The sequence below is a fragment of the Nocardioides sp. genome (assembly GCF_036493135.1).
GTDB lineage: Bacteria > Actinomycetota > Actinomycetes > Propionibacteriales > Nocardioidaceae > Nocardioides.
This window is the reverse complement of sequence record NZ_DASXQG010000100.1, coordinates 1-46,113: the sequence shown is the minus strand read 5'-3', so window position 1 is coordinate 46,113 and position 46,113 is coordinate 1. Positions and strand designations below refer to the sequence as shown.

Below are 46,113 nucleotides of genomic sequence, written 5' to 3'. Positions count from 1 at the left end.
AGTCCTCCTCGACGTCGAAGAGCGATCCGCCGGCGGTCGGCGCCGGCTTCTCCTCCGGCTCCACGTCGAAGAGCGAGCCTCCCGACGGCGCCGGCTGCTCGTCGACGTCGAACAGGGAGCCGCCGCTCGAGGGCGTGGTCTCGACGGGCTCGACCGACGCCGGCTCCTCGACGTCGAACAGGGAGCCGCCGGTAGGGGGCGGCGTGATCTCGGTGACGGGCTCGGCCCCGGCCTCGGTCTCCTCGCTGCGCGCCGTGGTCTCGACGGGCGCGACCGGCGAGGCTGCCGCCGGGGCGCGGGTGGCGGACTCGCCCTTCACCGACGCCAGCAGCATCTGCGCGACGTCGAGGACCTCGACCTCCTCGCGCGCACCTCCCGACGCCTGCTCGGCGGCGAGCCCGTCGGAGAGCATCACCCGGCAGAACGGACAGGCCACCGCGATCTGGTCGGCCCCGGTCGCCACCGCCTCCTTGGTGCGGTTGGTGTTGATGCGCTCGCCGATGTTCTCCTCCATCCACATCCGGGCGCCGCCGGCACCGCAGCAGAAGGAGCGCTCGGCCGACCGCTCCATCTCGACGTACGACGCACCCGGCAGCACCTGGAGCAGCTCGCGCGGCGGTGTGTAGACCTGGTTGTGCCGGCCGAGGTAGCACGGGTCGTGATAGGTGATCGTGCGCTGCGCGGCCCCGGCGCCCCCCTCACTCGCAGCGACCGGCGTCAGCCGACCCTCGCGGACGAGCCGGTTCAGCAGCTGGGTGTGGTGGACGACCTCGAGCTCGAGCCCGAAGTCGCGGTACTCGTTCTTCAAAGTGTTGAAGCAGTGCGCGCAGGTGGTCACGACCTGCTTCACCTGGTGTTGGGTGAAGGTCTCGACGTTCTGAGTCGCCAGGCCCTGGTAGACGAACTCGTTGCCCGCCCGACGCGCCGGGTCGCCGGTACAGGTCTCGCCGTTGCCCAGCACGCCGAAGGAGATGTCGGCCAGATGCAGCAGCTCGGCCACGGCGCGCGTGGTCTTCTTGGCGCGGTCCTCGTAGGCGCCGGCGCAACCGACCCAGAACAGCCAGTCGACCGACTCCAACGACTCGAGGTCCTCACCGACGACCGGCACGTCGAAGTCGAGGCCCTTGGCCCAGTCCATGCGGGCCTGGGCGGACATGTTCCACGGGTTGCCCCTGCCCTCGAGACCGCGGAAGAGCTGGTTGAGCTCGGCGGGGAAGTTCGACTCGACGAGCACCTGGTAGCGGCGCATGTCGACGATGTGGTCGACGTGCTCGATGTCGACCGGGCACTGGTTCACGCAGGCGCCGCACGTCGTACAGGACCAGAGCACGTCCGGGTCGATCACGCCGTACGCCGCCTCGTCGCCGATCAGCGGGCGCTCCAGCTCCTTGACGGCGCCGTCCGGCGCCTTCCCCGGCTCGCGGGCCAGGATCGCCGGCGCGGCCGCCAGCGCGTGGTCGCGGAGGTTCATGATCAGCAGCTTCGGCGAGAGCGGTTTCTCGGTGTTCCACGCCGGGCACTGCGACTGGCAGCGGCCACACTCGGTGCAGGTCTCGAAGTCGAGCAGGCCCTTCCAGGTGAAGTCGTGGATCGACCCGACCCCGAGCTTGGCGTCCTCGTCGAGGTCGTCGATGTCGTCGAGGGTGACCGGCTTCCCCGCGGAGGTCAGCGGCTTCACCGCACCGAGGGCGTCCGGCTCGCGGCCGAAGAGGACGTTCAGGGGCGCGACGAAGATGTGCAGGTGCTTGGAGTTCAGCACGAAGATCAGGAAGACCAGCATCACGCCGATGTGCAGCAGCAGGCCGAGACCCTCGAGAAACTCCAGGCTGTCGTGCGGCATCCCGTTCAGGAGCTTGCCGACGCCGATCGAGATGAACGCGCCGTTGTCGTAGGGCAGGTTCCCCAGTGCGGACGACGCCCCACGGAACAGGAACATCGTCCAGATGACGTTGAAGATCATGAACAGCGTGATCCACGCGCCCGACAGGTGCGAGCCGAAGAACCGCGAACGACGCCCCAGGTCCTTCGGAGCGTTCCGGAGCCGGATCCAGACGAAGGTGAGGATCCCGAAGAACGCCATCATCGCGATGAAGTCCTGGAGGAACCCGAGCACCGCCCAGTGACCCACGACCGGGATCGACCAGTCGAGCTGGTCTGCGCCGAACAGCAATGAAAGCAACGAGCCGTACGCCTCGAGGTAGACCGTTGCCAGGATCACGAACGCCCAGAACACGAAGAAGTGCGCGGCGCCCGGGAGGCTCCACTTGAGCAGCTTCCGCTGGCCGAACACCTCGACGACCTGTCGCTTCACCGCCGCGCCGAGCTTGCCGGTCACGCCCTCGACCCGATCGGGAGCGGGCTGGCCGCTGCTGATCAACCGGTAGAGGAACCACACCCGGCGCCCCGCGATCGGCAGGGCGATCGCATTGAGCAGCAGCCCGAGGATCAGTACGGCGGTCACATTCACTCCCAGCGGTGACGTCGAGACGGGTCAAGACGTGGTCGGCCCGACCCTACGGCTAGGCCGACCCACGGGTCACCGGGGCACGGACATCGGACGGGCCGCCGAGACGGGTCGTCAGCGCTGCGGCCGCACGGCGTACGGCCTCCGCCAGCCGAGCCGGCTCGTCCGGGTCGGGATCGGCATAGGTGATGGCGAGGCCCGCCACCGGGTGCCCGTTGTGGTCGAGCACGGGCGCCGCCACGCTCGCCAGCCCCGGCGTCACCTCGCCCTCCTCGGTCGCATAACCCCGTCGCCGCGTGTCGGTCAGCAGCGAGCGCAGCGCGCTCAGGGTCCGCGGGCCGGTGCCGTGGCGGTCGACGAACGCGCCGGCGTCGGGATACAGCGCCCGCACCTGGGCGGCCGGCAGGGCCGAGAGGATGGCGCGGCCGCTCGCCGTCAGGTGGGCCGGCAGCCGGACCCCGACGTCGGTGACCAGCGGTGGTCGACCTGACGCGCGCTCCTCCACGACGTACAGCACGTCGCGGCCGTGGAGGACGGCCAGGTGTGAGTTCTGCCCGGTCCGATCGACGAGGTCGGTCAGGGCGCGACGGCTGATCCGCTGCAGTGGCACCTGCCGGCTGAACCCGCTGCCCACCTCGAACGCGGCCACCCCGAGGCCGTAGCGGTGCTCGTCGGCGAGGTGGACGACGAAGCCTTCCTCGATCATCGCGGTCAGCAGGTGGTACGCCGTGGAGCGGGGCAACCCGCAGGCCCGGGAGATCCGGTCCAGCGGCACCGGCTCGGGTTGGCTGGCCAGGAAGCGCAGCACGCGCAGCGTCTTCGTCGCCGCCGGCACCTGACCCACGGCACCGATCGTCGCAGACCCCGGACCGGCACCCGCCCTCGATCTGCGGCTACCGCTCGGTGGGGGTGTCCGGCTTCAGGTCGGAGGTCTCGGAGCGCTCGTCGTTCCAGACGTCGGGCTCGTAGTCGGCGGCCTTGTGGTCCACGGCCGGGTCGACCTGGTCCGCCTCGCGGAGCTTGTCCTCGTAGCCGGCCTGTTCGACCCGATGGCCCTGCTCGGCGGTCGCCGCCTGCTCCTCGGCCCGCTCGGCCTCGGCCTTGGCCAGGTCGGCCTTCGCGCGCTGCTCCTCGGCCGCGCGCTGCGACTCGGCGAGGCCCGAGGCCCGGGCCGTGGCGTCCTGGCGGAGCTCTTCGGCGCGAACGCGGTGCTGCTCGGTACGGCGCTTTCCCGCCAGCGACACGAGCAGCGCGACGATGACGACCACGACGACGATCACGATCACCCAGATCAGCCAGGCGGGCATGGCGTCCTCCCTCTTCCGAGACTCTGCACGCCGGGCGTCCGGCGGCGACCCGACAGTAATCCGGCCCGCCCGTCGCACCCCCACCCCAACGGGTGGGCGTGCGGACGGATGGGCCGGCGGCCCCGGTCAGACGCCCCCGGTCCGGTACGTCGTTCGGGGCGGGCAGCGGGGTCGGTGTGGGGGGACCTGCGACCCCGCTGCCCTGGGGGATGGGTCGGTACGGCTGCCCCTGCCCGATTTGATACCGCCTTAACGAAGTGTGATCAGAGGGGTCACGCCGGCCGGCGAGGTTTTTACCTGGCCCGGCAGGTCTCGGATCTCAGACAGGTGGTCTGCTCCGGGTGGTGGCGTCGGTGTCGGGGCCGGGAGTTGGATGACGGCATGGAGAGCGTGCGGGTGGGCGTCGGCCCCGTGTCCTTCGACGACGTGGTGGCGGTGGCGCGTGGCGAGGCGCGGGTCGAGCTGACCGACGAGGCGCTCGCGGCGATCGACCGGGCACGGGCGGTCGTCGAGGAGCTGGCCGCGGCCCCGACCCCGGCGTACGGGATCTCGACCGGGTTCGGCGCCCTGGCGACCCGGCACATCCCGGCCGAGCTGCGCGAGCAGCTCCAGCGCTCCCTGATCCGCTCGCACGCGGCGGGATCCGGTCCCGAGGTGGAGCGCGAGGTGGTGCGCGGGCTGATGCTGCTGCGGCTCTCGACGCTGGCGACCGGCCACACCGGCATCCGACGCGAGACGGCGCAGCTGATGGCGTCGCTGCTCTCGTCGGGGATCACCCCGGTCGTCCGGGAGTACGGCTCTCTCGGCTGCTCGGGCGACCTCGCGCCGCTCGCCCACTGCGCACTGGTGCTGATGGGGGAGGGCGACGTACGCGACGCGAGCGGCACGCTGATGCCCGCCGCCGATGCGCTCGCTGCGGCCGGCCTCTCACCCGTTCAGCTCGGGGCCAAGGAGGGCCTGGCCCTGATCAACGGCACCGACGGCATGCTCGGGATGCTGGTCCTCGCGATCACCGACCTGCGTCGGTTGTTGCGCACCGCCGACGTCGCCGCCGCGATGAGCGTCGAGGCGCAGATGGGCACCGACCGGGTCTTCGCCGCGGAGCTCCAGGCGCTCAGACCCCAAGTGGGGCAGGGGATCTCGGCCGCCAACCTGACCCGCGTGCTGGCGAGGTCGGGGGTGATGGCGAGCCATCGCGAGAACCGGTTCCACCGGGTGCAGGACGCGTACTCGCTGCGGTGCTCGCCCCAGGTGCACGGCGCTGCCCGCGACACCGTCGAGCATGCCGCCGCCGTCGCCGGGCGAGAGCTGGCCTCCGCCGTCGACAACCCGGTGGTGCTGGCCGACCGAGTCGAGTCGAACGGGAACTTCCACGGAGCACCGGTCGCCTACGTCCTCGACTTCCTGGCCATCGTCGCCGCCGACGTCGCCTCGATCTCCGAGCGACGCAGCGACCGCTTCCTCGACCGCGCCCGCAACCACGACCTGCCGCCGTTCCTCGCCGACGACCCCGGTGTCGACAGCGGCCTGATGATCGCTCAGTACACCCAGGCCGCCATCGTCTCCGAGCTCAAGCGCCTCGCGGTGCCGGCGAGCGTCGACTCGATCCCCTCGAGCGCGATGCAGGAGGACCACGTCTCGATGGGCTGGAGTGCCGCCCGCAAGCTGCGTCGTTCGTTGGACGGACTGACCCGGGTCGTCGCCATCGAGCTGATGACCGCGTCCCGCGGCCTCGAGCTGCGCACCACGACCGGGGACACCGCCGGCACCACGCCCGCGCCGGCGACCGGAGCCGTCGTACGCCTGCTGCGTCGGCACGGGGTCGGTGCCCCGGGCCCCGACCGCTTCCTGTCACCCGAGATCGAGAGCGCCGTCGCGCTGGTCGCCTCGGGCGCCGTCCTGTCCGCCGTCGAAGAAGTGATCGGAGAACTGGCATGACCGACAACCCGCGCCTCCCCATCCACGCCCCGCACGGCACCGAGCTGTCCGCCAAGTCGTGGCAGACCGAGGCGCCGCTGCGGATGCTGATGAACAACCTCGACCCCGAGGTCGCCGAGCGACCCGAGGACCTCGTCGTGTACGGCGGCACCGGCAAGGCCGCGCGCACGTGGGAGGCGTACGACGCGATCCTGGCCAGCCTGCGCGACCTCGAGGACGACGAGACGCTGCTCGTGCAGTCCGGCAAGCCGGTCGGCGTGATGAGGACCCATGAGTGGGCGCCGCGGGTGCTGATCGCGAACTCGAACCTGGTCGGCGACTGGGCCAACTGGGAGGAGTTCCGCAAGCTCGATGAGATGGGCCTGATCATGTACGGCCAGATGACCGCCGGCTCATGGATCTACATCGGCACGCAGGGGATCCTGCAGGGCACGTTCGAGACGTTCGCGGCCGTGGCGGACAAGAAGTTCGGCGGCACCCTGGCCGGCACGATCACCGTCACCGCCGGACTCGGAGGCATGGGCGGTGCCCAGCCGCTCGCGGTGACCATGAACGACGGGGTCGCGATCTGCATCGACGTGGACCAGTCGCGCATCACGCGGCGGATCGAGCACCGGTACCTCGACGAGCAGGCGGATTCGCTCGAGGACGCCGTGGCGCGCGCCGTACGGGCTCGGGACGAGAGGCGGCCGCTGTCGATCGGCGTCCTCGGCAACGCCGCCGAGCTGCTCCCGAAGCTGCTCGAGATGAAGGCCCCGATCGACATCGTCACCGACCAGACGTCCGCTCACGACCCCTTGTCGTACCTCCCGGTCGGCGTCTCCTTCGAGGAGTGGCACGACGACGCCGACCGCGATCCGGCCGGCTTCACCAAGGACGCCCAGGCGTCGATGGCCGCGCACGTGCGGGCGATGGTGGAGTTCCAGGACGCCGGGGCCGAGGTCTTCGACTACGGCAACTCGATCCGCGACGAGGCACGCAAGGGCGGCTACGACCGGGCGTTCGAGTTCCCCGGCTTCGTCCCGGCGTACATCCGGCCGCTGTTCTGCGAGGGCAAGGGACCGTTCCGGTGGGCGGCGCTCTCCGGCGACCCCGCCGACATCGAGGCCACGGACCGCGCGATCCTCGAGCTCTTCCCCGACAACGCTCGGCTGCACAAGTGGATCACGATGGCGGGCGAGCGGGTGCACTTCCAGGGCCTGCCGGCGCGGATCTGCTGGCTCGGGTACGGCGAGCGTCACCTGGCCGGGCTGAAGTTCAACGAGATGGTGCGCACCGGCGAGCTGAAGGCACCGATCGTGATCGGCCGCGACCACCTCGACTGCGGCTCGGTCGCGTCGCCGTACCGCGAGACGGAGGCGATGTTGGACGGCTCCGACGCGATCGCCGACTGGGCGATCCTCAACGCGCTGGTCAACACCGCGTCGGGTGCTTCCTGGGTGTCGTTCCACCACGGCGGTGGCGTCGGCATGGGTCGCTCGCTGCACGCGGGGCAGGTCTGCGTCGCCGATGGCACCGAGCTGGCCGCATCGAAGATCGAGCGGGTCCTCACCAACGACCCGAGCATGGGCGTGATCCGGCACGTCGACGCCGGCTACGACCGGGCGGTCGAGGTCGCCGAGGCGCGCGGCGTACCGATTCCGATGCACGGGTCTCGCGCCGGTTAGCCGAAGGGGGAGTTCTCCGCCGCCGAAGTGGGAGCTCTCCGCCGCCGAAGTGGGAGCTCTCCGCAGGCCGAAGTGTGGGAGAAGCCCCACCTCGTGCCCGGAGGATTGCCACCTCGGCACGGGAGAAGGCCCCCCTCGGCACGCGAGAAGGCCCACCTCGGCACGGAAGAAGGCCCACCTCGGCGGTCAGGCGATCGGGAGGAGGGCTCCGACGCAGGAGCCGGAGCCGCGGTGAGAGACCTGCAGCGCCCCGCCGACCTCGGCGGCGCGCTCGCACATCGAGGAGAGCCCCACCCCCGGGGTCCACGGTCGGCCGTTGCGACCGCCGTCGCGCACGCTGACCGACAGCCGGCCGTCTACCACGTCGATCACCAGGTCGGCGATGTCCGAGCCGTCGCCGTACACCGTCACCGACTGACTGCTGGCCGAATCACGCGGGAGCGGAGACACGCCGCGCGTTCACCGAGCCTGACGCATACTTCAGGCATGTCGCAGTCCAACGAGTCCCGGCCCGCTCGCTCCCGGGTCGTCCTGCGCAACATCAGCTCCCGTGCCTGGGAGCACCCCGCCGACCGAGGCGCCCTCGTCGCGCTGCGGAAGCTCAAGGGCTTCGACACGGTCGTCAAGCTCATGTCGGGCCTCATCAACGAGCGCGCCGTGCGCCTGCTCTACCTCGGCTCGGCCATCCGCGTCGACGAGCGGTCGTTCCCCGAGCTCCATCGGGCGCTCAATGACGCGGCCTCGATCCTCGACGCGGAGGTGGTCCCGGAGCTCTACGTCCAGGCCGATCCGTTCTTCAACGCGATGACCATCGGCCTGGACCGGCCGATCATCGTGGTCAACTCCGCGCTGGTGGACCTCCTCGACGACGAGGAGCTGCGGTGGGTGCTCGCCCACGAGCTCGGTCACGCGCTCAGCGGCCATGCCGTCTACCGGACGATCCTGTTGCGGCTGCTCAGCATGAGCGGCGTCCTGACCGTGGTCCCCCTCGGCGTGCTCGGGCTGCGGATGATCATCGCCGCGCTGATGGAGTGGGTCCGCAAGTCCGAGCTCTCGGCGGACCGCGCCGGCCTGCTCGCCACCCAGGACCCCGCGGTCGCCTACCGCGCGCTGATGAAGATGGCCGGGGGCGGCCACCTCGACAACCTCGACCAGACGTCGTTCTTCGAGCAGGGTGCTGAGTACGACGCGGCCGTCGACATCCGCGACTCGGTGCTCAAGCTGCTGCTCATCGAGCGACGCAGCCACCCGATGCCGGTCTCACGGGGCACTGAGCTGCGGCGCTGGGTCGACAGCGGCGCCTACACCTCGGTCCTCGCCGGCGACTACCCCACGCGCGAGACGGATAGTGACGCGAAGGTCAGCGAGGCGGCCCAGGAGGCCGCGCGCAGCTACTCCGACGCGTTCCGCGACACCCAGGACACTCTCGGCCGGCTGGCCCACGACGCGGCGGGCTGGATGGGCAGTGCGAAGGTGTGGTTCGACGAGCAGTGGCGCCGTCGCGGCGACGAGGACGCGTCGTAGCCCGACCGGACGTGCTCGCCTCACTCGCCGCTCGCATCCCGCGACCGGGGCGGCCGGTGCTGGTGGCGGTCGACGGCGCCGACGGCGCCGGCAAGACCACGCTGGCCGACGACCTGGCGCCCCTGGTGCCGGGGGCCGTGAGGGCGACGCTCGACGACTTCCACCACCCGCGGGCCCACCGGCACGCCGAGGGCAGGACCGGTGCGACCGTCTGGGAGCGCGGCTTCGACCTGGACGCCGTACGCCGCGAGCTGCTCGACCCGTGGCGGCGTGGTGCCGGCTCGCCGTACCGTCGGCGCTGGCACGACCTCCCGAGCGACCGCCGCGTCGACTATCCGTCGGAGCCGGTGCCGGTCGAGGGGGTGCTGCTGGTCGACGGCATCTTCGCGCAGCGGCCGGAGCTCGCGGACGCCTGGGACCTCGTCGTGTGGGTCCACGCCGACGACGACGTCCGGGTATCCCGGATGGCGGCCCGTGACGGTGTCCCGGACGATCCCGACCACCCGGACCAGCGGCGGTACCTCGACGCGCAGGTGATCTATCAGGAGACCTGCCGTCCGCTCGAGCGCGCCGACGTGGTGGTCGACAACACCGACCCGGCTCGGCCGCGGATCAGGCGGATCAGCTAGCCCTGCAGCGCTGCGATCGCCTCGTGGATCGCGAGCGTACGGCGCGCCGACTCGACGTGGAGGTTCTCCACCATCCGGCCCTGGTAGGTCACCACGCCCGAACCCCGTCCGTCCTCCCAGGCCCGGAGGACACCCTCGGCGTCCTCGATCTCCTGCTCGCTCGGGGCGTACGTCGTGTTCGCGCCGTCGACCTGGCCCGGGTGGATCAGGGTCTTCCCGTCGAAGCCCATCTCCCGCCCCTGGCGGCATTCGGCCAAGAACCCCTCGGCGTCATGCACGTCGTTGTAGACCCCGTCGAGGACGGCCTTTCCGGTTGCCCGGGCCGCGAGCAGCGCCAGGCCCAGCCCGGGAAGCAACGGATGACGGCCCGGGACGTGTGCGGCGTACAGCTCCTTGGCGAGGTCGTTGGTGCCCATCACCAGGACGGTCAGCCGCTCGCTGGCGGCCGCGATCTCCTCGGCGTGCAGCATGGCGGCCGGGGTCTCGACCATCGCCCAGAGCTTCGTGTGGTCCGGGGCGTCGTAGCCGGCCATCGCGTCGACGAGCGCAAGGACAGCGTCGGCGCTGCTCACCTTCGGGACGACGATCGCGTCCGGGCCGGCGGCACAGGCGGCCGCCAGATCGTCGCGGTGCCACGAGGTGTCGGCACCGTTGACCCGGATCGTCACCTCGCGCGCGCCGTACTCGCCACTCGCGGCCGCCGCGCACGCGGACTGACGCGCGGCGGCCTTGGCGTCGGGCGCGACCGCGTCCTCGAGATCGAGGATGAGCCCGTCACACGGGATCGACGGGGCCTTCTCCAGCGCACGCTCGTTGGAGGCGGGCATGTAGAGCACGGACCGTCGTGGGCGGAACGCGTCGATCACGCTTCGCCCTGCCCGTCGACGATGGCGTCGTAGAGCTTCTTCAGCTCGGGGTCGCGCTCGGCCAGCTGCTCTGCGAGCGCGACCAGCACCAGGCACTGCTTGAGCGAGGCGTCGTCCTCCATCTTCCCGTCGAGCATCACCGCGCCGGTCCCGTCGCCGCCGATCGCCTGCATCGCCGCGACCACGCGGCGTGCGTGGGCGATGTCCTCGACGCTGGGGGAGAAGACGCGGTGGGCGATCTCGATCTGCGTCGGGTGGAGGCTCCATGCGCCCACGCAGCCCAGCAGGTACGCGTTGCGGAACTGGTCCTCGCAGGCCACCGTGTCGGAGATGTCGCCGAATGGCCCGTAGTACGGGTAGATCCCGTGTGCCGCACAGGCGTCGACCATGCGGGCGATCGTGTAGTGCCACAAGTCCTGCTGGTACGTCGCGCGCTCGGCCTCCACGTCGACCCCGTCGGAGGTCTTGCGCGCGTCCTGACGCACGACGTACCCGGGATGGCCGCCACCGACCCGGGTCGTCTTCATCCGGCGGTCGGCGGCGAGGTCGGCCGGCCCGAGGCTGAGCCCCTGCATCCGCGGGCTGGCGCCGCAGATCTCTTCGACGTTCGTCACCCCGCGGGCGGTCTCCAGGATCGCGTGGACCAGCAGCGGCTTGGTGAGTCCCGCGCGGGCCTCGAGCTGAGCGAGCAGACGGTCGACGTAGGCGATGTCCTCGACGCCCTGCACCTTCGGGACCATCACCACGTCGAGCTTGTCGCCGATCTCGGTCACCAGTGTCGTGAGGTCGTCGAGCACCCACGGGCTGTCGAGCGCGTTGACGCGGGTCCACAGCTGAGTGGTGCCGCCCTGCCCACCCAGGTCGGGCGTCGCCCGGGCGATCTTCACCAGTCCGTGCCGCGCGGCCTCCTTGTGGTCGGCCTTGACGGCGTCCTCGAGGTTGCCGAGCAGCACGTCGACGCCGCCGACCAGCAGCGGGACCTTCGCCGCCATCTTCTCGTTCGACGGGTCGAAGAAGTGGATCGCGCGACTCGGTCTGGCCGGGATCTCGCGCAGCGGCTCGGGTGCGCCGACCGCGAGCGGCCGGAAGAAGTCCTTGGCAGAGCGCATGCGCGGAACCTATCGCTCACCTTCGCGGTGCCGGTATGACCCACTCCACTCGCGGGACGTCATACGTTCCGGTCGTTAGAACGACCAGTTCGTATGACGTCCGCGCGGAGTCAGGCGTGGGCGGGGGTATGCGGGTCGATCTCGGCCGCCACGCCCTCGTCACCGACGTCGGCGGTGAAGTCGTCCCACCGCGTCTGGTCCTCACCGGGGTCGACCTTCATCGCCCGGAGCACGACGGTGAGCAGGATCGTCACGATCAGGTTGAGCGCGAAGGCAGTGGCCGCGATGTAGACCTTCGTGTCGGTCCCCGGGAACGCCGCCAGGGGCCCGCCGAAGTGCGCCTGGGTCGGTGAGGCCACGCCGTACGCCGTCCAGGTGCCGTAGGCCATGCCCGCGGCCCATCCGATCAGCACCGCCCATCGGTGGAACCAGCGGGTGTACAGCCCGACCACGATCGCCGGGAACGTCTGCAGGATCCAGACGCCGCCGAGCAGCTGCAGGTTGATCGCGAACGACCTCGACAGTGCCAGCACGAAGACCAGCGCGCCGACCTTCACCACCAGCGACACGATCTTGCTGACCTGGGCCTCCTCTCTCGGTGTCGCGTCGGGACGGAAGTAGGCGCGGTAGATGTTGCGTGTGAACAGATTGGCCGCGGCGATCGACATGATCGCCGCCGGCACCAGGGCTCCGATCGCGATGGCGGCGTACCCGACGCCGGCGAACCACGGCGGGAACTCGTTCTCGAACAGCTGTGGCACGGCCAGCTGCGGGTTGGGCGGGTCGCCGGCCACCTTCACGCCGGCGGCGACCGCGACGAACCCGAGCAGCGCGAGGAGTCCGAGCAGGAAGGAGTACGCCGGCAGCATCGCGGCGTTGCGGCGGATCACGCCGCGGTTGCGCGTGGAGAGGACGCCGGTGATCGAGTGCGGGTACATGAACAGCGCCAGGGCGGATCCCAGCGCCAGTGAGGCGTAGGCCCAGTGCAGCGTGGGCGGAGGGATCATCGCCTTCGGCGACGCCTGCCCGGCCGCGATCGCGTCGGCGTTGTCGCTGTTGAACTTCGTGAAGGAGTCGCTGGTGGCGCTGAAGATGTGGCCCCAGCCGCCGAGCTGCGTGGGCAGGTAGATCACCGCAACGATGATGACGACGTAGATCAGGACGTCCTTGACGAACGCGATCAGAGCGGGAGCCCGCAGCCCCGAGGAGTAGGTGTAGGCCGCCAGCACGGCGAAGGCGATGAACAGCGGCAGGTCCTTGAGGAACCAGTTGCCGGTGCCGCCGAAGCCGGCCACCTCCAGCACCGACTGGATGCCGACCAGCTGGAGCGCGATGTAGGGCGCAGTGGCCAGGATCCCGGTCAGGGCCACGGCCAGGGCCAGCGCCTTGGAGTCGTACCGTCCCTCGACGAAGTCGGCCGGCGTGACGTAGCCGTGCCGGTGCGAGACCGACCACAGCCGCGGCAGGAACAGAAAGATCAGCGGGTACACCACGATCGTGTACGGCACGGCGAAGAAGCCGACCGCGCTGCCCGCATAGAGCGTCGCGGGCACCGCGATGAACGTGTACGCCGTGTAGAGGTCTCCGCCGATCAGGAACCACGCGATGAAGGTGCCGAAGCCGCGACCACCGAGCCCCCACTCATCGAGGCTGTCGAGGTCGGCCCGGCGCCACCGGGCCGCGGCGAACCCCATCACGGTGACGACGAGGAACAAGAAGACGAAAACGCTGACGGCGACCGCGCTCATCGGAGATCACCGTCCTCAGGGGCGGCGCTTCGGCGCCGGTCGCCTACCTGCGAGAGCGCGTAGGCGACCCCGGTGAGCACCGCCGACATCAGGATCAACGCGAACTGGAACCAGAAGAAGAACGGGAAGCCCCACAGCGTCGGGTCCGTCTTGTCGTAGAGCGGCACCCAGAGCGGGATCACGACGGCCGGGAGCAGGATGACGATGATCAACGCCCACAGGCCGGTCGACGGCCTGCGTGTGGGGGCAGGTGAGTGCTGAGACATGACACCTCCGAGAGTCGCCGTCTCACGTACCCACCGCGGCGGCAGTCATGCGCAGGCGGACGACGATGTCGTCAGCCCGAGGCGGTCACACCTCCGCGAGAGCGGGGTGACGGGTGACCGGGTTCCACTCCTGGATGCTGGCGACGGTGACGCCGGGCGCCTCGTAGTAGGGGTCCTGGGCGAGGATCGCGTCGAGGTCACTTCGAGCATCGACGGCGAACACGAGGAGTGCCCCCGAGTCGTCGGCCCACGGCCCGGCGGCGAGCAACCGGCCCTCGGCGGCCAGAGCGGCGAGCCGCTCACGGTGTGCGGGGCGGAGCTCGAAGCGTGAGGCGTCGGCCGGATCACTCGCGAAGGCCAGCTGCACGGCGTACATGCGAGCCATCGTAGGTGTCGCCGGTGCTGGCCACGGGGCTGGCTACAGGGCTGGCTACGGTGACGGCATGGGCGAGGAGCAGGTGCCGACGCTGTTCGAGTGGGCCGGCGGCGCTGAGGCGTTCCGACGGCTGATCGACGCCTTCTACGACCGGGTCGAGCGGGACGACCTGCTGTCGCCGTTCTTCCCCGGCGGTGTGCGCGAAGCTCACCGGGCACACGTGACCGCGTGGTGGGTCGAGGTCTTCGGCGGGCACGCGTCGTACACCGAGGAGCACGGGGGCTACGACGCGATGCTGGCCCACCACCGCGGGCTGGGGATCACGCCGGAGCAACGGTTCAGGTTCGCGTCGCTGATGAGCCTCGCGGCCGACGACGCCGGACTTCCCGAGGACCCCGAGTGGCGCGCGGCCTTCGTCGGGTACGTCGAGTGGGGGACCCGCCTGGCGCTGCACAACTCCTCCGATGCCGAAGACATCGTCGATCACGCCCCGGTGCCGCGCTGGGGCTGGGGCGTCGCGCCGCCGTACCGGCCCTGAAATGGGTCGACCGGGATGCGGCCCGTCCACCAGGGTCGGGGCATGCCGAAGATCTGGTTCGACGAGGAGATTGCCGCGACGTACGACAAGGACTCGACCGGGCAGTTCGAGCCGGGCCTGCTGTCGGCCACGACGGACTTCCTGGCCGGGCTCGCGGGCGAGGGTCGCGCCCTCGAGCTCGCGATCGGGACGGGTCGGGTCGCAGTCCCGTTGGCTGAGCGTGGCGTGCCGGTGTCGGGCATCGAGATCTCGCGGGCCATGCTCGAGCGACTGCGGGCCAAGCCGGGCGCGGATGCGATCGGGGCCGTCGAGGGCGACATGACGGCCAGCCGCGTCGAGGGCGACTTCTCGCTGGTCTACCTGGTCTACAACACGATCACGAACCTCACGACCCAGGACGAGCAAATCGCCTGCTTCGAGAACGCCGCTCGGCACCTGTCGCCAGGTGGGTGCTTCGTGATCGAGGTCTACCTGCCGATCCTCCGGCTGCTGCCGCCCGGCGAGCGGTTCCATGTGTTCGCCGAGGAGCCGGGCTACCACGCCTTCGACGAGTACGCCGACGCCGCGTCGCAGCTCCAGTGGTCGCATCATCTGCGGTTGAACGAGGACGGCACCTACCGCCGGGTCTCGATCCCGTTCCGCTACGTGTGGCCGGCCGAGCTCGACCTGATGGCGCGGATCGCAGGCCTGCGGCTGAAGGAGCGGTGGGCCGACTGGGAGCGCGCGCCGTTCACCGCCGACAGCGAGCAGCACGTGTCGGTGTGGGAGAAGCCGGCCTGACCGTCAGAGGTACGACGCGCGTACGGCCTTCAGCCGGAGCGACGCCTGAACCAGCGCCGACGAGGGGCGGCCGGTTGCGGGGCCGGCGCCGCGGCCCGGCGGGCCGCCGACTCCCGGCGGCGGGCGAGTCGGCGCTCGCGCCAGTCGTCCACCTCGACCTCGACGTCGCGCGGCATCGTCACCAGGGGCGGGCCGTCGACGGGGGTGTAGCGCGCCTTCATCACTCGGGCGTTGAACTCCTCGAGCTCGCGGCGTACCTCGGACTCGGCGGTGTGCCGGTCGAGCTTCGCGTCGAGCTCGGCGTCGTCCTTGCGCAGCTGGAGGGCGGGCGGGAGGACGCTGATCTTCTCGCGCTCGACGAGCTTCTTGAGCCACCAGTCGGGATCGTGGGTGGTGCCGAGACCCTTGATCGGCTTGCCGGCCCCGGGCAGGTTGTCGAAGTCGCCGCGTTTCATGGCCTCCTGGATCTGGAGGTCGACCCACTGGTCCTTCTGCTGCATCCGCTGAGCCGCGGCAGCGCGGCCGGTGCGCTCGTCGCGCTCCACGGAACGGTCAGGTGTGCCCGGACTCCGGCCGGGCGTCTCCGAGGTGCCCATGTGCCATTCTCCCATGCGGGCCTGGGGATTCCGGCATCGGGAGTCCCTCGATCAGGGCCTGGTACCAGTCGATGCCGGCCAGGAACGCCGCGACGTCGAGGTGCTCGTCGTAGGAGTGGATCGCTCGACGCTGCGCGGCGGTCATCCGGAACGGCGCGAACCGGTACACGTGCTCGCAGATGCGCGTGAAGTGGCGCGAGTCGGTCGCGCCGGTCTGGACGTACGGCGCGATCACGGCGTCCGGGAAGTGCGTCGCGACCAGGTCGGCGACCACGTCGAACACCTCGTCGACGACCGAGACCGGGCTCGCCTCCCCGCGCTCGACGACCCTGATCCGCACCTCGGGGTCGTCGACCACGGTGCGCAGGTGGGCGAGGACGTCGTCGACGGTGTCGCCCGGCATCACCCGGACGTTCACGCCGGCCGTGGCCGAGGAGGCGATCACGTTGAGGGCCGGGCTGCCGTCGAGCGTGGTCACCGCGAAGGTCGTGCGCGCCATCGCCGCGGCCTCGGCACCCGCCGAGATCATCGCCCTCGCCAGCAGCGGCCGGGCCCGGTCGGCGCGTCGCACCAGCGGTCGGAGCGGGAGCGGCAGGTACGGCGCGAGCCGGCGCATCAGCTCCACGGTGGTGTCCGGGAGCCGCGCCGGCATCGGCGAGCGGTCGATGCGCAGGATCGCGCGGGCCAGCCTCACGGTCGGGCCGTTGCGGGCCGGCGTCGAGGAGTGCCCGCCTGGTCCCTCGACCCGGAGCTCCACGCTGGTGGTGCCTTTCTCGGCCACCCCGATCGCGGCGACCGCCCGCTTCACCCCGGGGAAGGCGTCGTGCGCGACGGCGCCGCCCTCGTCGAGGACGAGCCAGGGTCGTACGCCGCGGCGTACCAGCTCGTCGACGGCGGCCACCGCCGCCGGGCCCGAGATCTCCTCGTCGCAGCCGAACGAGAGCCAGACGTCCTGCGCGGGTAGGTGACCGCCCTCGAGGAGCCGTTCCACCGCCTCGCAGATCGCGGCCACGCAGCCCTTGTCGTCGAGGGTGCCCCGCCCCCAGATCGCGCCGTCGACGATCTCCGCTCCGAAGGCTGGGTGCTGCCAGGGTGCCGAGTCATCGACCGGTACGACGTCGAGGTGGGCCATCAGCACGACCGGCTTGTCGGCGGCGCGCCCCGGCCAGCGGAACAGCAGGCCGTGGGTGTAGACCCGGGTGAGCTCGAGGCGCTCGTGCAGCAAGGGGAACGACGTGCGCAGCTCGGCGTGGAGCCGGTCGAACACGGCGGCCTCCACCCGCGAGGTGTCGCGGTCGGAGACGCTGGGGATGCGGACCAGCGCCTGGAGCTTCGCCACCGCCCGGTCCGTGCCGCCGGTCATATGGGCGGTCGGCTCAGGGCGGACCTCAGGAACTCGACCTGCAGCAGCAAGAGGTTCTCCGCCACGGCCTCCTCCGACGCCAGGTGTGTGACGCCCGACAGCGGGAGCACGGTGTGCGGTCGCCCCGCGGCCAGCAGGGCCGAGGACAGGTGCAGCGTGTGGGCGAACACCACGTTGTCGTCGGCCAGGCCGTGCACGATCATCAGCGGTCGCTCGAGCCCCGCGGCGTCCTCCAGGAGCGAGCAGGTGCGATAGACCTCCGGCTGGTCGTCCGGCGTGCCGAGGAAGCGTTCGGTGTAGTGCGTGTCGTAGAGCGCCCAGTCGGTCACCGGCGCCCCGGCCACGGCCGCGTGGAACACGTCCGGCCGCCGCAGTACGGCGAGCGCCGCGAGGTAGCCGCCGAAGGACCACCCCTGGATCGCGACCCGGCCCAGGTCGAGCTCGCCGGGGAACCGGTCGGCGACACCGGCGAGAGCGTCGACCTGGTCCTCGAGAACCGGTCCGGCCAGGTCGTGAGCGACGGTCCTGTCCCACGCGGGTCCCCGGCCGGGGGTGCCTCGACCGTCGGCGACGACCACGGCGAATCCCCGGTCGGCGAACCACTGGTGCTCCAGGTAGGCGTGGCGGGCCGCGACCACCATCCGCCCCTGAGGCCCGCCGTACGGGCTGATCAGCACCGGCAGCGGTCCCGGTGGCCGGACGTCGTCGCGGGGCAGGACGACGGCCGTGCGGATCTCGCGCCGGCCGGTCCGGAGCAGGGCCGGGACCGGGTGCAGCGCCGGGATGTCCGCGTGCGAGACGAGCCGGGTGAGCTCGGCGTCGGCGCGACTGATCGTCCATGAGATGCCGACCTGGTCGATCGTGGCCGACTCCACGACGAGGACGTCGCCACCGGCGAGCCCGCGGTACAGGCCGGGCACGGTGGTCAGGCGCTGGAGGCCGGCCGACACCGACCACCGGTAGAGATGCCGCTCCGTCGACTCGTCGCTGGCCTCCAGGAGGACCCAGTCGTCGCCGGCGCCGGCGACCGCCGACACCTGCAACCCCTCGGGAGTCACGACCTCGTCGCCCACCCACAGCCGGCGGGTGTCGTCGAGATCGGCGAGCCACACCAGCCGGCCGTCGGCGAGCCACACCGGGACGCCGGCGTTGATGTCGACCCAGTGGGGATCGGTGTCCTCTCGCACGACCGTCGTCGCCCCGGTCTCGGCGTCGACCTGGAGCACCTGCAGGCGACGCTGGTCGCGGCTCTGGACCACGACGTACGGCGCGCGCCCGTCGGGCCAGCCGGCGCCGGCGAGATAGGGGAGGGCGTCGGTGTCCCACGCGACGTCGAGCCGCGCGCCGTCGAGTCCGACGATCGCCGCGGTGACGACGGCGTTCGGCGTGCCCGCGGCCGGGTAGCGCGTCTCCATCGCCGGCTGCTCGGGATGTGCGGGGTCGGCGATGTGCCAGCGCTGCACCGGCGACTCGTCGACCCGCGCGACGAGGAGCCGCTGCCCGTCGGATGCCCACCAGTGGCCGCGCTCGCGGCCCATCTCCTCGGCGGCGACGAACTCGGCCACGCCCCAGGTCACGTCGTCGGTGTCCTCGCCGATGAGGAGGCGACCGTCGGTGCCGTCGGTCACCACGACGTGGAGTGCTCCGCCGGTGACGTACGCGACGCACGAGCCGGTCGGGTCGAGCCGGGGGTCGATCACGGGCCCGGCGACCGGCAGCTCGGTCGCGCCGCCGGCGACGAGGTCCGCGAGGAACAGCCGGCCGGACAGTGCGAACGCCGCCGCCGTCGCGCCCGCGTCGGCGTCGTACCCCACGATGCCGCCGCCGATCTCACGCATCCGCTCCCGGCGGGCGCGCTCCTCGGGAGGTACGTCGTCGTCACCGGCCTCGAGGAGTCGCGCCGGGTCGGCGACCAGCCGCTCCTGGGCGCGCTCGACGTCGAGCACCCACAGCGCGTTGACGGGATCGGTGCCGCCGGCCGAGCGCAGGAAGACCACGCGCGAGCCGTCGGCGGCGACGGTGGCGCTCCGTGGCCGGCCCAGGGTGAAGTTCCTGGTGCGGGCGCGGTGACGCGGGAAGGACAGGGACTCGCCGGGGCCGTCGCTCACCGGGCGAGCATCCCACCCGCCGACCGCGACGCGGGACCGCGTGGCGCGGCCCCTCTCGGATCCGAGACGGGCTGAGCCGGGTGGCGCGTTGACCGGGGACCCCCGGGTCGCTCGAATGGACTCGTGTCAGCCCGTCGCGTCCCCCGCCGACCCCCAGGTCCCGTGGTGCACGACGTCCGCCTGGTCCCTGCGCGGGCGCTTCGTCGGGGAGCCGGACGGCGCCTCGTCGGGCAGCCGGTGACCGAGTGTGATGGCGCCGACCGGGTCGAAGTCGTCGGGGATGCCGAAGGCGGCCCGGGTCGCGCGCTCGTGCTCCGGCGGGATGCCGAAGAAGCAGGCGCCGAGGCCCTCGTCGACCGCCGTGAGCAGGATCAGCAGGCTGGCCATCGCGGCGTCCATGTGCCAGAACGGCACCGGCCAGCGGGCCTCATCGAGGTCGGTCCAGCCCTTGTCGGGCTGGGCGTACCGGTGGAGGTACGCCGCCTTGCTCGAGCACGGGATGATCACCACCGGAGCCGTGGTCATGCCGCGCAGCCAGCTGTCGGGCAGCTCGCCCGGCGTCGTGGTCACGTCCCAGAACCTCTCGACGTCGGCCGGCCGGTCGAGCACCAGGAACGCCCAGCCCTGGCTGAAGCCCGCGCTCGGCGCGCGCACGGCGTTGGCCAACGCTCGGTCGACGAAGGCGGGGTCGACGGCGGTCTCGGCGTACTCACGGATCATCCGGCGGCGGCGCACGACGTCCTGGAACTCCATGGGGGCGAGTGTGCCTGATCATTTCGAGGACATGTGGCGCACGATCCAGCCGCTCGGGCGTGCCGCACGCAGCGGCGGGTACTTCCGGCAGCCGTTCGCGAGCGCCGAGCGCGAGCTGGACGCGTGGTTCGTCGAGCAGGCAGGTGCTCAGCGGTTGCGGCTCGAGACCGACCCCTTCGGCAACCGGATCGCGTGGTGGGACAGCGGTGCCGGGCCGGGCGTGGTCACCGGCTCGCACCTGGACTCGGTGCTCGACGGAGGTGCGTACGACGGTCCGCTCGGCGTGGTGTCCGCGCTGGCCGCCCTCGAGGTGCTGCGCGACCGCGGCTTCCGGCCCGCGCGCCCGATCGGGGTCTCGGTGTTCGTCGAGGAGGAGGGTTCGCGCTTCGGGCTGGCCTGTCTCGGCTCGCGGCTCGCGACCGGAGCGACCGGCTGGGAGCAGGCCCGCGGATTGCGTGACCGGGACGGCGTACGCCTCGACGAGGCCATGGCCTCCCTGGGGTTCGATGACGAGAATCCCCAGCCCTGGTTGGGATCTGAGCAACTTGCGTGCTTCGTCGAGCTGCACGTCGAGCAGGGGCGGGACCTGGTCGACCGCGGTGCCGCGATCGGTGTCGCGAGCCGGATCTGGCCGCACGGCCGCTACCGCTTCGACATCGCCGGCGAGCCGAACCACGCCGGCACGACGCGGATGGAAGACCGCCGCGACCCGATGCTCACCTATGCGATGACGGCATTGGCGGCCAACAAGCAGGCGCGCGTCGCCGGGCAGCGGGCGACGTTCGGCCGGGTCGACACCCAGCCGAACTCGACGAACTCGGTGCCGTCGGCCGTGACCGCCTGGATGGATGCGCGGTGCGAGTCCGACGAGGGCCTGGCCACCCTGGTCGAGACCATCACCCGCCAGGCCGAGGACCGGGCCGAGCGCGACGGGACGCGACTCGCCGTCACCGCCGAGTCGGTGTCGGGGGCCGTCGACTTCGACCCCGATCTCGCCCGACGGATCGCCGTCGACCATGAGGACGGCGACTGGCCGATCCTACCGACCCAGGCCGGGCACGACGCCGGGATCATGTCTACGCAGGGGATTCCGAGCGCAATGCTCTTCGTGCGCAACCCGACCGGCGTCTCCCACTCCCCGGCCGAGCACGCCGAGCTGCCGGACTGTCTCGCCGGGGTCGACGCCCTGGCCGAGACGCTGGAACGGCTCGCCTCGTGAGCGACCCGACGGCGTACCTGCTCGAGCGGGCCTGGGTCGACGGGACCGTCCACGACGGCGTCGGGGTGGAGATCGTGGACGGTCGGTTCACCTCGGTGGAGGTGGGCGGGGCGGCCGAGGGAGCCGATCCCCTTCCTGGCCTGACGATTCCCGGGCTCGCGAACTGCCACAGTCACGCGTTCCACCGGGCTCTGCGCGGCCGCACCCAGCGCGAGCGCGGGAGCTTCTGGACCTGGCGCGAGCAGATGTACGACGTGGCCGGGCGGCTCGACCCGGACTCCTACCTCGAGCTGGCGACGGTCACCTACCGCGAGATGGTGGCCGCCGGGTTCACGGGCGCGGGGGAGTTCCACTACCTCCACCACCAGCCGGACGGCACGCCGTACGACGAGCCGAACGCGATGGGCCACGCGCTCATCGAGGCCGCGCAACGAGCCGGACTCAGGATCACGATGCTCGACACCTGCTACCTCAGCTCCGGGTTCGGCGAACCCCCGCAGGGCGTGCAGGTGCGGTACGACGACGGCAGCGCCAGCGCGTGGGCCGCGCGCGTCGACGGTCTCCGGCCGGGCGAGACGGTCCGGATCGGTGCCGCGATCCACTCGATCCGCGCCGTCCCGCGCGACCAGCTCGGCGGCGTCGCCGAGGCCGCCGAGGGTCGGCCCCTCCACGTGCATCTCTCGGAGCAGGTGGGGGAGAACGACGCCTGCCTCCGGGCGTACGGCGCATCGCCCACCCGGGTGCTCGCGGACGCCGGCGTGCTCGGTCCGCTCACCAGCGCCGTGCACGCCACGCATCTGACGGTCGATGACGTGAGCCTCCTGGGCGAGGCCGCGACGTACGCCTGCTTCTGCCCGACCACCGAGCGCGACCTCGGGGACGGCATCGGCCCGAGCCGGGCCCTGCACGACGCCGGCAGCCGGCTGACCCTCGGCAGTGACAGCCATGCGGTGATCGACCCGTTCGAGGAGATGCGCGCCGTCGAGCTCGACGAGCGTCTCGCGACGCAGCGGCGCGGCCACTGGCGCGCGGCGGAGCTGCTCGACGCTGCCACCCGCCACGACTCCCTCGGCTGGGACGACGCGGGTGGGATCGCGGTCGGTCGGCGCGCCGACCTGGTCACGATCGCGACGGACCGGGTCCGGACCGCCGGGACCGGCGCCGACGAGCAGACCGCGGTCTTCGCGGCGGTCGCCGAGGACGTGACCCAGGTGGTGGCTGACGGCCGGATCGTCTTCCGCGAGGACGATCGGGAGCAGCTGGGGCGCGACCTCGACGACGTGATCGGGAGGATCTGGTCATGAGCTCCTCCCCACGACTTTCTTCGCCTCCCCCGCTTCGCTCCTCCGTCGCAGAACGCCGCAGGGACCCCGAATGACCGCGACCGTGATCACCAACATCGGCGAGCTGGTCACCAACGACCCCGACGCCGACGACCTGCTCGGGATCGTCACCGGCGCGGCTCTCGTCGTCGACGGCTCGACCGTGGCCTGGGTCGGTGCGGCCGACCGAGCGCCCGCGGCCGACCAGCAGGTCGACGCCGGCGGCCGGACCGTCATCCCCGGGTTCGTCGACTCCCACTCGCACCTCGTCTTCGCCGGAGACCGGGCCGCGGAGTTCGCCGCCCGGATGGCCGGCGAGTCGTACGCCGCGGGCGGCATCCGCGCCACCGTGGCGGCGACCCGGGCCGCCACGGACGAGCAGCTGACCAGCCACGTCGCTCGGCTGGTGAACGAGATGCGACGCCAGGGCACCACGACCGTCGAGATCAAGAGCGGCTACGGCCTGACAGTGCACGACGAGGCGCGCAGCCTGGCCGTCGCGCGGCAGTTCACCGAGGAGACGACGTACCTCGGGGCGCACGTCGTACCCGAGGGCACCACGCCCGAGGAGTACGTCGCACTCGTCACCGGTCCCATGGTCGAGGCCTGCGCCCCCCACGCCCGGTGGATCGATGCGTTCTGCGAGACGGGGGCGTTCGACGCCGACCAGTGCCGGGTAGTGCTCCGGTCTGGGGCCGAGGCGGGCCTCCAGGGGCGGCTGCACGCCAACCAGCTCGGACCCGGACCAGGGGTGCGCCTCGCCTGCGAGCTCGGTCTTGTGGCCGTCGACCACTGCACGTACCTGACCGACGACGACGTCGCCGCCCTGGCCGGCTCCGGCACCATCGCCACGCTGCTCCCGGGGGTGGAGTTCTCCACCCGCCAGCCGTACCCCGACGCACGCCGCCTGCTCGATGCCGGCGTCCGGGTCGCACTGGCCTCCGACTGCAACCCGGGGTCCTGCTTCACCAGCTCCATGCCCCTGTGCGTGGCCCTCGCCGTCCGCGAGATGGGGATGACGCCCGCGGAAGCCGTCCACGCGGCCACCGCGGGCGGTGCGGCGGCCCTCGACCGCGACGACGTCGGCGCCCTGCTCCCGGGTCGGCAGGCCGATCTCGTGCTGCTCGACGCCCCCACGCACGTCCATCTCGCCTATCGGCCCGGCGTACCCCTGGTGACCGCCACCTGGGTGGCCGGACGCCCCACCACCGGTTGAAGGGCGGCTAGGTGGGTCTGAGGTAGTCAGATCCGTGGCCGGGGTCGCTTCTGAGGTAGGGCTCGCGCGTAGATAGGGAACGGTGCCGATGTCCGGCACTACCTCAGCGAGCGAATCTCTACGTGTCAGCCAGACACAGACACGAAGGGATCAGAGAGATGAACGACTTGTTCCTCCTCGAGCCGGAGTTCCAGTACCGCAGCAAGCGGACGCGGTCGGAGCTGAAGCCGGTCCGGTACCGCAAGTGGCGTCGTCGCCTCGAGTGGGACGGGCCCGATGCGGCCACCAACGAGAAGAACTGGATCAACTGAGATGTCGATGTCCGTGGTCAGCGACAAGATGGACCACATGACATCGGAGTTGGTCGGACGAGATGCCGAGCTGGAGCAGCTTCGCTCCACGCTCGGCATCTCTGTATCCGGCGGCACCACCGACCGGGACGCCGTTCTCCTCGCCGGCGACGCCGGCGTCGGCAAGACCCGCCTGCTGACCGAGCTCCGCGACCACGCCGTCACCGACGGCTGGCTGGTCCAGGCCGGTCACTGCCTCGACTTCGCCGACAGCGCCCTGCCTTACCTCCCCTTCTCCGAGATCACCGGCCGCATCGCCCGTGAGCTGCCCGACCTGTTCGACCAGGTCGCCGAGCGCCACCCCGCCCTGCTCCGTCTGCTCCCCGGCCAGCGGATGTTGACCATGGCCACCGACCCCGAGTCCCTCCCGGCAGACCAAGCCGCTCTCTTCGACGCCGTCCACGCCCTCGCCGAGGCGGCCGGCGCCCACCAGTGCCTGCTCCTCGTCGTCGAGGACCTCCACTGGGCCGACCAGTCCACCCGCGACCTGATGAGCTTCCTGTTCGGCCGCGGCTTCGACGCCCCGGTCGCGCTGGTCGCGTCGTACCGCTCCGACGACCTGCATCGCCGCCACCCGCTCCGCCGCCAGGTCGCCGTCTGGGCGCGGATGAGCGGCGTCGAGCGCGTGCAGGTCGAGCCGCTCCGCCGGGCCGACGTACGCCGTCTCGTGCAGCAGCTGCACCCCGACCCCCTGCCCGAGGCACGCGTCCGCGACATCGTCGGCCGCGCCGAGGGCAACGCGTTCTTCGTCGAGGAGCTGGTCGGTGCCACGCGCACCCGCACCGGCCGCATCCCCGAGGACCTCGCCGAGCTCCTCCTCCTGCGCCTGGAGAACCTCGACGACTCCGCGGTCACCGTGGTCCGCGCCTCCGCGGTGGCCGGCCGCCGGGTCTCCCACGCAGCGCTCAGCGCCGTCGTCGACCTCGAGCCCGCCGAGCTCGACCGGGCCGTCCGCGACGCCGTCGAGGGTCATGTGATGGTGCCGAGCAGCGACGACTTCTACCAGTTCCGCCACGCCCTGCTCGCCGAGGCGGTGTACGACGACCTCCTGCCCGGCGAGCGCACCAGCCTGCACGCGGCGTACGCGAAGGCCCTCCAGGACGGCCGCGCCAGCGGCACCGCCGCGGAGCTCGCCCGCCACGCCCGGCTCGCCAAGGACTACGCGACCGCTCTCACGGCGAGCCTGCGTGCCGGTGATGACGCGCGCGCGGTCGGCGGTGCCGAGGAGGCCGCCCAGCACTACCTCCAGGCCCTCGAGCTCTGGCACGACACCCGGCTCCCCGAGTCGCAGGAGACCGACCTCGACCACCCGCGCCTGGTCCGGCTCGTCGCAGACGCGCTGATCGCCGCGGGACATCCGGCCCGCGCCCTCGGTGTCGTCCGGGAGCAGCTCGACCACCTGCCGCCCGACGCCCCGGACGAGGTCCGTGGCCAGCTGCTCGGCACGCTCGCGGGTGCCCTTGCCTTGACCGAGACGCAGCAGGACCCGCTCGACCTCACGACCCAGGCAGCGGCCCTCGTCGCCGACGGTCCGACTCCCGCCCGGGCGAGGGTGCTGGCGGTACACGCCCGGATGCTGGCTCGCTCCGGCCGGTACGCCGAGGGTCGCGAGGTCGCGATGACCGGCCTCGCGCTGGCCGAGCGGCTCGACATGCCGCGCCTGGCCAGCGACATCCGTACCACCTTGGTCGGGCTGGAGAAGAAGGGCGGCCCGTCCGAGTCCCTGATCGAGGCGCTCCGCTCGGCGATCGCCGGCGCGGTCGACGTCGGAGCCGCCACCACCGAGCTGCGCGCCCTGCTCCTGCTCGGCAACCACCACCTCGACAACGCGGAGTTCGCCGAGGCGGACGCGGCCTTCACCCGCGGGACGACCCGCGCCAAGGCGGAGGGCACCCCGTGGGTCCCCTACGCCGCTGAGGCGCGCTGGATGCACGCCGTGTCGCTGCGGATGCAGGGGCGGTGGGACGACGCGCTGGTCGTGCTCGACACCTCCATGGAGGTGGTCCCACCGATCTACGACGCGCTGCTCTCGGGCACGCGAGCGCAGATACTGGTCGCCCGCGGCGAGCCGGCAGGCGAGGAGCTGGCCCACAACCTGCGGCCCTTCTGGCGTGAGGAGGGCCTGGTCGCGACCACGGCCGGGGCCGCCGAGCTGGAGGCCGCCGAGCTCATCGGTGACCAGGCCGCCGCCTCCCTCCTCTACGAGCTGATCACCGAGACTCTCACCAACATCTGGCACCCGCTGTTCCAGGCGCGTGTCCGGTTGGCCGCGACCACGCTGGCCGCCTTCGCCCAGGGCGCGGCTCATCGCAGCGCCACCGAGCGGGTGGCCGACGCGCCGCTGGTCGCGGGGCTGGTCGACGACGCGCACGCCGTACTCGAGCGCCGCAACGAGAAGTCCGGCACCTCCTGGGGCCCCGAGAGCCGCGCCTGGGAGGCGCGGGTCGAGGCTGAGCTGCTGCGGTGGCGCTGGGTCGCCGACGTCGACCCGCCGACCCTCGAGGCGCTGGTCGAGGCCTGGCGCGGCACCGAGTCCGGCTTCGAGGCGTTCGCCGCTCCGTACGAGCTGGCCTCCGTCCGGGCGACGCTGGCCGAGATCCTGGCGGCCACCGGTGACACGGCCAGCGCCCAGATCTTGACCAAGACCGCGCTGGAGGTCGCCGAGCAGCTGGGTGCCCGGCCGCTGCTGCGCCGCCTGGGTCGGGCCGCGACGTCAACCGCTCCGACCGCCGCCGCCCCCGGGCGACCGACGCTGACCCCGCGCGAGTCCGAGATCCTGGCGCTCGTCGCCGAGGGCCGCACCAACGGCGAGATCGGGCGTCAGCTGTTCATCAGCACCAAGACCGTGTCGGTCCACGTGTCCAACATCCTGGGCAAGCTCGGTGCCGCGGGCCGCACCGAGGCGGCCGCGATCGCCCGGCGCGACGGTCTGCTGCTTTGAGGGCTCCTCGGATAGTACGTATCAATCGGCCGGACTCGCCGCCGTCCGATTGATACGTACTATCCCCGGATGGCATGGTCACGTACTCGTAGTATGGCCCGGCAGAACGGAGCCGCCCATGACCACGCTCGACCGTCCATCCGAGCCCCGGCCGGACACCAGGGACCTCACCGCTCGTCGCTTCGAGCGGATGCGCCCGTTCGGGGGCGAGTCGGCTCCCCGGTTCGAGACTCGCGGCCTGCCACCGGGTCCGCGCTGGCCCGTCTGGGCCCAGTCCGTGGCCCTGCTGCGCTTCCGGCACCACTTCGTGCCCCGCATGTGGCGTCGGTACGGCGACGTGTTCACCGTCCGCATCGTGCCCGGCGGCCGCCCGCTGGTGCTCTTCACCCGCCCGGAGCACGCCAAGGAGATCTTCGCCGGCGATCCCGAGGTCTTCCACGCCGGCAAGGGCAACGCGATCCTCGGCCCGATCATGGGCGAGCACTCCCTGCTTCTCCAGGACAGCAGCGAGCACAAGCGCGCCCGCGCCCTGCTGATGCCGGCCTTCAACGGTCACGCCCTGCGCGGCTACCGGGGGTTGGTCGACGAGGTCGCCCGCGAGGAGGTCGGGCGCTGGCACAGCGGCGACGAGTTCCGCAGCCTCGACCGGATGAACGCGCTGACCCTCGAGGTCATCCTCCGCGTCGTCTTCGGCGTCACCGACGAGAATCGCCTCGTCGAGCTCCGACCGTGCGTGAACCGCACCGTCAACATCAGCCCCGCCGTCCTGCTCGGCTGGGGCTACCCGGCGCTGCAGCGCTTCGGCCCCTGGAAGAAGACCGTCGCCAACGCCTACCGCCTCGATGAGCTGATCTACGCCGAGATCCGCGAGCGTCGCACCGCCGTCGACCTCGACCAGCGCACCGACGTGCTCTCGCGGCTGATCCTGGCGGGCGACGACGGCGACCGGCTCACCGATGAGGAGCTCCGCGACCAACTGGTCACCCTGCTGCTCGCGGGGCACGAGACCACGGCGACCGCGCTGGCGTGGGCGCTGCACGAGCTCGGCCGCGACCGCGCTCAGCTCGCTCGTGCTCGCGAGGCCGCGCACACCGGCGACGACGACCACCTCGAAGCGGCGCTGAAGGAGGCGATGCGCCTGCACCCGGTGATCCCGATGGTCGTCCGCACCCTCATGCAGCCGGCCACGGTGGGCGGCTGGGACCTGCCCGCGGGCGCCACGGTGGGACCGTCGATCCTGATCGCGCACGGCCGCGCCGACAACCACCCCGACCCCGAGCGGTTCGACCCCGACCGGTTCCTCGGCCAGAACCCGCCGGTCAACACCTGGATCCCGTTCGGCGGCGGTGTCCGGCGCTGTATCGGGGCCGGGTTCTCGCTGATGGAGGGCGTCGCCGTGCTGCGGCAGATCCTCTCGACGTACGACGTGACGGCGATCGGGCCGGACCGTCCGAAGGTCCGCAACATCACCAGCGTGCCGCGCCGAGGCTCGCGGATCCGCGTGGGGTAGCCCGCCCGCCAGGGTGAAATCACCGACCGGTTGTCCGATTCCGGTGCCACGCCCGTTTCACGCGGGTCACAATGACTGATCATGGTTTGGGGGTCACGTCTGCGCGCGCTCCGCATGGACGTGGGGCCGTTCCGGGAGCATCGTGACTTCCGCCTGCTCCTGATCGCCGGCACGGTCTTCTACCTCGGCGGGATGATGACGTACGTCGCCATCCCCTACCAGATCTACCAGCTCACCCATTCCAACTTCGCGGTCGGCGCCGTGGGCCTCGTGGAGCTGGGCCCGCTGATCGTCTTCGGCCTGTACGGCGGCGCCCTCGCCGACCACGTGGACCGCCGGCTCCTCCTGATCTGGACCGGCATCGCCCAAGCGGCGTTCACCACGTGGCTGTGCATCAACGCGTTCTCGGACAACCCACGGCTGTGGGAGATCTTCGTCGTCGCCGGACTGCTGACCTCGTCCTCCGCACTGCAGCGGCCGTCGCGCGAGGCTCTGCTCCCGCGCACCGTCCGCCACGACGAGCTGACCGCGGCCAACGCGCTCTCGAGCTTCGGCATGCAGGGCGGCGTGCTGGTCGGCCCGACCATCGGCGGCCTGATCGTCGCCTCGGCCGGCGTCGAGTGGTGTTTCCTGGTCGACATCATCGGCCTGTTCGTCGCGTCGATGATGTACGCCGCCATGCGCCGCTACCCGCACGTCGGCGAGACCGAGGTGCCGAGCCTGGCCGGCATCGGCAGGGGCCTGCGGTACGCCCTGAGCCGTCGCGATCTCCTCGGCACGTACCTCGTGGACTTCGCCGCGATGCTGCTCGCGATGCCGGTGGTGCTGTTCCCGGCCCTGGCCGAGAAGGTCTTCGGCGACCCACATCTGCTGGGCCTGCTCTACTCCGCGGAGACCATCGGGGCGCTGGTCGCCACGGCGTCCTCGGGTTGGACCAGCCGCGTGCACCACCACGGCCGCGCCATCGTGCTGGCCGCCGCGGCGTACGGCGGATGCATCGCGCTGGCGGGCTTCTCGACCTCGATCTGGATGGCGGTGTTCTTCTTCGCGCTGGCGGGCGCCGCGGACATGATCTCCGCGGTCTTCCGCGGCACGATCTGGAGCCAGACGATTCCCGACACCCTGCGGGGCCGGCTCGCCGGCATCGAGATGCTCAGCTACTCCGTGGGGCCGCTCGCCGGGCAGGTACGGGCGGGCGTCGTCGCAGACCGCTGGACGGTTCGCGGGTCGATCATCAGCGGTGGTCTCTCGTGCGTCGCCGGGGTCACGCTCACCGCCGTGTGGCTGCACGACTTCTGGGCGTACGACGAGCGCACCGACGAGCACGCGCTGGCCCAGAAGGAAGCCCGACAGCTGGCCGGCGAACGCTCCCAGCCCTGAACGAGGAACCCTCCCGTTCCCGGCTCCGCGAGAGCCAGGGACGGGAGGGCATCGTGCCTCGGTGCAGACTCAGTGCAGCTTGAACACGTCGACCATGCCCATGAACGCGTGTGGCGTGCCGTCCACCTTGCTGGGCCAGAAGCAGGCCGAGAAGTACGTGCCCTTCGGCAGGGAGTACTTCCAGCGGAAGGTGTGGCCGGGGCTGATCACTCCGGTGTCGGCCGCGGCGCCGTCCTTGGCGATGAACGTCGGGGGACCCGTCGGGTTCATGAAGAAGTCCAGGACCTCTTTCCGGGTGGTGCCCTTCTTCACGTGCTCCACGTCCGCGAAGTGCGGCTCGGCCGCCCTGTTCGTGGTGTTCATCCAGCCCTTGTGGGCGTTGTGCTTGCCCGGCTTCCAGACGTTGCCCGGGGCGATGTTGAGGCGGCCGTCCGCGCTCGGCATGGAGCGCTTCTGGTTCTTGCCCTTGGCCTTGAACGTCGTCAGCGTGTTCTTGTCGAGGTTGACGACGTAGTACTTGCCGCGGTGGTCGATGTTCACGGCCCACTGGCTGTGCGACCCCTTCACGGCCTCCATGCCGCCGTAGAACACGACCTTCCTGTCGATCCGCCTGACCGCGGCGACGTCGGGCGGTGCGTTGTTGGGGAACGCCGCAGCGAAGTCGCCGAAGGCGTCCGTGAGGCTGTAGCCCTTCTTGAGCCGCAGCACCTGGAGCAGGCCACCTCCGTGCTTCCCGCGCACGACCTCGAACGTCGTGTTGCCCGGCCGGATCCTGCTGTCCGACAGCTTGACGCCCTTGCCGTTGGACGTGATGGTGACGGTGAGTTGAGTGGCCCGGGCGCTGGTGTGGTGCGTGCCCGAGGCCTGCGCGGCCCCGCCGGTCGCTGCCAGACCCGCCGTGGCCGTGAGCAGCAGCGCGGTGGCTGCGGCACGGTAACTCGTCTGCATGAGTGATTCCTCCTGGACGGGGTCACTCGGGACGGACCCCTACGGGGGTAGTTCTATGTCGGCGGCTCGGCACGGGTCAGCACTCGACACGCTATTTCGGCCGGGAGGATGACGCCTGAGCAGGGGAATCATCCTTTCGGATGACGACCCGGGGGTAAGGCTCCACCCGAGCGGTCCGACACCTGCGGATTCGGCACCGCTTGTCCCGTCCGCGACAATGGACATTCCAGGAGGAGGTGGGCGGCGACGTGAGGCCCGACGAGAAGCGACCGGTCGTAGCGGGGCTGCTGGCCCTGGTCGGGGTGGCCGTGGCGGTGGGCTTGATCGCCGCGGTGGCGGTCGTCGGCGGCGCCCATGTGCTCGGGCTCGGTGGTGGTCACGCAGCGGCCGTGGCCGGCGAGGGCGGCGCCACGATGGTCGTCCCGAAGCCGCAGAAGACCCAGCCTGCGACCGGACCCTCGATCACCCTCGGCTCCAACCCGACCTCGTCGAGCACGGACCAGGCGACCCCGACGATCAAGAAGCCCAAGAAGCAGATCTCGCTCCAGACCGGCCAGGGCTCGGTGGCGCCGATGGGCCGGATCGACCTGACCGGCACCTACCCGGGCGGCGAGGGCGCCGTGCTCAACGTCCAGAAGTTCAGCAACGGCTCGTGGCAGGACTTCTACTCGATCTCGGCCACCGTCACCAACGGCACCTTCTCCACCTACATCCAGACCGGCACCCCGGGCATGAACCGGTTCCGGATGATCGACTCCGACACCAAGCTCGCCTCCAACGAGGTGCGGGTCCAGATCCGGTAGGTCCGGCGGCGTCGGATGTCAGGCTGCGCCGCACATCTCGCCGCTTCGCGACGACACGTGCCGGCGCTCCTCGCTGATCTTCCGGTTCGCACGCTCACCGGAAACGCTCGTCTGACCCGCCACGACCCCGCCGAGCACCAGCACCATCCCGGCCGCCTGGGTCCAGCCGAGGGCCTCGCCGGCCACGATCACGCCGAGGCCCGTGCCGACGACCGGGTTGATCAGGCCGATCAGCGACACCGCCCCGGCGGGCATCGCCCGGAGACCGGTGAACCAGCACCAGTACGCGACGCCGGTGCCGGCGGTCATCAGCCAGAGGTAGCCACCGACGGCGGGAGTGTCGAGATGCGGCGGCGGCCCTTCGACGAGCAGGGTCACCGGCAGCAGCACCAGGCCACCTGCGACCAGCTGCCACGAGACGAGGGTGAGCATGTCGACCGGGGGGGTCCAGCGCTTGACCAGCACGAACCCGAGCGCCGAGACGACGACCGAGCCGAAGGCCGCGAGCAGGCCGAGCGTGTCCAGGTGACCGGGCGAGCGGAGGACCAGCAGGGCCACGCCGGCGATGCCGACGCCCGCGGCCGCGAGCCGGATCCGGCCGGCACGCTCACCGATGACCAGGGCGGCGAACGCCATCACCGCCAGGGGCGACGTCGCCTGGAGGGTGGAGGCGAGTCCACCGGGAAGCCGGTACGCCGCGAGGAACAGCAGCGGGAAGAACATGCCGATGTTGCACAGCCCCAGGAGGAACGCCCGCCACCACCACTCGCGGGACGGGAGGCGCCGCGTGACCGCCAGCAGAACCAGGCCGGTCGGCAGTGCCCGCAGCGTGGCCGAGAGCAGGGGCCGGTCCGGCGGCAGCAGGCGCTCGGTGACCAGGTACGTCGTACCCCAGGCGGCGGGTGCGAAGGCCGTGAGGAGATAGGCGCGCCACCGAATAGTTTCCATGGAAACTAATATACCTTCCACGGAAGATATAGTGAAGGGGTGGAGCCGGATCACGTGGACAAGATCCTCGAGCAGTGGGCCCAGGAACGGCCCGACCTCGACGCGTCGCCGATCGGCCTGATCGGTCGGCTGCACCGGCTCGCCGACGTCCTGAACATCGAGCTCCGGGCCGTCTTCGCGGAGGCGGGTCTCGGGGACGGCGACTTCGACGTGCTCGTCACGCTGCGCCGGCACGGCGCGCCGTACGAGCTGACACCGGGCGAGCTCGGCGCGTCGACCATGGTGACCTCATCGGCGGTCACCAAGCGGATCGACCGGCTCGAGCGAGCGGGTCTGGTGACCCGGACGGTCAGCCAGGAGGACGCGCGATCACGCCGGATCCGGCTCACCGACGCGGGCTTCGACCTCGTGAACCGGCTGATGGGCCACCACATCGCCAACGAGCAGCGCCTGGTCGCAGGCCTCAGCGAGCGAGACCGCGCCCAGCTCGCGGCCATCCTGCGCCGCTGGGGCCAATCCTTGGATGACGACCTCACCTGAAGAGCGTCAGAGGCCCGCGAACGTCTTCGGGCTCGGGCCGGTGCGTCCCGGACTCGCCACGGTCGAGGTCCGAGACGGCGGCCATGTCCTCGTCGGTGGGGCCGAGGCGCTCGGCGATCGCCCCGATCGTCTGGTCCTCGGCGATCCCTCCGCGAGCTGGGGGATCGCCGTAGCCTCGTTGAGGGTGGTGGTCGCGACGTTCGTGGGCGACACAGTCATATGAAGGCCGACAACACGATTGGGCAACGTATTCCGCCGGAGCCGGCCCGGACCGGGGATCGGTTGTCCCCACCCTGTTAGATGGGGGCCGTGCGTCTCCTCCGAATCCTGGCGCCGCTCGCGCTCGTCGCCGGCCTGGCGACCGCCTGCGGCAACGGCTCGAGCTCGGACTCGAGCTCCTCCTCCGGTGACTCGACGATCCTCGGCCCCACGTCCGGGTTCGAGGTCCGCACCGTCTACGCGCGGTACGCGCCGGGCGTCCCGTTCGGTCCCCAGCTGCCCCGGGCCCTGGTCCAGGAGATGTCGAGCCAGTCCTGCCCGATGAAGGCGCGCATCGTCAGCGGCCTCCTCATGGAGTGCGATGCCGGCCAGACCGTGTATCTGCTCAAGAACCCGATCGTGGAGGGCGACGTGGCCTCGGCGACGCCGGTCCAGTTCGGGCACAAGGACATCTGGTACATCGTGGTCAAGCTCCAACCGGACGTCGCCACGAAGATCGCCGCCGAGACGAAGTCGATGACCGGCCAGCAGCTCGCGTTCATCTACAACGGATCGGTGCTGACGTCCATCGCCGTGGACAGCTCCTTCCACCCCGCGCACTTCGACATCACGGGGGACTTCACGAAGGCCTCGGCGACCAAGCTCGCCCACCAGCTGACCGCCTGAGCCCGAGGCGTCCGAGAGACGGAGTCAGTCGCCCTCGTCGTTCGGCTTGCGCCACTGCCGCTCGAACGGCAGTCGCCAGGTGAACGGCGCCACCAGCTGGTGGATCTGGTTGGGCCCCCACGAGCCCTGCGCATAGGGGCGTACGACGGGTGGATTCTCCAGGAGCGGGGTCGAGATCTCCCAGAGACGCTCGATGCCCTCGGCGGCACCGAAGAGGGTCCGGTCGCCGCGTACCGCGTCGAAGATCAGGCGCTCGTAGGCCTCGAGCACGGCGCCCGCCCAGCCGGTGTCGTGCATGGCGAACTGCATGGACAGCTTGTCCAGCTTCATGCCCGGACCGGGCCGCTTGCCGTAGAACGACAGCGACATCCTGGCCTCGTCGGCGAGGTCGAAGGTGAGGTGGTCGGGACCGTGATCGCCGACGCCCGAGCCGGGCGGGAACATCGACCGCGGCGGCTCTCGGAAGGCGATCGAGATGATCCGGGCACCCTCGGCCATCCGTTTGCCGGTGCGGAGGTAGAACGGGACGCCGGCCCAGCGCCAGTTGTCGACGAAGCACTTGAGGGCGACGAACGTCTCGGTCTCGGAGTCGTGGGCCACGCCCTCGATGTCGCGGTACCCGACGTACTGGCCGCGGACGACGTCGGACGGCTCGATCGGCAGCATCGAGCGGAAGACCTTGTTCTTCTCCTCGCCGATCGCATCCGGCTCCAGAGCCGTCGGCGGCTCCATGGCGGTGAAGGCCAGCACCTGGAACAGGTGGGTGACCACCATGTCGCGGTAGGCGCCGGTGCTCTCGAAGAAGTCCGCGCGCTGCTCGAGCCCGAGGGCCTCGGGTACGTCGATCTGGACGTGGTCGATGTGGTTGCGGTGCCAGATCGGCTCGAACAGCCCGTTGGCGAACCGGAAGGCGAGGATGTTCTGGGCCGCCTCCTTGCCGAGGAAGTGGTCGATCCGGAAGATCTGCTCCTCGTCGAACACGCTGTGCAGCTCGACGTTCAGCTTGCGGGCGCTGGCGAGGTCGGTGCCGAACGGCTTCTCCATCACGATCCGGCTGTTCTCCACGAGCCCGCCCTCGGCCAGCTCGTGGACGACCGACAGCGCGGCCTTCGGCGGGACGCTGAGGTAGTGGAGCCGATCGAACTCGCCGCTCCGCTCACCCTCCGCCTCGTCGATCGCACGGCGCAGGCCCTCCGGGCCGCCGTCTCCCGGCGCCCAGTACAGCAGCTTGGAGAAGTCCGGCCAGCCGTCGGTGTCGTGGTCGTCGCCGCCGAACTCCTCGACCGCCCGATGCGCGAAGTCGATGAACGACTCGCGGTCGTGGTCGTCGAGCGACGTGCCGACCACGGTGATGTCGCGCATCAGCCCGGTCTGGAACAGGTGCAGCAGGCCGGGCAGCAGCTTGCGACGACTGAGGTCACCGGTCGCACCGAACAGGACGACGGTGGTGGGCTTCATCGGCATGGCCCCAGACTGCACCTCCCCGCGCCCGGATGAGAAGCGCATCGGGCTGTGCACGACGAGAAGGCCCGCGTCGGCACCCCACCTCGAGGGGTGTCGACGCGGGCCCGGCTCGACCCGAGGCTCGACCGTCAGCCGGTGCGTCCGTAGCGGAACACCCAGAAGGGCAGGTCGAACTGGTAGCGCGGCGGAGACGCCGACAGGCGGCGCTGGCGCCGGGCATGGCGCTTCTCGTGGCAGACCGCGCGCGCCTGCGCCCGGTCCTGCGCGTCCCGGACGCGCTCGTCGATCAGCTGGCGCGCCATCATGCTCGCGGCGCTCGGGTTGCTGGCGAAGCTGTTCATGGGATGCTCCTCGGGTCGTGGTGGTCCTTGCGTGCGTCCTCCACGTTTCCGCTAAGACGTCGCCCACGAATCCGGCAACTGCCCTAGATCGGGCCCGAGATCGCCCACGCCTCCTAGGCGACAGCCTCAGACCGACGGGGGTCACCGGCTGAGGCACGGCGCACGGCGCGTGCCTGGTTCAGGGCGTGACCGACCGCACCGAGGTCCCGGTCATCGCCGGGCTGTTGAGGTACCGATGAGGCGGGGTCAGCCCTGCGTCACCGTCTCCTCGCGGTTCTCGTCCTGCTCGACGTCGTCCTGGCCGGACTCGTCGGCCTGGGCGTCTTGGGCCTGGTCATCGGCCTGGTCCTGGTCGACATCCTCGTCCGCCGGGTCCTCGACGTCGTCGGCGTCGCTCGCGGCGGCCGTGTCGGACTCGTCCTCCTCGTCGGCGCCGAAGGCGGTCAGTGGCATCGCCGCTGTTCCGGTGAGCGTGGCCAGCATCTGCCGGACGTTCGACAGCTGGGCGTTGATGCTGTCGCGACGCTGGCTGGCGGCGGTGAGCTCGCGCTCGGAGTCGGCGCGCACGCGCTCCGCGGTCGCCTTGGCGTCGCTGACGATGCGGGCGGCCTCCTGCCGGGCCTCCTCGAGCAGCCGGCTCCCATCACGGCTCGCCTCCGAGCGAGTGTGCTCGGCGTCCGTGCGGGTGCGCTCGGCGAGCTGGGTCGCGTCGTCGAGCTGGGTCTGGGACTCGGCCATCTTCTGGGTGAACTCGTCCTCGGCAGCCTTACGCCGTCCCGCCAGCGTGGTCTCGAAGTCGGCGGCCGCCTTGGCGGCCCGGGCACGCTGCTCCTCGTAAACGGCCTCGGCCTCCTGCAGCCGGACCGACGCGTCGCGCTCGGCACTGTCGCGGTGCTCGTCGGCGGCCTTGCGGGCGTCCTCGACGATCCGCGCGGCCTCACCCTCGGCCTCGCTCCGGATCTTCGACGAGTAGTGGTCGGCCTCGTCGCGAACGGACGCGGCGTCGGCGTGCACGTTGGAGCGATGGGCCTCGGCCTCCGTCTGAGCACGCTCGCGCAGCTCGGTGGCCTCGGTGTCGGCCAGCGACAGGATCTGGCCGACGCGCTCGCCGAGGTGCTCGTAGCTCGGCGGCTCGCCCCCGCCCGAGGAGGCGTCGTACAACTCCTGCACGCGCGCGGCGAGGCCGTCGCGCTGCTGGGTCAGGGACGTCATCGCGGTCGAGAGCTCCTCGATCCGGCGGTCCACCTCGGCGGGGTCGTAGCCACGCATCACGGTCTTGAAGGTGCTGTTCTGATCAGTCACTGCTCTGGTCCTGTGGTGTCGGGGGTTGGGTGGTCGGGGTCGGGACTGCTAGGGCCTGGATGACGCCTGAGAGCTGGCCGAGCTCCTCGGTGATGCCGTCGCGTTGCCGGGCGAGGAGCGCCACCTCGGCACGCGCCTCCTCGACGATACGTCGTGCCTGCGCCCGGAGCTCATCGGCCTCGTGGCGGGCCTGGGCGACGATGGCGGCGCTCTCGGTGCGGGCCTGGCGCAGCTCCTCGTCACCCGTGCGCTGGAGGCGGAGCACCTCCTCGGCCACTTGCTCGCGGAGCGCACGAGCTCCCTGTTCGGCCTCGTCGAGCCGGTGCTGTGCGCGTTCGGCGGTATGAACTGCCGAGGCCTCGGCGTCCTCCCGGATGCGGGCGGCCTCGCGCTCGCCGGCGGCTCGGGTCTGCTGTGCCTCTTGCGCGGCGCTGGCCAGGGCGTCCTCGGCGGAGCGACGGCGCTGCTGCGCCTCGGTCCGGGACGTCTCCGTCTCGATGTCGAGCTTGTCGCGCATGCGAGCGGCCACGCCGACGATGCCCTGACGGGCACGGCGTACGACGTCGACCGCGTCCCGGTGACCGACCTGCCGGATGCGGTCGGCCTCCAGGTCGGCGGTGGCGAGCAGCGACTGCACGGTCTGCTGCGTCCACGACGTCTGCTCCGCGGCGGCTGCGAGCTGCCGCTGGGCCTCCGCCTCGGCGGCCGCGACGTGCTCCTCGGCCCGACTGCGGGCCTCGGCCAGCAGCTCCTCGGCCTGCACGCGTACGGCGTCGGCGTCAGCGGCGGACGACTCGCGGACGGACTGGGCCCCGGCGTCGGCCTCGGCGCGCAGAGCCTCCGCCTTGTCGGACGCGGCGGTCAGCAGCTTCTCGGCCGCGGCCTCCGCCTCAGCGGTCCGGGAGTCGACGAGGCCGCGGGTCTCGGAGTCCTGCTGGTCGGCCCGAGCGCGTGCGCTCGCCAGCAGGGCCTCGGCCTGCTGCTGCGCCTGTTCGCGGATGGACTCCGCGGTGGCGAAGGCTTCCTCGTGGGCGCGCTGCCCGGCGTCGACGCGCTCGGCCGCGGAGCGCTCCGCCTCGGTCACGATCTGGTCGTGGTGGGACTGCGCCGCGTGCATCAGCACCCGGGCCTGCTCGCCGGCGTCACTGACGATCTGGTGGGCGTCGGTCGAGGAGTCGTCGAGGACCTGCTGGGCTTGTGCGCGGGCCCGGCTCGCCTCGGCATGGAGCTGCGCGGCCTCCTCGCGCAGACCGTGTGCCTCCGCGGTGTGTGCCTGGGCGTCCTCCTCGGCACGCGCCTGGAGCTCGTCTGCCACCCGCTGGGCATGCCGAAGCAGCGCCGCGGCGCGTTCGCTGCCAGCGGCCTCGGGGGGCGGGCCGACCGGACCGTCCTGCATGGCGGTCATGCCCGCATCCTCCCAAACGATCGGCCTTTGCGGGAGGCCGGTGTCGAAGTCTCTACCAGACGCCGACGGACGGCCGCGCGCAGGGAGTCGCACAGCCGTCCGCGGGCGTCGTTCTCGAGTCTCAGTACACCGGGCGCAGGAACCGGAAGGCCGACGCCGGTACGTCGTGCGCCACCGGGGCGGCGGTACGGCGTGCCTGGCGGCGGGCGGCGCGGGCCAGGGCCCGCTGCTCGGCCTGGCGGCGGCGGTCCTGGATCGTCCAGCGGGCGATGTCGTCTGCTGCGTTCAGGTTCTGGATGAAGCTGGTCATCTCGACTCCTCGGGGGTCCGGTGGCGTGTGCCGACGTCCTCGAGATTCGCGCTAAGACGCCACCCGAGGGATCCGGCATCCGACGTACATCGGGGCTCAGATCCGACAGACCTGCTACCGAGAGTCCACGTGCGGACGCACTGAGGTACCTGAGGGTGCCGGGACTGCCCATCGCCTCGAGCTGCCCGAGGTCGAGACCGGGTGACATCGGCGTGCAAGTTGCGCAGTCCTGCGAGGCAATGCCCGGAGATCTGCGGATGTGGCCAGGGGCGAGACCGGCGACCGTGGAGCGGACATCAACCGCGGCCGCACGGGCCGCCCACGAAAGGAAGTCTCATGTCCTTCTCCATCACCCGAGGTCGGGCGGCGCCGGTCGCCGGCGCCGCGGCAGTGGCGGTCATCGCCGTCGTCGGCATCTCCCATGCGGCCGGGTCGCACGCCGGTCCGGCCCGTCAAGGGCATGGGCGGGCACACCCCTCTCACCACGACGCCCACCACGGGCGGGCCGGCACCACGAGTGGAGGCAAGGTGATGCTCGGGTTGTGAGTCGGCGTACGTCGAGGTGTAGGAGTTCTCCGGATGTGCCGGGTGCGTCTTAGCCCGAGCGTGATGGGTCAGCGGGCCGAGACAGACGGCCACCGAGCAAAGGACCAGCCATGACCATCACCGCTCCCACCCACCACCGGTTCTCCGCGAGCGTCGCGGCGGCGGCCTTCGCCACCGCGATCACCATCGGGGGAGTCGCCGCGGGACCATCCGTGCTCTCCGCGGATGCCTATGCCGGCACCCAGTCACCCGCCGCGCTGTCCGCGGCTCCGGTGTCCGTTCAGCCGGCGTACCACCACTTCCGCCCGGGCTTCCGGCACTTCCGCCCGGAGTACCGGCACCACCGCCCGGGCTTCCGGCACTTCCGCTCCTGACGTCGCTGTCGGCCTGCCGGGGAAGGTGTAGGAATTCGCCGGATGTCTCGGGATGCGTCTTAGCCCGAAGGTCCTTCCCAGACGGTCGAACCACGACCGGGGGAAAGGACCCACCATGAGTACCGCAGCCACCACCCAGCACCGCTTCCCGCACCAGATCGCCCTGGCTGCCGCCGCGACGGTCGTCGTCGTGGGCGGCGTCACCGCCATCGGCATCGCCGCTTCGCAGGACAGCACGACGACGCCGACCGGGACGACCTCGGCCACGCACCACTGGCCGGGCTGTACCGATCCTCGCTGCCTCCCGCCCGATCAGCGGGCGCACGGCCAGGACAAGGGGCACCCGGGGCAGTTCCCGTCGCCGGCCCCGGGCGGGCAGCCGCAGATCGGCCTGCCCTGAACCGTCGGGACCTACCGAGGAGAGGACCAGTCATGACCATCACCGCACCCGGCCACCAGCACTTCTCCAGGAACGTCGCCGCGGCCGCGGCAGCCACCGTGGTCACCGTCGGCGGCCTGGCCGTCGGCGGGATCGTGCTGTCGGCGCAGGACGCCACCACCACTCAGGCGCCCGGCGCCACCATCCAAGGGCCGCCACCGCCGGTCAGCCAGGGGCACACCCACCATCACGCTGGCCCTCCTCAGCTGTTGCTGCGGTTGCACGGTCGGCACGCGGTGGGTTCCTACCCGTGACGGCCCGTGACGGCCAGTTACGGCCGCCGGGCGGTCATCGATGCCACCGCAGGGTGACGATCTGGAACGGCCGGAGAGCGAGCTCCTGACCGCTCCAGTCGGCGCTCGCCAGCGGATGCTCGAGGAGGTCGACGACCTCGGCACCCGACGTCTCGAACGACGCGGTGACCCGCACCCGGGTGCGGGCGCCGAGGGGCTCGTACAGCCGGACGACGAGGTCGCCCGACCCGTCCTCGGCGAGCTTCACCGCCTCGACGTACGCCGTGCCGTCAGCGACGTCGACCAGCGGCTCGACCGCGCGACCGCGACGCCGTCGGAGAGGCAGGTTCAGTCCGTAGCCCGCCCGGGCGGCCTCGGCGACACCGGCACCGGGCACGATCGCGTGCCGGAACGAGTGACGTCCCCCGTCGGTCCCGGGGTCGGGGAACCGCGGCGCGCGCAGCAGGCTCGCCCGGAGGCATGAGTAGGTGCCTCCGTCCGGGCGAGGGTGTCGCGTCACGTCGTGCCCGTACGACGTGAAGTTGGCGAGCGCGACGCCGTACCCCTCCTCGCCGACCAGCGCCCATCGGTGCGCGCACACCTCGAAGCGGGCGGCATCCCAGCTGGTGTTGACGTGCGTGGGCCGTACGACGTGCCCGAACTGCGTCTCGTAGCGCGCCTCGTCGGTGTGCACGTCGCAGTCGACGGCGAGCTTCAGCAGCCTCTCGCGCTCGTGCCAGTCGACGTCGGTGTCGATCTCGATCCGGCCGAGGTGCAGAGCGATCCGCTGTTCGACCCGAGAGTCGCCGAACGACCGTCGCACCACGACGACGTCACCCTCGATGCCCACGTGGTCGGCGTCGGTCAGCGGCGTCACCGTGCGTCGGTAGTGCTCGTCGAGGTCCCAGGCGTCCCAGCGGTTGGGGTGATCCGGGTGCAGCTCCAGCAGGTTGGCCGCCCCGCCGGGCGGAAGCACCTCGCGGTGATGACGAAGATCGAGGACCGACCGGATCACTCCGTCCGCGTCGACGGTCACGCGGAACCGGTCGCTCTCGAGCACCGCTCCGCCGTCCTGGGTCGCGACCGCGGACGAGGCCAGCCGCTCGTCGCCCGGCGGCCCGGCGCCCATCGCCGGCACGCCGAGGCGCGCCATCGGAGCGGCGTTGAAGGCGACCGGTTCGTCGCCGTCCCCGGCGAGCACCTCCAGCGCACGCTCGATGATCGCCTCGAGGTCGGCCATCACCCGGGCGTACGTCGTGCGCGCCTCGCGGTGCACCCATGCGATCGACGAGCCGGGGAGGATGTCGTGGAACTGGTGGAGCAGCACCGTCTCCCAGGCCGCCCGGAGCTCGTCTGCCGGGTAGTCGAGGAGCCCGCGGACAGCGGCGGTCGCCGACCACAGCTCCGCCTCGCGGAGCAGGTGCTCGCAGCGGCGGTTGCCGTCCTTCATCGCGGCCTGCGAGGTGTACGTGCCGCGGTGGATCTCGAGGTAGAGCTCGCCGGCCCAGACGGGTGCCCGCTCGGCGTACTCCTTCTCGGCGGCGGTGAAGAAGGCCTCCGGTGTCTCCACGCGCACCCGTGGCGAACCGGCCAGGTCGGCGGTACGGCGCGCGCGGGCGAGCATCTCGCGGGTCGGGCCGCCACCCCCGTCGCCGTACCCGAACGGCGCGAGCGCGCGCGACGCAGCACCCTTGTCGCGGAAGTTCGCGGCCGAGTGCGCGAGCTCCTCGCCGGTCAGCTCGGCGTTGAAGGTGTCGACCGGCGGGAAGTGCGTGAAGACGCGGGTGCCGTCGATGCCCTCCCACCAGAACGTGTGGTGGGGGAAGGGGTTCGTGGTGTTCCACGAGATCTTCTGGGTCAGGAACCACCGCATCCCGGCCAGGGTGACGATCTGGGGAAGGGCGGCTGTGTAGCCGAACGAGTCCGGCAGCCAGACCTCGCGCGGGGTGACACCGAGATGGTCGCGGAACCAGCCCTGACCGACCACGAACTGCCGCGCCATCGCCTCCCCGCCGACCAGGTTGGTGTCGGACTCCACCCACATCCCGCCGGCCGGCACGAAGCGACCCTGGTCGACGTACTCCTTCACCCGCGCGAACAGCTCCGGGTACGCCGCCTCCAGCCACGCCCACTGCTGGGCACTCGACATCGCGTAGACGAGCGAGTCGTCGGTGTCCATCAGCTGTACGACGTTGGCGACGGTGCGGGCCACCTTGCGGACCGTCTCGCGCACGGGCCACAGCCATGCGGAGTCGATGTGCGCGTGGCCGACGGCCGAGATCGTGTGTCCTCCCGGTGCGGCCGCGGTGCCGAGGGCGCCGGCCAGCTCGGCCCGGGCCGCGGTCGCCGTGCCGACGACGTCGGCGAGGTCGAGGGCGTCGAGCGCCGCCTCGATCGCGTAGAGGATTTCGCCGGCGCGCTGGTCGTCGGGGAGGCTGCGCCGTACTCCCTCCAGCACCTCGAGGTCCGCGACCAGCTCGGCGACGCCCGTCTCGCGCCGACACAGGTCCGCTCGCGCCAGGCGGTACAGCGGAGCGGTCGAGCTCGTCAGCCGGTCGCCCTCGTCGGTCGGGCGGAATCCGGTGAGCAGGGTGGGGTTGGCGGCCGCTTCGACGTACCACTCGACGGCCCCGGCGCGCGCCGGGATCCAGTCGTTGCGCGGGTTGAGGCCCTTGACGATGCGGCCGTCCGGCTCGTGCACGAGCCCTTCGGCCTGGAAGCCGGGGTGAGCCTGGGTGAAGCCGAGATCTACGACGCCCTCGGCATCGGCGAGATCGTCCGGCACGCTGCCGGTGAGCCGGAACCACGACGTACCCCACGCCGGGCCCCAGAGCTCGCCGCTGTCGCAGGGCAGGTACGCCGACTCGCGCGCGACCGCGAACGGCACCGGCTCGCCGACGCGGCCGTCGCTCGCGCGAGGGACGTGCCACACCTCGACCGACAGCGGTGCGACGGTCGTGTGGACGGCCGGGCGAAGCCGCTCGACCAGCGCGCGGGCGAGCCGACCCTCGATCTCGCCGCGCCGATCGTGCATGGTCTCGACGCTAGCGGGCCGGACGGTCGTGGTCAGAGGATGAGCTGGTACCAGGCGGTGTCCAGCCAGCGGTCGAACTTCCGGCCGACCTCGCGCATCGTGCCGAGGTGCTCGAAGCCGCACGCCTCGTGCAGCGCCACGCTGGCGGGGTTGGGGACGGCGACCAGGGCGAGCACGACGTGGATCCGGTCGGCGCGGACGCGGTCGATGAGGTCGTCGTACAACCGGCGACCCAGGCCCTGTCCGCGTGCCCGTTCCGAGAGGTAGACCGAGACCTCCCGGGTCAGCCGGTAGCCCGGCCGAGGCCGGTAGGCCGAGGAGTAGGCGAAGCCGACGACCTCGCTCGCGTCGTCGGCCACCAGGAAGTGGTCGCCGGGCTCGGTGCTCGCGAGGTGGTGCTCCCAGTACGAGACGGGAGGCGGCTCCAGGTCGAACGTCGAGATCCCGGTGTGCACCTGCTCGTCGTAGATGGCAGCCGCACCGGCCAGATCCGCTGCGCTCGCCGGTCTGACGTCGGTCACGGGATCAGGCCGTGGGCGCGGAACATCCGGTCGTAGATGTCGAGGACGACCGGCTCCTTGTGGGCGTTGTAGTCCATGCCGGTGCCGCCGCCCGGGCGGGCGTTCATCTCGGCGGCGGCGGTGCGCTTGGCCGCGGCGTACCGCTGCCGGTCGTCCTCGTGCTCGAGCATCCAGTCGTGGAACATCCGGTGCCGGACGACCTCGGGGCAGTCCGGTCCGAAGATGTGCACGTAGGCCACGGGGTCGTCGTACTTGACCAGGCGGTGCTCATGCCACCACGGCTCGCGGACGGTGTGGACGAAGCCGGCCGCCACGAGGTCGGGGATGTACGCCGCCTCGTCGGCGGAGTCGGCCACGACCAGGTCGACGTCGATCACCGGCTTGGCCGGCAGGCCGGGCACGGACGTCGACCCGACATGGTGCAGCTCGAGCACCCGGTCGCCCAGCGCTCCGCGGACCCGCGCCGCGACCCGCTCGAAGTCGGCCGGCCAGCGCGCGTCGTACTCCACGACCTGGATCTCGTAGGGCTGGGCCGGCCCGTGGACCCACGGATCGCTTCCCGCAGGCGGGTCGTCGAAGTGATGGCGCGTGATCTCCTCGGGGGTCGGCATCGCAGCGACGCTACCGGTCGCGCAGCGCCACCGCGCGCGCCGGTCTGTTGGTGGTGATCATCCAGATCCTCTTGTCGTGCAGGAAGCGCTTCTGCAGCCAGGTGGAGTCGACGGTCCAGACCAGGAGCGGGACGCCGATGTGCGTGGTCCAGCGGGCCAGCCGGATCATCGCGAGCGCGAAGTGGGCCGCGACCGCGTCGGCGTCGGACAACCGGAAGCGCAGCTGGGGGAACAGCTCGCCCCAGCGCCGACGGACGGCGTTCTGCCACGTCATCCCTCGGACGCTGCCGCCGATGCTGAGGGCGACGACGACGGGTGCGTCGTGGTCGTGCGCCCAGGCGCGGATCGCCGTGGTCGTCCTCTGCACGCCGCTGGTGACCACGACGCGCGACGGGTCGAGGCGGGCGGTGACCGCGGCGACGGCGTCGACCTCCCAGGCGTGACCTGCCTTCTGCTCCCTGGCCGGCGTGCGGAACTTGATGTCGACGTGGGCACCGAGGCCGTTGGTCTCGAGGGCCGCGAGCAGGTCGTCGAGGGTGCAGACCCCGGGGGCGCGGTCGTGCAGCTCGGGCCAGGTGAGGTCGGCGATCACGACATCGTCGTCGCCCGTGCCGCCGTCGGCGTCGTGGGCGACCACGAAGGTCCCGTCGGAGCAGCGGCGGACGTCGAACTCGCAGTAGTCGGCGCCGACCCTCGCCGAGTGGGCGATCCCGGCGAGGGGGTCCTCGTGCCCACCGATCGTGCCCAGCTCGGCGTACCCGCAGCGGTGGGCCGAGACCAGAACCCGATGGCGAGCCACGGGGCCCCACGCTAGCGGCGGGTGGCCATCTTCGGGTCGTCCGCCCGAGCGGGTGCTCTTGTAGCCAGTCAGGCGGACGACCCGGAAGTTCATGGGTCGGAGTGGGAACAGATCGGGGTACGGCGGTCGTTGTGCCCGGTGTAAGACTTGAGTGCAAGTGGCTCAAGAATTTTGTCAGTCCCGTCCTCTCCGCGAGGATGGGCTCACCCACAGACAGACCGGCCGGACGACCCGGCCGGACGACCCGGAGGTAACCAGACATGGCTCGTGCCGTCGGCATCGACCTCGGTACGACGAACAGCGTCGTCGCCGTACTCGAGGGTGGCGAACCCACCGTCATCGCCAACGCAGAGGGCGCCCGCACCACCCCGTCGGTGGTCGCGTTCGCGAAGTCCGGCGAGGTGCTCGTCGGCGAGGTCGCCAAGCGTCAGGCGGTGACCAACATCGACCGCACCATCCGCTCCGTGAAGCGCCACATGGGCACGGACTGGAAGGTGACGATCGACGACAAGGAGTTCACGCCGCAGCAGATCAGCGCGTTCGTGCTCCAGAAGCTCAAGCGGGACGCCGAGTCCTACCTCGGCGAGACCGTGACCGACGCGGTGATCACCGTGCCGGCGTACTTCTCCGACGCCCAGCG

General features: G+C 71.4%; 46 protein-coding genes. 22 read left to right on the top strand and 24 right to left on the bottom strand.

Features of this window, described 5'->3' with window-relative positions; genetic code table 11:
* The 3 genes from VGJ24_RS19305 to VGJ24_RS19295 all read right to left on the bottom strand — a co-directional run.
* On the bottom strand, positions 1-2,461 hold a 2,461-nt coding region (locus tag VGJ24_RS19305), incomplete at its 3' end, for a heterodisulfide reductase-related iron-sulfur binding cluster (protein ID WP_331502273.1).
* Between the two features lie 58 nt (positions 2,462-2,519).
* Positions 2,520-3,308, bottom strand: a complete 789-nt coding sequence (locus tag VGJ24_RS19300) for an IclR family transcriptional regulator (protein WP_331502272.1) — start codon at positions 3,306-3,308, stop codon at positions 2,520-2,522.
* A gap of 49 nt (positions 3,309-3,357) precedes the next feature.
* Entirely contained in the window at positions 3,358-3,771 is a 414-nt protein-coding gene (locus VGJ24_RS19295) for a hypothetical protein (protein WP_331502271.1), read from the bottom strand.
* A 381-nt stretch (positions 3,772-4,152) separates the two neighbouring features.
* Between VGJ24_RS19295 and hutH the strand changes: the two genes are divergently transcribed.
* Together hutH and hutU are read left to right on the top strand one after the other, a co-directional pair.
* Entirely contained in the window at positions 4,153-5,709 is a 1,557-nt protein-coding gene (gene hutH, locus VGJ24_RS19290) for a histidine ammonia-lyase (protein ID WP_331502270.1), read from the top strand.
* Complete coding sequence (hutU, locus tag VGJ24_RS19285; RefSeq protein WP_331502269.1) at positions 5,706-7,376, top strand: urocanate hydratase; 1,671 nt, start codon at positions 5,706-5,708, stop codon at positions 7,374-7,376. The genes hutH and hutU overlap by 4 nt, the downstream gene beginning before the upstream one ends.
* Positions 7,377-7,562: 186 nt before the next feature.
* Here the strand turns inward: hutU and VGJ24_RS19280 are convergent, their stop codons facing one another.
* A complete protein-coding gene (locus VGJ24_RS19280; RefSeq protein WP_331502268.1) occupies positions 7,563-7,787 on the bottom strand; it encodes a hypothetical protein in 225 nt (74 codons plus the stop codon).
* Between the two features lie 75 nt (positions 7,788-7,862).
* Between VGJ24_RS19280 and VGJ24_RS19275 the strand changes: the two genes are divergently transcribed.
* Together VGJ24_RS19275 and VGJ24_RS19270 are read left to right on the top strand one after the other, a co-directional pair.
* Positions 7,863-8,900 (top strand): M48 family metallopeptidase, encoded by a 1,038-nt coding sequence (locus tag VGJ24_RS19275; protein ID WP_331502267.1) that lies wholly within the window; start codon positions 7,863-7,865, stop codon positions 8,898-8,900.
* A gap of 11 nt (positions 8,901-8,911) precedes the next feature.
* On the top strand, positions 8,912-9,529 hold the full coding sequence (locus VGJ24_RS19270) for a uridine kinase (protein WP_331502266.1): 618 nt from the start codon (positions 8,912-8,914) through the stop codon (positions 9,527-9,529).
* Here VGJ24_RS19270 and VGJ24_RS19265 read toward each other — a convergent pair.
* The 5 genes from VGJ24_RS19265 to VGJ24_RS19245 form a co-directional block, all read right to left on the bottom strand.
* Complete coding sequence (locus tag VGJ24_RS19265; protein ID WP_331502265.1) at positions 9,526-10,395, bottom strand: CoA ester lyase; 870 nt, start codon at positions 10,393-10,395, stop codon at positions 9,526-9,528. The genes VGJ24_RS19270 and VGJ24_RS19265 overlap by 4 nt on opposite strands.
* Complete coding sequence (locus VGJ24_RS19260) at positions 10,392-11,504, bottom strand: CoA ester lyase (RefSeq protein WP_331502264.1); 1,113 nt, start codon at positions 11,502-11,504, stop codon at positions 10,392-10,394. Before VGJ24_RS19260 ends, VGJ24_RS19265 begins: the two co-directional genes overlap by 4 nt.
* Before the next feature lie 110 nt (positions 11,505-11,614).
* A complete protein-coding gene (gene mctP, locus VGJ24_RS19255; RefSeq protein WP_331502263.1) occupies positions 11,615-13,252 on the bottom strand; it encodes a monocarboxylate uptake permease MctP in 1,638 nt (545 codons plus the stop codon).
* A complete protein-coding gene (locus tag VGJ24_RS19250; protein WP_331502262.1) occupies positions 13,249-13,518 on the bottom strand; it encodes a DUF3311 domain-containing protein in 270 nt (89 codons plus the stop codon). Before VGJ24_RS19250 ends, mctP begins: the two co-directional genes overlap by 4 nt.
* A gap of 85 nt (positions 13,519-13,603) precedes the next feature.
* Complete coding sequence (locus tag VGJ24_RS19245; protein ID WP_331502261.1) at positions 13,604-13,894, bottom strand: YciI family protein; 291 nt, start codon at positions 13,892-13,894, stop codon at positions 13,604-13,606.
* Between the two features lie 67 nt (positions 13,895-13,961).
* Here VGJ24_RS19245 and VGJ24_RS19240 point away from each other — a divergent pair, with 67 nt between their 5' ends.
* Both VGJ24_RS19240 and VGJ24_RS19235 read left to right on the top strand, forming a co-directional pair.
* On the top strand, positions 13,962-14,432 hold the full coding sequence (locus VGJ24_RS19240) for a group II truncated hemoglobin (RefSeq protein ID WP_331502260.1): 471 nt from the start codon (positions 13,962-13,964) through the stop codon (positions 14,430-14,432).
* Between the two features lie 42 nt (positions 14,433-14,474).
* Positions 14,475-15,212 carry a class I SAM-dependent methyltransferase gene (locus tag VGJ24_RS19235; RefSeq protein WP_331502259.1) on the top strand — a complete coding sequence of 246 codons (738 nt, stop codon included), beginning with the start codon at positions 14,475-14,477 and terminating at the stop codon, positions 15,210-15,212.
* Positions 15,213-15,241: 29 nt separating this feature from the next.
* Here VGJ24_RS19235 and VGJ24_RS19230 read toward each other — a convergent pair whose 3' ends face one another.
* The 4 genes from VGJ24_RS19230 to VGJ24_RS19215 all read right to left on the bottom strand — a co-directional run bounded on the left by VGJ24_RS19230 (position 15,242) and on the right by VGJ24_RS19215 (position 20,032).
* Positions 15,242-15,808, bottom strand: a complete 567-nt coding sequence (locus tag VGJ24_RS19230; protein WP_331502258.1) for a DUF1992 domain-containing protein — start codon at positions 15,806-15,808, stop codon at positions 15,242-15,244.
* Entirely contained in the window at positions 15,765-17,171 is a 1,407-nt protein-coding gene (locus VGJ24_RS19225; RefSeq protein WP_331502257.1) for a M20/M25/M40 family metallo-hydrolase, read from the bottom strand. Before VGJ24_RS19225 ends, VGJ24_RS19230 begins: the two co-directional genes overlap by 44 nt.
* Entirely contained in the window at positions 17,168-19,279 is a 2,112-nt protein-coding gene (locus tag VGJ24_RS19220; RefSeq protein WP_331502256.1) for a S9 family peptidase, read from the bottom strand. The genes VGJ24_RS19225 and VGJ24_RS19220 overlap by 4 nt, the downstream gene beginning before the upstream one ends.
* A gap of 126 nt (positions 19,280-19,405) precedes the next feature.
* Positions 19,406-20,032, bottom strand: a complete 627-nt coding sequence (locus VGJ24_RS19215; RefSeq protein WP_331502255.1) for a nitroreductase family protein — start codon at positions 20,030-20,032, stop codon at positions 19,406-19,408.
* A gap of 31 nt (positions 20,033-20,063) precedes the next feature.
* Between VGJ24_RS19215 and VGJ24_RS19210 the strand changes: the two genes are divergently transcribed.
* From VGJ24_RS19210 to VGJ24_RS19180, 7 genes are all read left to right on the top strand, one after another.
* Complete coding sequence (locus VGJ24_RS19210; protein WP_414691122.1) at positions 20,064-21,251, top strand: allantoate amidohydrolase; 1,188 nt, start codon at positions 20,064-20,066, stop codon at positions 21,249-21,251.
* Complete coding sequence (locus VGJ24_RS19205; RefSeq protein ID WP_331502253.1) at positions 21,248-22,555, top strand: formimidoylglutamate deiminase; 1,308 nt, start codon at positions 21,248-21,250, stop codon at positions 22,553-22,555. The genes VGJ24_RS19210 and VGJ24_RS19205 overlap by 4 nt, the downstream gene beginning before the upstream one ends.
* Positions 22,556-22,625: 70 nt before the next feature.
* Positions 22,626-23,789, top strand: a complete 1,164-nt coding sequence (hutI, locus tag VGJ24_RS19200) for an imidazolonepropionase (RefSeq protein WP_331502252.1) — start codon at positions 22,626-22,628, stop codon at positions 23,787-23,789.
* A gap of 158 nt (positions 23,790-23,947) precedes the next feature.
* The gene (locus tag VGJ24_RS19195; protein WP_331502251.1) at positions 23,948-24,100 is read left to right on the top strand and encodes a hypothetical protein; all 153 of its coding nucleotides are present in this window, start codon (positions 23,948-23,950) and stop codon (positions 24,098-24,100) included.
* 37 nt (positions 24,101-24,137) lie between these two features.
* A complete protein-coding gene (locus tag VGJ24_RS19190; protein WP_331502250.1) occupies positions 24,138-27,080 on the top strand; it encodes a helix-turn-helix transcriptional regulator in 2,943 nt (980 codons plus the stop codon).
* 118 nt (positions 27,081-27,198) lie between these two features.
* Complete coding sequence (locus VGJ24_RS19185; RefSeq protein WP_331502249.1) at positions 27,199-28,590, top strand: cytochrome P450; 1,392 nt, start codon at positions 27,199-27,201, stop codon at positions 28,588-28,590.
* 81 nt (positions 28,591-28,671) lie between these two features.
* On the top strand, positions 28,672-29,970 hold the full coding sequence (locus VGJ24_RS19180; RefSeq protein ID WP_331502248.1) for an MFS transporter: 1,299 nt from the start codon (positions 28,672-28,674) through the stop codon (positions 29,968-29,970).
* A gap of 69 nt (positions 29,971-30,039) precedes the next feature.
* On the opposite strand, the gene VGJ24_RS19175 is transcribed toward VGJ24_RS19180, so the two are convergent.
* Positions 30,040-30,918 carry a hypothetical protein gene (locus VGJ24_RS19175; RefSeq protein WP_331502247.1) on the bottom strand — a complete coding sequence of 293 codons (879 nt, stop codon included), beginning with the start codon at positions 30,916-30,918 and terminating at the stop codon, positions 30,040-30,042.
* Between the two features lie 248 nt (positions 30,919-31,166).
* On the opposite strand from VGJ24_RS19175, the gene VGJ24_RS19170 reads away from it, so the two are divergent.
* Positions 31,167-31,721, top strand: coding sequence for a hypothetical protein (locus VGJ24_RS19170; protein WP_331502246.1), 555 nt, complete (start codon positions 31,167-31,169; stop codon positions 31,719-31,721).
* Positions 31,722-31,739: 18 nt separating this feature from the next.
* Here VGJ24_RS19170 and VGJ24_RS19165 read toward each other — a convergent pair whose 3' ends face one another.
* Positions 31,740-32,669 (bottom strand): DMT family transporter, encoded by a 930-nt coding sequence (locus tag VGJ24_RS19165; RefSeq protein WP_331502245.1) that lies wholly within the window; start codon positions 32,667-32,669, stop codon positions 31,740-31,742.
* A 39-nt stretch (positions 32,670-32,708) separates the two neighbouring features.
* On the opposite strand from VGJ24_RS19165, the gene VGJ24_RS19160 reads away from it, so the two are divergent.
* From VGJ24_RS19160 to VGJ24_RS19150, 3 genes are all read left to right on the top strand, one after another.
* On the top strand, positions 32,709-33,209 hold the full coding sequence (locus VGJ24_RS19160) for a MarR family transcriptional regulator (protein WP_331502244.1): 501 nt from the start codon (positions 32,709-32,711) through the stop codon (positions 33,207-33,209).
* Positions 33,193-33,432: a hypothetical protein gene (locus tag VGJ24_RS19155; RefSeq protein ID WP_331502243.1), complete on the top strand. Its 240-nt coding sequence runs from the start codon at positions 33,193-33,195 to the stop codon at positions 33,430-33,432. The genes VGJ24_RS19160 and VGJ24_RS19155 overlap by 17 nt, the downstream gene beginning before the upstream one ends.
* A gap of 86 nt (positions 33,433-33,518) precedes the next feature.
* Positions 33,519-34,094 (top strand): SecDF P1 head subdomain-containing protein, encoded by a 576-nt coding sequence (locus VGJ24_RS19150; RefSeq protein ID WP_331502242.1) that lies wholly within the window; start codon positions 33,519-33,521, stop codon positions 34,092-34,094.
* A gap of 24 nt (positions 34,095-34,118) precedes the next feature.
* Here VGJ24_RS19150 and zwf read toward each other — a convergent pair whose 3' ends face one another.
* From zwf to VGJ24_RS19125, 5 genes are all read right to left on the bottom strand, one after another.
* The gene (zwf, locus tag VGJ24_RS19145) at positions 34,119-35,558 is read right to left on the bottom strand and encodes a glucose-6-phosphate dehydrogenase (protein ID WP_331502241.1); all 1,440 of its coding nucleotides are present in this window, start codon (positions 35,556-35,558) and stop codon (positions 34,119-34,121) included.
* 128 nt (positions 35,559-35,686) lie between these two features.
* A complete protein-coding gene (locus tag VGJ24_RS19140) occupies positions 35,687-35,899 on the bottom strand; it encodes a hypothetical protein (RefSeq protein WP_331502240.1) in 213 nt (70 codons plus the stop codon).
* Positions 35,900-36,145: 246 nt separating this feature from the next.
* On the bottom strand, positions 36,146-37,201 hold the full coding sequence (locus tag VGJ24_RS19135; RefSeq protein ID WP_331502239.1) for a DivIVA domain-containing protein: 1,056 nt from the start codon (positions 37,199-37,201) through the stop codon (positions 36,146-36,148).
* Positions 37,194-38,606: a hypothetical protein gene (locus VGJ24_RS19130; RefSeq protein WP_331502238.1), complete on the bottom strand. Its 1,413-nt coding sequence runs from the start codon at positions 38,604-38,606 to the stop codon at positions 37,194-37,196. Before VGJ24_RS19130 ends, VGJ24_RS19135 begins: the two co-directional genes overlap by 8 nt.
* Before the next feature lie 121 nt (positions 38,607-38,727).
* A complete protein-coding gene (locus tag VGJ24_RS19125) occupies positions 38,728-38,916 on the bottom strand; it encodes a hypothetical protein (protein WP_331502237.1) in 189 nt (62 codons plus the stop codon).
* A 336-nt stretch (positions 38,917-39,252) separates the two neighbouring features.
* Between VGJ24_RS19125 and VGJ24_RS19120 the strand changes: the two genes are divergently transcribed.
* The 4 genes from VGJ24_RS19120 (at position 39,253) to VGJ24_RS19105 (ending at position 40,529) form a co-directional block, all read left to right on the top strand.
* The gene (locus VGJ24_RS19120) at positions 39,253-39,462 is read left to right on the top strand and encodes a hypothetical protein (protein WP_331502236.1); all 210 of its coding nucleotides are present in this window, start codon (positions 39,253-39,255) and stop codon (positions 39,460-39,462) included.
* A gap of 110 nt (positions 39,463-39,572) precedes the next feature.
* Complete coding sequence (locus tag VGJ24_RS19115; RefSeq protein ID WP_331502235.1) at positions 39,573-39,836, top strand: hypothetical protein; 264 nt, start codon at positions 39,573-39,575, stop codon at positions 39,834-39,836.
* A 115-nt stretch (positions 39,837-39,951) separates the two neighbouring features.
* Entirely contained in the window at positions 39,952-40,236 is a 285-nt protein-coding gene (locus tag VGJ24_RS19110) for a hypothetical protein (protein ID WP_331502234.1), read from the top strand.
* A gap of 32 nt (positions 40,237-40,268) precedes the next feature.
* Positions 40,269-40,529 carry a hypothetical protein gene (locus tag VGJ24_RS19105; protein ID WP_331502233.1) on the top strand — a complete coding sequence of 87 codons (261 nt, stop codon included), beginning with the start codon at positions 40,269-40,271 and terminating at the stop codon, positions 40,527-40,529.
* A gap of 34 nt (positions 40,530-40,563) precedes the next feature.
* Here the strand turns inward: VGJ24_RS19105 and VGJ24_RS19100 are convergent, their stop codons facing one another.
* Genes VGJ24_RS19100 through VGJ24_RS19085 form a run of 4 tightly spaced genes read right to left on the bottom strand, consistent with a single transcriptional unit; the run spans position 40,564 to position 45,473 of the window.
* Complete coding sequence (locus VGJ24_RS19100) at positions 40,564-43,542, bottom strand: alpha-mannosidase (RefSeq protein ID WP_331502232.1); 2,979 nt, start codon at positions 43,540-43,542, stop codon at positions 40,564-40,566.
* 32 nt (positions 43,543-43,574) lie between these two features.
* Complete coding sequence (locus VGJ24_RS19095; protein ID WP_331502231.1) at positions 43,575-44,063, bottom strand: N-acetyltransferase family protein; 489 nt, start codon at positions 44,061-44,063, stop codon at positions 43,575-43,577.
* The gene (locus tag VGJ24_RS19090) at positions 44,060-44,674 is read right to left on the bottom strand and encodes a GrpB family protein (RefSeq protein ID WP_331502230.1); all 615 of its coding nucleotides are present in this window, start codon (positions 44,672-44,674) and stop codon (positions 44,060-44,062) included. The genes VGJ24_RS19095 and VGJ24_RS19090 overlap by 4 nt, the downstream gene beginning before the upstream one ends.
* 10 nt (positions 44,675-44,684) lie before the next feature.
* A complete protein-coding gene (locus VGJ24_RS19085; protein ID WP_331502229.1) occupies positions 44,685-45,473 on the bottom strand; it encodes a glycerophosphodiester phosphodiesterase in 789 nt (262 codons plus the stop codon).
* A 260-nt stretch (positions 45,474-45,733) separates the two neighbouring features.
* Between VGJ24_RS19085 and VGJ24_RS19080 the strand changes: the two genes are divergently transcribed.
* Positions 45,734-46,113 (top strand): Hsp70 family protein (locus VGJ24_RS19080; protein WP_331502228.1); only part of this gene is annotated, 380 nt, incomplete at its 3' end.

Excerpts from the sequence above, each read along its gene's own strand:
- VGJ24_RS19295 (WP_331502271.1), bottom strand. The coding sequence starts at position 3,771 with ATGCCCGCCTGGCTGATCTGGGTGATCGTGATCGTCGTCGTGGTCGTC.
- VGJ24_RS19105 (WP_331502233.1), top strand. The coding sequence starts at position 40,269 with ATGACCATCACCGCACCCGGCCACCAGCACTTCTCCAGGAACGTCGCC.
- VGJ24_RS19125 (WP_331502237.1), bottom strand. The coding sequence starts at position 38,916 with ATGACCAGCTTCATCCAGAACCTGAACGCAGCAGACGACATCGCCCGC.
- VGJ24_RS19195 (WP_331502251.1), top strand. The coding sequence starts at position 23,948 with ATGAACGACTTGTTCCTCCTCGAGCCGGAGTTCCAGTACCGCAGCAAG.
- hutH (WP_331502270.1), top strand. The coding sequence starts at position 4,153 with ATGGAGAGCGTGCGGGTGGGCGTCGGCCCCGTGTCCTTCGACGACGTG.
- VGJ24_RS19260 (WP_331502264.1), bottom strand. The coding sequence starts at position 11,504 with ATGCGCTCTGCCAAGGACTTCTTCCGGCCGCTCGCGGTCGGCGCACCC.
- VGJ24_RS19110 (WP_331502234.1), top strand. The coding sequence starts at position 39,952 with ATGAGTACCGCAGCCACCACCCAGCACCGCTTCCCGCACCAGATCGCC.
- VGJ24_RS19120 (WP_331502236.1), top strand. The coding sequence starts at position 39,253 with ATGTCCTTCTCCATCACCCGAGGTCGGGCGGCGCCGGTCGCCGGCGCC.
- zwf (WP_331502241.1), bottom strand. The coding sequence starts at position 35,558 with ATGCCGATGAAGCCCACCACCGTCGTCCTGTTCGGTGCGACCGGTGAC.
- VGJ24_RS19240 (WP_331502260.1), top strand. The coding sequence starts at position 13,962 with ATGGGCGAGGAGCAGGTGCCGACGCTGTTCGAGTGGGCCGGCGGCGCT.
- VGJ24_RS19225 (WP_331502257.1), bottom strand. The coding sequence starts at position 17,171 with ATGACCGGCGGCACGGACCGGGCGGTGGCGAAGCTCCAGGCGCTGGTC.
- VGJ24_RS19215 (WP_331502255.1), bottom strand. The coding sequence starts at position 20,032 with ATGGAGTTCCAGGACGTCGTGCGCCGCCGCCGGATGATCCGTGAGTAC.
- hutI (WP_331502252.1), top strand. The coding sequence starts at position 22,626 with ATGACCGCGACCGTGATCACCAACATCGGCGAGCTGGTCACCAACGAC.
- VGJ24_RS19185 (WP_331502249.1), top strand. The coding sequence starts at position 27,199 with ATGACCACGCTCGACCGTCCATCCGAGCCCCGGCCGGACACCAGGGAC.
- VGJ24_RS19090 (WP_331502230.1), bottom strand. The coding sequence starts at position 44,674 with ATGCCGACCCCCGAGGAGATCACGCGCCATCACTTCGACGACCCGCCT.
- VGJ24_RS19100 (WP_331502232.1), bottom strand. The coding sequence starts at position 43,542 with ATGCACGATCGGCGCGGCGAGATCGAGGGTCGGCTCGCCCGCGCGCTG.
- VGJ24_RS19140 (WP_331502240.1), bottom strand. The coding sequence starts at position 35,899 with ATGAACAGCTTCGCCAGCAACCCGAGCGCCGCGAGCATGATGGCGCGC.
- VGJ24_RS19165 (WP_331502245.1), bottom strand. The coding sequence starts at position 32,669 with ATGGAAACTATTCGGTGGCGCGCCTATCTCCTCACGGCCTTCGCACCC.
- VGJ24_RS19115 (WP_331502235.1), top strand. The coding sequence starts at position 39,573 with ATGACCATCACCGCTCCCACCCACCACCGGTTCTCCGCGAGCGTCGCG.
- VGJ24_RS19230 (WP_331502258.1), bottom strand. The coding sequence starts at position 15,808 with ATGGGCACCTCGGAGACGCCCGGCCGGAGTCCGGGCACACCTGACCGT.
- VGJ24_RS19130 (WP_331502238.1), bottom strand. The coding sequence starts at position 38,606 with ATGACCGCCATGCAGGACGGTCCGGTCGGCCCGCCCCCCGAGGCCGCT.
- hutU (WP_331502269.1), top strand. The coding sequence starts at position 5,706 with ATGACCGACAACCCGCGCCTCCCCATCCACGCCCCGCACGGCACCGAG.
- VGJ24_RS19250 (WP_331502262.1), bottom strand. The coding sequence starts at position 13,518 with ATGTCTCAGCACTCACCTGCCCCCACACGCAGGCCGTCGACCGGCCTG.
- VGJ24_RS19245 (WP_331502261.1), bottom strand. The coding sequence starts at position 13,894 with ATGTACGCCGTGCAGCTGGCCTTCGCGAGTGATCCGGCCGACGCCTCA.
- VGJ24_RS19210 (WP_414691122.1), top strand. The coding sequence starts at position 20,064 with ATGTGGCGCACGATCCAGCCGCTCGGGCGTGCCGCACGCAGCGGCGGG.
- VGJ24_RS19235 (WP_331502259.1), top strand. The coding sequence starts at position 14,475 with ATGCCGAAGATCTGGTTCGACGAGGAGATTGCCGCGACGTACGACAAG.
- VGJ24_RS19275 (WP_331502267.1), top strand. The coding sequence starts at position 7,863 with ATGTCGCAGTCCAACGAGTCCCGGCCCGCTCGCTCCCGGGTCGTCCTG.
- VGJ24_RS19155 (WP_331502243.1), top strand. The coding sequence starts at position 33,193 with ATGACGACCTCACCTGAAGAGCGTCAGAGGCCCGCGAACGTCTTCGGG.
- VGJ24_RS19180 (WP_331502248.1), top strand. The coding sequence starts at position 28,672 with ATGGTTTGGGGGTCACGTCTGCGCGCGCTCCGCATGGACGTGGGGCCG.
- mctP (WP_331502263.1), bottom strand. The coding sequence starts at position 13,252 with ATGAGCGCGGTCGCCGTCAGCGTTTTCGTCTTCTTGTTCCTCGTCGTC.
- VGJ24_RS19190 (WP_331502250.1), top strand. The coding sequence starts at position 24,138 with ATGACATCGGAGTTGGTCGGACGAGATGCCGAGCTGGAGCAGCTTCGC.
- VGJ24_RS19175 (WP_331502247.1), bottom strand. The coding sequence starts at position 30,918 with ATGCAGACGAGTTACCGTGCCGCAGCCACCGCGCTGCTGCTCACGGCC.